Consider the following 57671-nt stretch of genomic DNA (forward strand, 5'->3'; position numbering starts at 1 on the left):
CAGCAAAGGCGTGATTTCCCACACCATGGAGGAAGACGGCGAAACCATCCCCGACCCGCACGCCTGGCACAACCTGGCCAACGCCGAAATCTATGTGAACAACATCACCAAGGCGCTGGTGGCTGCCGACCCGGCCAACAAGGCCGACTACCTGCGCAACAGCCAGGCCTACCTGAAAGAAATCTACCGCCTGCTGGCCGAAGCCAAGACCAAGTTCGGCGCGCTGCCGCCGGGTAACCGTCGCATCGTTACCTCCCATGACGCCTTCGGCTACCTGGGCCAGGCCTATGGCATCCAGTTCCTCGCGCCGCAAGGCCTGTCCACCGAACGTGAACCGTCGGCCGCCGAAGTCGCAGCGCTGATCACCCAGATTCGCAAGGACAAGGTCAAGGCCGTATTCATGGAAAACATCAAGGACTCGCGCCTGCTCAAACAGATCGCCGATGAAAGCGGCGCGCAGATTGGCGGCACGCTGTACTCCGACGCCCTGGCCGCAGAAGGGCCGGCGAGTTCCTTCACCGGGCTGTTCGAGTACAACCTCAACACCCTGTGCGCAGCATTGAGCAAGCCATGACCCTGAGCATGCTCGAACTGGAAGGGGCTGCCGTCGGCAGCCGCTTTCCACTCGCCGCCGTGCTCGACGCCCTGCCGTGGAACAGCGACGGCCTGATCGCCGCCATCGCCCAGCAACACGGCAGCGGCGAAGTGCTGATGCTGGCCTGGATGAACCGCCAGGCCCTCAACGAAACACTGGCTACCGGGCAGGTCTGCTATTGGTCGCGCTCGCGTCGACAGCTGTGGCGCAAAGGCGAAAGCTCCGGCCACTGGCAACAGTTGGTGGAAGCGCGCCTGGATTGTGACGGCGACGCGGTACTGCTGATCGTCGACCAGCAAGGCCCGGCCTGCCACACCGGCCGCCCCACCTGTTTCTACAACGCCATCGACGGCGCCTACGTTCACATCATGACGGAGCCAGTTGCATGATCCGCAAGAACCCTTCCGGCGATCTGCCGGTGATTGCCGAATCGGCCTACGTCGACAAGACCGCGATCATCTGCGGCAAAGTCATCATCGGCGAGAACGTGTTTGTCGGCCCCTACGCCGTGATCCGCGCCGACGAAGTCGACGCCGGCGGCGCCATGGACCCGATCACCATCGGCGCCAATTCCAACATCCAGGACGGCGTGGTCATCCACTCCAAGTCCGGCGCCGCCGTGACCATCGGCGAATTCACATCCATCGCCCACCGCTCCATCGTCCACGGCCCCTGCACCGTCGGCGACCGGGTGTTTATCGGTTTCAACAGCGTGCTGTTCAACTGCGCCGTCGGCGATGGCTGCGTGGTACGCCACAACTCGGTGGTCGACGGCCGTGATTTGCCCGCCGCCTTCTACGTACCCTCCACCACCCGCATCGGGCCGAATACCGACCTGTCGCAATTCCCGCCGGTGAGTGTCAGCGCCTCGGAGTTTTCCGAAGACGTGGCACGTACCAACGTCGACCTGGTGCGCGGTTACAAAGCCCTGCAAAACGAGTTCTGAGCCATGAGCCGCCTGCTGATCCGCAACGCCCGCCTGGTGAACGAAGGCGAGGAATTCGACGCCGACGTGCTGGTCGCCCATGGCCGTATCGAAAAGATCGCCAGCAGCATCGGCGGGAACGCCGCGCCCGTGTCCATCGACGCCCAAGGCCAGTGGCTGCTGCCGGGCATGATTGACGACCAGGTGCACTTTCGCGACCCCGGCGCGCCGGACAAGGGCAGCTTCTACAGCGAGTCCCGCGCAGCGGTAGCCGGCGGCATCACCAGCGTCATGGACATGCCCAACACCAACCCGGCCACGCTGAACCTGGAAGCCCTGGCCGATAAAAAGCGCCGCGCGGCCCTGCACTCGGTGGCCAACTACGGCTTTCACTTCGGGGTCAGCAACGACAACCTCGACACCGTCGCCGCCCTCGACCCGCGCGAAGTGGCCGGGGTCAAAGTGTTCATGGGCGCCTCCACCGGCAATATGCTGGTGGACGACCCACGGATCCTGGAACGGCTGTTTGCCGAAGTGCCGACCATTCTGCTGGCCCACTGCGAACACACGCCGAGCATCCAAGCCAACGAGCAGCGCATGCGTGAGCGCTTTGGTGACAGGATCCCCGCCGTCGCCCACCCGCTGATCCGCGATGCCGAAGCATGCTATCGCTCATCCTCCTTCGCGGTGGAACTGGCCAAGCGTCACGGCACGCGCCTGCATGTACTGCACCTGACCAGCGCCCGCGAGTTGGTATTGTTCGAAGACAAACCCCTGGCGCAAAAACGCATTACTGCTGAAGTCTGCGTGCACCACCTGCTGTTCGATGACCGTGACTATCACCGCCTCGGCCACCAGATCAAATGCAACCCGGCGATCAAGACCCGCGCCGACCGCGACGCCCTGCGCCTGGCCTTGCTGAGTGATCGTCTGGATGTAATAGGTACTGACCATGCGCCGCATACCTGGGCGCAAAAACAGTTGGAGTATCGTGAAGCGCCCGCGGGTCTGCCCCTGGTGCAACACGCGCTGCCAGCGTTGTTGGAATTGGTCGCCGATGGGCTGCTGCCCCTGACCACCCTGGTGGCCAAGACCAGCCACCGTGTCGCCGACCTGTTTGCCATCCCGGACCGGGGTTACCTGCGCGAAGGGTATTGGGCCGACCTGGTGCTGATCAAACCGGAGCCCGAAGGAAAACCGGTCAGGGACGAGCCGATTCTTGCCCGCTGCGGCTGGACGCCGTTCGCCGAACGCAGCTTTCGCCACAGCGTGAGCACCACCCTGGTCTCCGGCCACCTGGCCTGGCACAACGGCCAGGTGGTCGATAGCTGCCAGGGTTTACCGCTGTACTTTCTGCGTTAAGCGCGAGGCTTGACCGTGCCGCAATCGGTGCCCAGCCATTGGGCGTGGGTATCCAGGCTGCCCTTCTGTTGAACGCCGGTGGCATTGAAGGTGCCGTTGACGGTGGTGGTGAATTCTTTCTGGCTCTGGAAGGTAGCGACGCCGGTGCCCTGGGCTTTCGGGCAACTGAAACGGAATTTCCACTGGTTACCGGTCTTGTCGGTCACTTCCTGTTTGCAGCCCGATTGCGGGTCGGTCAGGGGGATCGAATCAGAGGCGACTTGTGCCGGGGTGAGGCACACCTGCACGCCTTTGCCGGCCATGGTGATGCCTTGTTTTTCCAGCATGGCGCGCTGTTCGGGGGTCATCTGTTGCTTGAGCTGGCCGAGGATCAGCGACAGGTCCGGCAGGTCCTGGTTATCGACTTTCATATTGCTGGTGGTCAATTCCCACAAGCCCGGCGCCAGCATCTGCGCCTGCGCTGCCACCGGCAACGACAAACCAACAACCATGGCCAAACCAAGCAGACGAGCATTCATCGGGTAACTCCTGGGCAATTGTGGGCGTTAGACGCCGCAAAAGTGCCAGTGTTGCACGGCAAATAAAATAGCGACATTCGCCGCCGTTCATGGTCTGTTAGCCATTGGATTGTCTGGAGTACCGTCGTCCATGGATTTCTTTGGCCCGCACCTGCTCGCCTACTTCATCGCCACGCTGCACTTGCTCGGGACTCTCGCCGCGATCCACGCGGTGCTGACCGTCAGGACCGCCCAAGGCTCGATCGCCTGGGCCCTGTCACTGATGTTCATGCCCTATCTCACCTTGATCCCCTACCTGATCTTTGGCCGCAGCACCTTCGACGCGTATATCCAGGCCCGTCGCCAGGCCAACCAGGAAATGCACACCGCGATCACCGAGCTGAACTGGCGCCCGTGGGTCGAGGAGGCTCTCGCCGCGCGCAACTCCAGTGCCTACGCCTCGTTGCGTGCCATGCCCAAGCTGGGGCGCATGCCGTGCCTGGCAAACAATGAAGTGCGCTTGTTGATCAACGGCGAGGCCACTTTCCGTGCAATCTTCGACGCCATTCGCGGTGCCAAAACCGCCGTGCTGTTTCAGTTCTTCATCATTCATGACGATGAACTCGGTCGTCAGTTACAGGCGCTGTTGAAGGAAAAGGCTGCCCAAGGCGTGGGCATCTACGTCATGTACGACCGCATCGGCAGCCACGCCCTGCCCCATCAGTACGTGCAATCGCTGCGCGACGCCGGGGTGCAGGTCAAGGCATTCGCCACCCGCAGCGGTTGGCTCAACCGTTTCCAGGTCAACTTCCGCAACCATCGCAAGATCGTGGTGGTGGACGGTGTCACCGGGTTTGTCGGTGGGCACAATGTGGGCGATGAATACCTGGGCAAAAAACCGCCGCTGGCGCCGTGGCGCGATACCCATGTGCAAGTTACCGGCCCGGTAGTGGCCTGCCTGCAGGAGTCGTTTGCCGAGGACTGGTTCTGGGCCGCGCGCGAGCTGCCGCCGCTGATCCTGCCGGACGCCTACCCCGAAGACGGCGTGCTCTGCCAATTGCTCGCCAGCGGCCCAGCCGATCCCTATGAAACCTGCTCGCTGTTTTTCGTCGAGGCCATCCATGCGGCCACCGAGCGCGTGTGGATCACCAGCCCGTATTTCATCCCCGACGAAGCGGTGTTCGCCGCCCTGCGCCTGGCGGTCCTGCGGGGCGTGGACGTGCGCCTGCTGTTGCCATCGCGGCCCGACCACCGCATCGTGTACGCCGCGTCCAGCCTGTATGCGATCGAGGCGGTGCGCGCCGGTGTCCGGGTGTTCCGCTATACGCCGGGTTTTTTGCATCAGAAGGTGGTGCTGGTGGACAACGAGATCAGCGCCATCGGCAGTGCGAACATGGACAACCGTTCATTCCGGCTGAATTTCGAAGTGATGTTGCTGACGGTCGACGAAGCCTTCGCCAAGCAGGTTGAACAGATGCTGCTGGACGACTTCGCCCAGGCCCATGAAGTGAGCCAGGAAGAAAGCCGCGAGACCCGCCGCCTGCAGCAACTGGGCATGCGGGTGGCGCGCTTGATCTCACCGATTCTGTAGGAGCGAGGCGTCCCCCTCGCTCCTACAGTAATCATTCACTTTCAGCGATAAATGTCTTCCCGCGTCCACGGCAGTTCATGGCTGCCATCCGCGTGAGGCTTCACCGCGAGGATCTGGTGCAGGTTGATCCAGCCCCGCGCAAACGCATAGGCACACCCGGCCAGGTACAGCCGCCAGATGCGCAACGCCTGCTCCGGCACCAGCTTCGCCGCCGCTTCCAGGTTGTCTTCCAGGCGCTCGCTCCAATGGTCCAGGGTGCGCGCGTAATGCAGGCGCAGGCTTTCGACATCGACCACTTCCAGCCCGACTTCGCTGATCTCGGCAGTCATCATCGCCAGGTGCGGCAGCTCGCCGTTGGGGAACACATAACGCTCGATAAACTCCCCGGCGCCACGGCCTACGGGCCGGCCGTCGGTGTGCTTGGCGGTAATGCCATGGTTCATCACCAGGCCGCCTTCGCGTACGGCACCAAACAGGGTCTTGCAGTATTGCGCCAGGTTGGCGTGGCCGACGTGCTCGAACATGCCCACGCTCACCACTTTGTCGAAACGACCATCCTGGGGCAGATCGCGGTAGTCGAGCAGTTGCAGGTCGATCTGGTCTTCCAGGCCCTCGGCTTTCACCCGCTCCTTGGCCAATGCCAGCTGTTCCTTGCTCAGGGTGATACCAAACACTTTCACCCCGAACTCACGCGCCGCAAAACGTGCCAGCCCGCCCCAGCCACAGCCTACGTCGAGCAGGTACTCGCCGGGCTGCAAGCGCAACTTGCGACACAGGTGGCGGAATTTGTCTTGCTGGGCCTGGTCGATGGATTCGCTGCCGGTTTCGAAATACCCGCAGGAGTACGCCATGTCCTGGTCCAGCCAGAGCTGGTAGAACGCGTTGGACAGGTCGTAATGGTAGGAAATAGCCGCGGCGTCGGTGACCTTGTCGTGAATCGAGCGCACCGGCAGACTCCCGCCCTCATCCTCGACCAAGGCATGACTCAGCTCATCACAGACCCGGATCACTTCACTGATGGAGCCTTCCAGCTCCAGTTTGCCCTCGACGAAGGCTTCGCCCAACGAGTCGAGCGTGGGGTGGGACAGTTTGGGTACGACCGTGGGGTCCTTCACCACGATGGTCACACTGGGCTCGGGGCCCAAGTTGAATTCATGGCCATCCCAGAGTCGAAGACGCAGCGGCAGCTGTAGATTCTGTAAGGCCGGTGGAAGTTGCGCGAGCATGAGTAGTCCCCCCTTGTTTCAGACGTCTGGAATGAGGGTAGACCATCCCGATAAAAAGTAGGAGGCTATCGATTTGATAGCGTTCTTCTATGGGGCCCGGCGCTGGAGCAAACCGTCCTGGATCCACTGTTTCAGCCATGTCACCGCTTGCAGTGGTGCACCCTCTCCATAAGTGACTGCCAGTTGCGCACACAGTTCTGCGAAGGTCCAACCGGTCGTCACCATCCCCGCCAGCGCAAACGCCTCGGCCGGTCCCAGGCTGCGATAACGGCACACATTCTGATCGCGCCATACCAGGCAGATCTGTGCGAAGTCCAAGGTGTGGCTGTCGGGGAAATCCGCGCCATCCTTGCTGGCACGCCAGATGGCCACGGTGTTGAAGTGGCAAAGCCGCTGCTGTACGGATGGTGTCAGGAAGACCTGCAAACCGGGCCAATCCTCGGGCGGCAGCACCGCCATATCATCCTGGGTCAGCGGCTCACCCTGCGGCGCATCGAACGCCAGGGTGAAGGCCCACTCCAACTGGGCCAGTTCAACCAGCGGCGCACTTTGCTCGGCCACCAGGTGCTCGTGGATAAACGCCGGAAACCGCTCGCCCAACCAGCGCAGGCTGTAGTGAGCCGAGGGATAACGACGCACATAGGCTTGCGTCAGCAGCGCAAACTCATCATCCCCCAGCCAATACCGGATGGCGCTGAAGTCGTGCCGCAACACCTCCTGCAGCCGTGCCAGATAAGCGTTGTGGTAGATCGCCAGGCCGGTGTCCACGTCCAGCGTCGGCCCACCCAATAACGTGGCGGCAAAGCCATTGGTGGTATCTGGCGTCTGCGCTGACAGGTGCTGTTCAAAGGCCAACTGCCAGTCGATCAGGCGCATAACGACCTCCGGGCCAAGGCTGCGGCGCCTAGCTTGCGGGCCTTTTCCAGCTCGGTGAGGAGCTCTTCGAACGGCGGGAAATGGTCATCGCGCTCCAACAGCGTCGAGACCGGCCCGAAATGCTCCAGGGTCTGTTGATACAACGCCCACACCGGATCGCACACCGGATGGTCGTGGGTATCGACCACGTAGTCGCCGTAATCCATATGCCCTGCCAGATGCAGCTGGCGGATGCTGTCGGGCGGCAGGTTGCGGATAAAGGTCCAGGCATCGAAGCCATGGTTGCGCGCACTGACATACACATTGTTAACGTCAAGCAGCAACTGGCAGCCCGACAGGTGGGCCAGGGCATTGAGGAATTCCCATTCGGTGAATTCATCCGCCTTGGCACGCACATAACTGGAGACGTTTTCCAGCACCAGCGGGCGCTGCAACACATCCTGCACTTGGCGAACGCGAGCAGCTACGTAGTAGAGGCTTTCTTCGGTGTAAGGCAGGGGCAGCAGGTCATGCAACTGGTGCGCGCTGCCACGACTCCAGCACAAATGATCGGAAATCCACGCGGGCTGGATGCGCTCCGCGAGCTGCTTGAGGTGTTTCAGGTAGTCCATGTCGACGGGGTGGGGGCCGCCGATGGACAGGGACACACCGTGCATCACCAACGGGTAACGCTCGGCTATCGCATCCAGGTAGTACAAGGCTTTACCGCCCTGCACCAGATAGTTCTCGGAGATCACTTCGAACCAATCCACGGCCGGCGCTTGTTCAAGGATCTGCTGGTAGTACTCACTGCGTAAACCCAGGCCGTAACCCAGACTTGGAAGGGACGCGGACATGACTCGCTCCTGGGCAAAGTGTCCGCAGCGGTGGGGGCTGCCGCTGCGGTTGCACTCGTTTGCCGGTTATTCGCCGACTTTGCCGCCCGCTGCGTCACAGGCGGCCTTGGTCATGGCCTTGAAGCCGTGGCCCTTGCACACCGCCTGGCCTTTGCAGGCGTTTTCAGCGGTTTTGCAGTCGTTCATGCCTTTGCAGGACGTCACGCCGTAGCAATGCACTTGCGCATCGGCGGCTTGTACCTGGGTCGCAACACCGGCAAACATGGTGGCGGCGGCCATCGCCAGGGCAGCACCAGCAGCAGCGGATTTAATCTTCATTCTCGTATTCCTCATGATCGGTAGTGGCGTCGGTCTGAACGGAGTGCCCAGTCTCGACACAGCACTAGAGTGAGGCCCCTTATCGGCGTTACAGCCGTGTGCAAATATTTCTGAAATTAATCCTCAAGCTTCGACAGCGGCTCCTGAAACCGCAGCAAACGCCCGGCATTGCCCAGTACCAGCAAGGTGCTGAGGTTATGCAACACCGCCGCAATCATCGCCCCCGCAGCGCCCAACCAGCCAAAGGCGGCAAACACCACGATAGCCAAGGTCCAGCCCAGGCCGATGACCACGTTGACCTGCAACGTACGCCGGCACTGGCGACTCAAGCGCACACAGGTGCCCAGGCGCCGCAGGTCGCTGCCGATCAACACCACATCCGCCGAGGCCAGCGCAATGTCCGCCCCACCCGCGCCCATGGCCACCCCAACCACGCCAGCCTTGAGCGCCAGGGAATCGTTGATCCCATCACCGACCACCATGGGCCGGAAGCCGCTGCCGATTTCCCCCAGCACGCGGTTGAGCTTGTCTTCCGGCAACGCCTGGGCTTCGACATCGCTGATGCCCACGTCCAGCGCCAGGCTGTCGGCCACGCTTTGACGGTCGCCAGTCAGCAGCAGTTGGCGACCCAGGCCCAAATCCCGCAACTCTTGCAGGGCCTGGCGCGCCTCCGGCTTGACGCTGTCGGCCAGCAGCAGCCAGGCCAGGAACTGCCCGTTCAGGGCCAGCCCGGCAATCGGGCCGTCATGGTTGGGCACCGTCGTCGTGACAATACCCAATTGCTCGAACAACTCGGGACGGCCCAACGCCGCTTCGCCCTGCTCGGTCTGTGCCACAACGCCTAAGCCCTGGCGCTCGCGAATATCCGTGAGCGCCAGCAGTTGCGCCTGAGTCGCCAACCCCGCCAACGCACGGCTGACCGGGTGGCTACTGGCCGAACCGAGGCTGGCCGCCAGGTTGAGCAGCGCCTGGCGGTCGGTCGACGAGGTCTCGATGGACTGCAAGCGCAGGGTGCCGAAGGTCAGGGTGCCGGTCTTGTCCACCACCAGCGAGGTCAGGTCCGCCAACTCTTCGAGGAACGCCGAGCTGCGAATCAGGATCCCGTGCCGGGCCGCCACGGCAATCCCGGCAATCGCCGTTGCCGGTGCCGACAGCACCAGGGCGCAGGGGCACGCCGCCACCAGCACCGCGAGCATCGCCTGGGCGTCATTGGTCACAAACCAGGTTACTGCCGCCAGCAGCAATACCAACACCATATAGCTGCCCGCGTAACGCTCCAGCAGCCGCGTGATCGGCGGCTTGGAACGTTCGGCGTTCTGCATCAGCGCGATGACTTTGCCCAGGGTCGACTCGTTGCCGGTGCGCGTCACTTGCAGGCGCAACAGGCCATCGAGGTTGATCGCCCCGCCAAACACCTGCACACCCACACTGGCTTCCAACGGTACCGACTCACCGGTGATCGGCGCCGTGTCCAGGCTCGCCTGGCCCGACAGCACCACGCCATCGGCGGGCACCCGATCACCGGCGCGCACCTCGACGATATCCCCGGTGCTCAGGGTGCCGTTATCCACTTCGATGATGCTGCCGTCGGCCTGCACCCGCCGCGCATGGCTGCGGGTCAGTTTGCCCAGGGCATGAATCGCCTCCTGGGAGCCGATCACACTGCGCTCTTCCAATACGTGGCCGAAGATCATGATGATCGGCAGCAGCGCGGCGGTGAGCAGATCGCCGGTGGCCCAGGCGCCGAGCATCGCCAGGGCGATCAGTTGGTCGGTAATGCCATGCAGGCTGGGAAAACGCAGGCTGTACCAGGCCGAGCGCATCACCGGCACCGCCACCAGCAACGAGGCCACACCGAGCAGCAACTGGCTGACGCCCGTCTGGTCCGGCGCCAGCCAGCGCCATACCAGGCCCAGCGTCAGCAAGCCCAGGGCGAGCATGGCCAGGGTCAATTGTCGGGCAGCGCTGCGCTGTTCGGCGGAGGTCAGCATGGGTGCGCTCATTGTTCGGCTCCCTGGATGATCAAGCGGGAGTCGTCTTTAGGATCGACCGTGGTCACCGAACCGGCCTGGCCGAGAATCTTCGGCATACGCTCGCGGTACAGGCGCAACAGCAAGCCCGGGTCTTTGACCTGGGCCAGGCTGGCGACCGTGGCCGTTTGCGCCTGGGCATTGGCCAGGCGTTCACTGGCCTGGGCGTGGGCAACCTGCACCAGGCGGTCGGCCTGCTGGTTGGCGGTCTGGGTGAGTTTTTCCGCTTCGGTCCGGGCGTTTGCCACGGCTTTGTCGGCTTGTTGACTGGCGGTGAGTACGGCGTTGAATGCGTTCACCGCCGGGCCCGGCAGGCTCGATTGCACATCGACCCGCGTCACCTCGATGCCCAGCCCCAGACCGGTGGCGGCCAACTCGGCCAGGCGCTTGTTGATGCATTGCACCAAGTCACCCCGCAGCCGCTCGCGACGCTCGGCGGCGCCGTTGTCGGTACCGATCAATTCGGGGCGCGCCACCAGGATCGTGTCCAGATCGCGCGCCGCCGTCAGGGCCACGGCGCTGCGGGTCACCAGGCGATCCAGGGCCGGCAGCACATGCGCGCCCTGCAACACAAAGGCGTAGGGTTCGGTGACCTTGTAGAACACCCGCACATCCAGCTGCACCACTCCGGCATCGCCGGTCAGCAGGTAGCCGGAGCCGGCCAGGGCATCGCTCAAGGGCGTGGCGAAACTGGCCACACGATCAGCCTGCACCGCCGCATCGGAACGCAACAGGTTCTCCACCCGACGCTCGATCACCCGGTCGGCCGCCGGCAATAACACCACCTGCTCTAACGGCTGCGGCCAGGCCAGCAGCAGCCCGGCATTCTGGATGCGGTCGAGGGCGCCGAAGTGCAGCACCACCGCACGGTTCTGCGGGTCGATCTGCCGCACATTGGAAAACGCCCATGCCAATGCGGCCAACACCGTCACCGCGTACAACGCCAGGAACGTCAGGCGCCCGGCCTGGATCCAGGGGCTGTCCGGGCTGTCACGCTCGGTCATGGCTGAACGTCCTTGGGCCCGTCCACCAACGCGCGAAAGGGCGCGGCGTCGGTGCGCAGGATGATTTTGGTGCCGGGGGTCACGACCGTGCCCAGGGTATCCAGGGAGCGCAGCAGGTTATACAGCTGCGGATTGCCGGCGTAGGCACGCCCATAAATCTGCGCGGCTTCGACCCGCGACTGGGCTTCGATGTCGGCGGCTTTCACCGTGGCATCGGCCTGCACGATGCGCGCATCACGCTCAGCCGCGGAGCGAATCTGCGCGGCCTCGCGCTTGCCCACGGCCGTGCGTTCGGTGGCGATGGTTTCACGCTCGGCACGCATGCGGTCGACGGTGGCGGTGAGCGTGACCGACGGCAACGTCAGCCGCTCGATCCCCACCTGCGCCACGCGCACGCCATAGGTGGTGAGCAATTGTTGATCAATCTGCTGGTGCAGCTGCGCCTCGAAATCGGCAATGCGCACCTGGCTGGCGTCAGTGTTGATCAAGCTCGACAGGTCAAAGCTGGCCGCCGTGGTTTCCAGCGCCGAGCCGACAAAGGTGCGGATCTGCCGCGCCGCCTCATCCGGCTGGTTCTGCACGGCGCGCATAAAGCGCTGCACATTGTCGGCATCGCCCTGCACCTGCCACGCCACATAGGCCTGCACGATAATCCGCAGGCCGTCGCGCGTGCCCACATCCTGCAAGCCGCTGGAGGTGGTGCGCAGGCGCAAGTCCACCGGGATCGCCGCTTCGAACGGCGCCGGCCAACGCCAGCCCAGGCCCGGTTCCAGCAACACCCGCGACGGGTTGCCGAAGCGGGTAATCACCGTGGCCTCGCCGGAGCGCACCTGCACCAGGCTCGCCGCCGCCACCGCGAACAGCACCAGCAACACCGCCCAGGCCATACGCCGCCAAGGGAAAGGACCCGCCGCCTGTTCATCACCGTGATGAGGGTGATGGTGGCCGTGGTGGTGACCATGATCGTGAGAATGAGCGCTCAACAGACAGACTCCTTATTGAACGGCTTTACGCGGCAGCGAAGGGTCGGCCGGCAAAGTAAAAGAACGCAGATCAATCGTCGGCGCGCCATCGGCGCCCAGGCGGTGATCCAGAATAAGCAGCTTGGCGTGGGCCAGGCCCAGGCTGAGTTGGCCCAGGTACTGTTCCAGCACAAAGGCCCGACCGGCCGTGGCGTAGGCCTTTTGTTCGGCGGTAAAGCGCAGGTCGGCCGCTTGGGCGCCGGCATTCACTTCGCGGGCGGTGGCCAAGGCCTGGTCGCGGGCCGTGCTGGCTTGCAGCAAGGCCTGGTTGGTGTGTTCGCTGGCGGCGCCGCGCTCGCGGGAGATCAGGGCCTGGGCGCCGATCTGCGCGGCTTGCACGCCGTGGTAGGCATTGGCGGCGCCGGCCGGTGGGTGGATGGCTTCCACGACAGTGGCGAGGATTTCCACACCGCTGTCGAGTGCCTGCAAGTCTGCCTGCACGGCGCGGCCGATTTCGTCGGCCAGGCGCGTGCGTTGTTCGCCGAGCAATTCGTCGAGGGTACGCGAGGCAAAATCGTGCACCAGGATGCGGCTGGCGGTGCTGCGGATCAGGGTCGGCACATCCGCGCTGTTATAGGTGGCGGCGAGCGCGGCCTGGTCGGTGAGGCCAATGCGGTAAACGAAGCGCACATCCATATTGACGATCTGGAAGCTCTGTTTATCGCCGCTGCTGCTGGCGATCACCTGGGATTTGTCATTCACATGGCTGGCGTCCCACAACCGATTGGCAATCAGCGGTGCCGGGCCTTCGGCAGGCGCCAGCTCCGGAGTAGAGGCTTCGCTGACGCTGGTGGCCAACTCATGCACCACGCCGTTCTCCACGTTGATCACGCGGCCCAGGGGCCAGGGCAAGCCGGTATGCAGGCCCGGGCCGAACACCTCGACGGGCTTGCCAAAGCGCTCATAAATCCCACGGCCTTGCAGGGGCACTTCATGCACGCCGGTCAGCGCCCAGCCGACCGCCAGCACCACCAGCAGCACCGGCAAAAACGCCCGGCGCATGTAGGTAAACGCCCAGATCTGGCGCAGGTCGATGCCGAAACGGTTGTGTAATTCGTGCTGCAACGCCAGCAACGGTTGTGGCGGCCAGCGCAGCAACCCGGCGATGAAACTCTGCGCCATCAGGCGTGGTTCAAGGCGCGGCTGGCGCGGGCTGAACAGCGACAGCAGGCCTCTTAATAGAAACTCCAGCGCTACCAGCGCCGGCAACAGCCCGACCAGCACCGCCAGGCGCAACGGCCAGACCGACTCGGCCCCGGCAAACAGCAGGCAAATGGCACTCACCACCAGGCAGGTAATCGCCACCCGGCTCAACTGCGCCAGTTGCGCGGCTTCCGGCCACTGGGCCGTGGTTTCCTGAGCCAGGCGCCGTTCGAACACCAGCAAGCCAAACGCCAGGGCCAACGCCAATGCCGCCCCCACGCTGGCCGCTTGGCCGACAGGCGCCGAGGACAGGCCCAGGTTCCAGAATTCGATGATGCTGACCAGCGCCAGCAGCGACCAGCCGCCCAGCCACAAGACCGGGGCGCCGATCTGCCGGCCAAAGCGTTCCACAAGGCGCGCGTAGCGACCCGTTTCTTCAACGGGCAATTCGGCCGCCGGCGCCTCCAGCGCCTGGGCCCGCCAATCGGCCACCCACCACGCCGACTGCAGCCCTGCCACCAGCACCAGCAGGGCCGATGCGCAGTTGATCAACACCACCGGCCAGATCGACAACGGTGCAAACAGCGCGACAAACAACGCCAGCACCCAACCGACTACGGCCAGTACTGTCAGACTGATACCGGCTTGCCGCAATCGGCGGGCATGGAACAGCCCTTGCTGAAAACGCGGCAGGCCTTCCACCGAAGCGCCGTCCGCCTCTAGATCCACTTGCATCCACTCACGCCCGCTTGTACACAATTCGTTACGATATAACACGCGGCGTGAAATTTTTGTTCGTTAAACAGGGTTTTTGAACATGGCAGAAATCTCCTGTGGGAGGGGGCTTGCTCCCGATGGCGATGGGTCAGCCGGCACATGCATCAACCGGTAGACCGCCATCGGGGGCAAGCCCCCTCCCACATTTGTCCTTCAGTGCTTTCCAGATCGTGACTAAACCCCCATAAACACGCGCCATCACTGGTATAGGCCATGAATAATCGGCACACTCCAGGCAGTTTTTCGCGGGCTCTCGGACAAGGAAGCGTCACCCCCATGATTTCGATCTATCAGCTCAAACCGCGGTTTCAGAACCTGCTGCGTCCCCTCGTGCAGCGCCTCTATGACAATGGCACCACGGCCAACCAGATCACCGTGCTCGCCGGGGTCATTTCCCTGCTGGTCGGCCTGTTGATCGCCAGCTTCGCCCAGCACCTGTGGCTGTTTGCGCTGATCCCGCTGTGGATGATCCTGCGCATGGCCCTCAACGCCATCGACGGCATGCTCGCCCGGGAATTCGGCCAGCAGTCGCGCCTGGGCGCCTACCTCAATGAATTGTGCGACGTGATTGCCGACAGTGCGTTGATCCTGCCCTTCGCGCTGATCCCCGGCGTGAGCCTGGTGCCGGTGCTGCTGGTGGCGCTGCTGGCGGTGTTCAGCGAATACGCCGGGGTGCTGGGGCCGATGGTCGGCGCGTCACGGCGCTATGACGGGCCGATGGGCAAGAGTGACCGCGCGTTTGTCCTCGGCGTGCTGGCCACCGGTGTAGCGCTGGGCTGGCTCGGCGCTGGCTGGGTCGACACTGTGATGTGGCTGGTCGCCGCCCTGCTCGCCTACACCCTGGTCAACCGGGTGCGCCAGGGTTTGAAAGAAGAACAACCTATCTCCCCTTCTGCATAAGGATTTTGCAATGCGCGAACAGCAAGAGCACACCTTCAGTACCCATGACGGCGTCGAGCTTTTCTACCGTCATTGGCCGGCCAGCGCGCCGGCGGACGGCGAGCCGCGCAAGGCGATCCTGCTGTTCCATCGCGGCCATGAGCACTCGGGGCGTATCGCGCACCTGGTGGATGAACTGGACTTGCCGCAGTTCGACTTCTTCGCCTGGGACGCACGGGGTCACGGCCAATCGCCTGGCGAACGCGGCGACAGCCCGAGCTTCGCCACCAGCGCCCGTGATGTGCAAACTTTCCGCGACCATATCGGCGCCACCTATGGCATCGAGGAAGAAGACTGTGCCGTGATTGCCCAAAGTGTCGGCGCGGTGATCGCAGCCACCTGGGTGCATGACTACGCGCCGAAAATCCGCGCCCTGGTGCTCGCGTCCCCGGCGTTCAAGGTCAAGCTGTACGTGCCCTTTGCCCGGCCGGGCCTGGCGCTCATGCGCAGGTTTCGCGGCAACTTCTTCGTCAACAGCTACGTCAAGGCCAAGTTCCTCAGCCATGACCCGGAGCGCGTGGCGTCCTACGACAGCGACCCGCTGATCACCAAGGCCATCTCGGTGAACGTGCTGCTGGGCCTGTACGAAGCCGCCGACCGGGTTGTCGCCGATGCCCAGGCGATCCAGGTGCCGACCCAAGTGCTGGTCTCGGGCGCCGACTTTGTGGTGCACCGCAAACCCCAGCAGCAATTTTTCGACCGCCTTGGCAGCCTGAAAAAAGAACTGCATATCCTCCCCGGTTTTTTCCACGACACCCTCGGCGAGCGTGACCGCGCGGTGGCCGTGAGCAGCGCCAGGCGCTTTATCCTGCAGAACTTCGCACACCCGCTGGACCGTGCGTCCCTGCTGGACGCCGACAAACTGGGCGCCACCTGCGCCGAATCCGAATCCCTCGCAGCGCCCTTGCCGCGCAATTCCCTGCGCGACCTGTACTGGCGCCTGACCCGCGCCAGCATGGGCCTGGGCAAGAACCTGTCGGACGGCGTCAAGCTGGGCTTCGACACCGGCTTCGACTCCGGCAGCACCCTGGACTACGTGTACCGCAACACGCCCACCGGCAAAGGCGGGCTGGGCCGCATGATCGACACCAACTACCTCAACTCCATCGGCTGGCGCGGTATTCGCCAGCGCAAGTTGAACGTCGAGGAACTGCTGCGCCTGGCCATGGCCAAGCTGAGGGATGAACAGCGCGAAGTGCGCATCGTCGACATCGCCGCCGGCCACGGGCGCTACATTCTTGAAGCCTTGCAGGGCGTGTCGCCGCTGCCGGAATCGATCCTGCTGCGCGACTACAGCGACATCAACGTGCGTGACGGTGGCGCGCTGATTCGTGAGAAGGGCCTGGGAGACATCGCGCAGTTCGTCAAAGGCGATGCGTTTGACCGCTTGGATTTGGCGGCACTGCAACCCAAGCCGACGCTGGCGGTGGTGTCCGGGTTGTATGAATTGTTTGCCGATAACGCCATGGTCGGTGGTTCGTTGGCCGGCCTGGCTGAAGCCGTGGAGCCCGGCGGTTACTTGGTCTACACCGGCCAGCCATGGCACCCGCAACTGGAACTGATCGCCCGCGCACTGACCAGCCATCGCCAGGGCCAGGCCTGGGTGATGCGCCGTCGCAGCCAGGCAGAAATGGATCAGTTGGTAGAAGCCGCGGGCTTTCGCAAGATCACCCAGCGTGTGGATGAGTGGGGCATCTTTACCGTGTCCCTGGCCCAGAAGATCTGACCATGCGCGAACCCGGTCTATTGAAACCAGCGGTGCTGTGGCTGCTGCTGTTGGCGCCGCTGTTTTTCAGCACCTACGGCTTCGCCACGTGGGTTACAAGCCAGCGCAGCGATGTCGGCACCCTGGTGTTCGGCTGGGAAACCCATATGCCGTTCTGGGCATGGACCATCGTGCCCTATTGGTCCATCGACCTGCTTTACGGTTTCTCCCTGCTGCTGCCCAACAGCCGCCATGAGCTGAAGCAACACGCGCTGCGCCTGCTCAGCGCGCAGGTCATCGCCGTAAGTTGCTTCCTGATCTGGCCGCTGCGCTTCACCTTCGAGCGGCCGGAGCTGGATGGTGTGTTCGGCTGGCTGTTTGCCGTATTGGCGGGGTTCGACAAACCCTTCAACCAGGCGCCCTCGCTGCATATCGCGCTGCTGGTGATCCTGTGGGTCATGTATCAGCGCCACACCCAAGGGTTATGGCGCTGGCTGGTGCATGGCTGGTTCGCCTTGATCGGTATTTCGGTGCTGACCACTTATCAACATCACTTTATCGACTTACCCACAGGCGCCCTCGCCGGCTGGCTATGCGTGTGGCTGTGGCCGGTGGAACACCCAAGCCCCTTGCTGAATGCACGGCTGACCCGGGATTCGAAGCGCTGGCGCGTGGGCCTGCGCTACGGCCTGGGAGCCTTGGCACTGGCGATTCTGGCGTTTTCCCTGGGCGGCGGCTGGTTATGGCTGCTCTGGCCCGCGGTGTCCCTGGGCCTGATCAAGGCGAATTACCTGGTGCTCGGCGCTGCGGGCTTTCAAAAACGCAGCGATGGCCGGCTTACACCTGCTGCGCGTTGGCTGTACGCACCCTACCTGGCCGCGGCGTGGATAAACTCGCGCCTGTGGACACGCAAACACCCACAGCCGGACCTGATTGTGGATAACGTCTGGCTGGGGCGAATTCCCAGTGCGAAAGAGCAAAATTCATTCAGCGCCATCGTCGACCTCTGTGCCGAATTGCCGATTAATCCACAAGGCCGTGCGTATCAAAGCATCCCGGTGCTGGACCTGATCGCCCCGACACCCGCCGACTGCCAGCAAGCCGCCGAGGCCATCGAGCGCCTGCGTGCAAGCGGCCCGGTGCTGGTGTGCTGCGCCCTTGGCTACTCACGCAGCGCCACCGCCATCGCCGCCTGGCTGCTGCACAGTGGGCGCGCTGCCACGGTGGACCAAGCGCTGGCTATTATTCGTACAGCGCGGGCCCATGTGGTCCTGCATCCTGCTCATCGTCAAGCATTGGAGGGTTTGCCCCATGCCCGCTGATATGGAACTCCAGGTGGTCGCCAGCCTGCTGCGCCGTGGCCGTTCGCTGGATCAGTTATCCACAGGCCTGACCGTGGCCGGGGTGTTATTCGGCCTGGCCCAGTTGCTGATGGCGAGTGTTTCAACCATCTGCCTGCTGCTCAGCCTGTGGATGATTATCCTGGGGCTGCTGCAAAAGTACTGGGCGCTGCGGGTGGCCTTTGACGCCGACCTGTTCGCCCTGCTGGCCCGCGACATCGAGCGCACGGCGGACCTCGATCAAGCCCTGCAGACCCTTGGCCTGCAATCGCCCAAGCGGGCCGGCCGGCCCTGGACCGAGCGCCGTCGCGGCGCCCTCAAATTGCTGCGCAAACAAGCCTGGCTGCTGGGCGCGCAAGCGCTGCTGACCCTCGCCGTGATCCTCGCCAGCCCCTGGCTGCCTTTCGCCGCATAAGGAATCCCCATGTTCGAACCCGTGGTCGCCACGCTGATTACCTCCATGGCCCGCACCGTCACCGGCGCCCGCAGCCTGTGGCTGGGTTGCGCGCCAGTGCCGGTGCAACGTATCTATTTCGCCAACCACAGCAGCCACGGCGACTTCGTGCTGCTGTGGGCCTCGCTGCCGCAGAACCTGCGCAAATTCACGCGCCCGGTGGCCGGCAGCGATTACTGGAACAAAAGCGCCCTACGCCGCTACATCATCAACCGCGTGTTCAATGGCGTGCTGATCGACCGCGAGCGCAAGGACCCTGTGGATAACCCCCTGCAGCCCATGCTCGCCGCGCTGGAAGGCGGCGACTCGCTGATCATCTTTCCCGAAGGCACACGCAATCTGGAGGACGGCTTGCTGCCGTTCAAAAGCGGCATCTACCATCTGGCCAAAAGTTACCCACAGGCCGAGTTGATCCCGGTGTGGATCGCCAATCTCAACCGGGTCATGCCCAAGGGCCGCGTGCTTCCGCTGCCTTTGCTGTGCACCACCAGCTTCGGCGCCCCCTTGCAATTGGAAGAAGGCGAAGACAAAGCCGCGTTCCTTGCCCGAACCCGCGACGCCCTGCTCGCCCTCGCCCCGGAGCATTCCTGAGATGGATAGCCAAACCCTGATGTTATTCGGCGGCATCGGCGCGATCCTGGTGCTCGCCTCGCTGATCGGCCTCATCCTCAAACTGCGCACCCGTGGCACGCCCAATGCGGTGATCGACAACCTCAACGCCCGCATCAACGCCTGGTGGGTGATGGTGGTGGTCATCGGTATCGCCTTCTGGCTCGGTACCGGTGCGGTGATCCTGCTGTTCTACGCGGTGTCGTTCTATGCCCTGCGCGAATTCCTCACCCTCACGCCGACCCGGCGCAGCGACTACCCGGCCCTGGTGGCCGCGTTCTACCTGGCATTGCCGTTGCAATACCTGCTGATCTACTCGGACTGGTACGGGCTGTTCTCGATCTTTATCCCGGTGTACGTGTTCCTGCTGCTGCCGATCCTGGCCTCCCTCGGCGGCGACAGCACGCACTTCCTGGAACGCGCCTCCAAAGTGCAATGGGGGCTGATGATCGCAGTGTTCTGCGTGTCGTTCGTGCCCGCCCTGCTGACTCTCGACATCCCCGGCTACGAAGGCCGCAACCTGCTGCTGATCGCCTACCTGGTGATCGTGGTGCAACTCTCGGACGTGCTGCAGTACGTGTGCGGCAAGCTGTTCGGCAAACACAAGATCGCGCCCAACCTGTCGCCGTCGAAAACCGTGGAAGGCTTTGTCGGCGGGATTTTGCTGTCATCCCTGATCGGTGCGGCGCTGTGGTGGACCACGCCGTTCAACCCGTGGCAGTCGTTCCTGATCGCCTTGCTGATCAACCTGCTCGGCTTCGCCGGCGGCATCGTGATGTCGGCGATCAAGCGCGACCGGGGGGTGAAGGATTGGGGGCATATGATCGAAGGCCACGGCGGGATGCTGGATCGGCTGGATTCGGTATGTTTTGCGGCGCCGATTTTCTTCCACCTCGTGCGCTACTGGTGGACCTGACCCTCCCCTCTCAAGCCCAATGAAGATCAAACTGTGGGAGGGGGCTTGCCCCAATGCCGATCAGTTAAGAGATAGAACGGGCAAACAGTAACCTGTGGCGAGCGGGCTTGCCCCGCGTTGGGCTGCGCAGCAGCCCCAATAAGAGCGCTGCAGTGTGCCAGGCAGGTCCGGGGCTGTGTTTTGGGGCTGCTGCGCAGCCCAACGCGGGGCAAGCCCGCTCACCACAGTTACAGTGTTCCTCCTTAACTGACTGGCATTAGGGCAAGCCCCCTCCCACATTGGTTTCTGGTGTTTTCGAGGCTTAAGCAAAGTCTGAAAGCGCTGCTCCTACCTCTCGCTTCCCTTTCTTTCGCAGGACATTTCCGAGAGAATCCCAGCCGCTTGTGCCCTGCCTTTTCGGTGGCTAGTCTGCGTTCGTCACTGCCAATTCAGTGACCGGGTTTAGTCGCTCGGGAAAGATTTACATTGGGCGCACAAGCGCCATCTCAAGCATGGCGTTTTTTTCTGCCAACGCTTTATGGTGGCTGTGCGCAGGGCACCTTCGGGTGCGCCGGGTTCCCAATGTTCCGGTCGACTAACCTGCGTACAGCTGCCACCCCATCGTTTAGTCGCGACTCGTGGCAGCTCCAATTCCCTACATTGGAGTTACCGCAATGAGCAAAGTAAAACCCGGTCCGCCCCATCCCTTTTTCATCCCCCACCCCGAAATCAGCTTCGAAGACGCACTGGTCTACGCCTCAGACCTGCTCCACTGTGCCGAACAGTTGCGCGACTCGCCCAAAGCCGCCGGACACCTCATGGAAATGGCCAAAGTGATGGTAGACCGCTCGCTAGAATGCATGGGCCCCCGCTGACTCGGTAAACATCCCCGCCGTGCGGCGTATCGGCGTCATCTTTTGTATCAAAGACCCTGTAAGATACGCCGCACTTAGCCAGGGATGCTCACCATGTTCGATTCGCTCAAAGCCATCAGCCGTCGTGTTGTCGGTGTGTTTCTGACTGTGGTGGGGGCCGTTTTCGGCCAATGGCATCCGCCGCTGTGGCTGCGCGCCATCGGCCGTGGCCTGGCGAACCTGGGTAACAAAGCCCGCGCTTATCCGCGCCAGGCCGGTGCCGGCATATTGGGCCTGGTGCTGCTGGCGGCCGCTGGCTTCTATGGCTGGCACTGGTACTCCAACCTGCCGCAACCCCACACCGTGGGCTATTCGCTGCACAAACCCAACCTGACGGACTACACCCAGCAACCGCCGGTTGTGGATAACTTGCAAGTGCGTTTTGCCGAATCGGTGGCCCCGCTGGCCGCCATTGGCAAGCCGGTCACCGAAGGCATCACCCTCAAACCCAATGTGGCCGGGAGCTGGCGTTGGTCCGATGACCGCACGCTGCTGTTCGTGCCGGAGAAAGACTGGCCTATCGAAGCGGGTTACACCCTTGATCTGGCCAGGAAAGGTTTGCTGGCCGATGGCGTACTGCTCAGCCAGTACAGCAGCCAGTTCTCCACCCAGCCGTTCCGCGCCACCCTGGCACACAACGAGTTGTATCAAGACCCGTCGAACCCGACGCTGAAACAACTGGTGGCGACCTTCCATTTTTCCCACCCGGTCGATGAAGACAGCCTGCGCAAGCGCGTTTCGGTCACTCTCGGCAAAGGCCTGGCCTACCGCGACGCCCAGTTGCCCAACCGCCCGGACATCAGCTTCGACGAGACTAGGCTGAACGCCTACGTGCGCTCCGCCGCCCTGGCCACACCGCTGGAAAGCACGCCGGTCAGCGCCAAGCTGGATGAAGGCATCAAGGCCCGCGACGGCGGCAACGCCAGCACCGCGCCGCTGGTCGCGGAAGTCACCGTGCCCGGCCGCTATCGCCTGACCTTTACCGGCGCCGAAGTGAGCTTTGTGGATAACGAACGCGGCGAGCCTGAGCCGGTGCTGATGTTCAGCAGCTCCAGTGCCGTGGCCGATGACACCATTGCCGGTAAGGTCCAGGCCTGGCTGTTGCCGGAAAAAGCCCAGGACGACACCCGTCCCTATAACAGCAACGACATCGACGATGCCCTGCTGGCCCGCAGTACCAAGGTCACGCTGACCCACGTGCCCAGCGTCGAACCGCTGAACACCCTGCACGCCTTCAAGTTCAAGGCCCCGGCCGGCCGTGCGCTGTATGTGCGCGTGCCCGCCAACCTGGAAGCCATCGGTGGCTACCTGGCGAAAAACCCGACAGCCTCGCTGATCAGCATGCCGGCTTATCCGCGCACCTTGCAGTTCCTCTCCGACGGCGCGTTGCTCAGCCTCAATGGCGAAAAACGCCTGGGTTTCATGGCCCGTGGTGTACCTGGCGCCCATGTGGAAATCGCGCGCTTGCTGCCCAACCAATTGCAGCACCTGGTGGACCAGAGCAGCGGCAGCTTTGCCCGGCCCAATTTCGGCAACGAGTATTTCGACCGCATGGTTGAACGCCAGTCCCTGGATATTGCACTGTCGTCCTCGGACCCGGCGAAAACCGTGTATGACAACGTCGATCTGAGCCACTACCTCACCGCCAACGGAGGCCGTCGCGGCATTTTCGTGCTCAAGCTCAGCCCTCAGGATGAGCCGGCGGAGCGCACGTTCGACTATTCGCGCAGCACCACCTCTGACCTGCGCTTTATCGTGGTCACCGACCTCGGCATCATCGCCAAGCGCTCCAGCGATGGCAGCCATGACGTGTATGTGCAGTCCATCGGCAACGGTTCGCCGGTGTCCGACGCCCAGGTCGACATCATTGGCCGCAACGGTCTGCCGGTAAGCAGCGGCCACACCGACGGTGAAGGCCACGTGCATTTCGCCAAGCTGGATGAACTGCGCCGTGAGAAAACGCCGCTGATGTATGTGGTCACCCGCGGCAATGACCAGTCGTTCCTGCCGATCGCCCGTCAATCCCAGCAGCTGGATTTGTCGCGCTTCGACGTAGGCGGTTTGGAAGAAGACGGCGCGATTGATCGCCTCAGTGCCTACCTGTTCACCGACCGTGGCCTCTACCGCCCTGGCGAGACCGCGCACCTGGGCATGATCGTGCGCAGCGGCAACTGGAAAGGTGCCCTGCAAGGCCTGCCCGTGGAGCTGCAGATCACCGACCCGCGCGGCCTGGAAGTGATTCGCCAGCCGCTGAAGCTGTCTGCCAGCGGTTTTGAAACCTTTGATTTCCCCAGCAGCGAAGTCGCCCCCGCCGGTGACTACACCGCGACCTTGCAGTTGATTGGCCAGAAACAGACCCGCACCGACCTCGGCAGTGTCAGCTTCAAGGTCCGCGATTTCGAACCGGACCGCATGAAGGTCAGCCTGAGCCTGCACGACACCCCGGTACAGGGCTGGATTCCACCGGACCAGGTTATGGCCAAGGTCACCGCGATGCACCTGTTCGGCGCCCCGGCGGCCGGCCGTCGCGTCACCGCGAAGATGTCCCTGAGCCCGACGCTCGCGGCATTCGAGCGTTACCCCGACTACCGTTTCCGCCTCAACGATTCCCTGGAAGAGGCCAGCACCGAAGACCTGGCCGAAACCACCGTCGACGACAACGGCCAGGCCGTACTCGACCTCAACCTGCAACGCTTCGCCAACAGCACCTATCGCTTGCAAGTGATGACCCAGGTGTTCGAGGCCGAAGGGGGCCGTAACGTGGCGGCGCAAAGTGCCTTGCTGGTGTCGTCCGCGCCCTACCTTGTGGGTGTGAAAAGTCAGGACTCGCTGTCGTACGTCGCCAAGGACGCCCCGCGCCAGGTGCACTGGCTGGCCGTCGCGCCAGACCTCACCCCGCTGGCGGTGGATGGCCTGACCAGCGAAGTGGTCGAGCACCGCTACGTGTCGGTACTGGTGAAACAGTCCAACGGCACCTACAAGTACGAGTCGCGTATCAAGAACATCAGCCAACCGGCCTCGCCGCTGGTGATGACCAAGGACGGCGCCAGGCAGGCCCTGAACACCGCCACCCCAGGGGATTTCACCCTGCAAGTGAAGGACGCCAACGGCAACCTGCTCAACCAGATCGACTACAGCGTGGCCGGACGCGGGAATACCTCGCGCTCCCTGGAACGCAACGCCGAGCTGCAACTGCGCCTGGATAAACGCAGCTACGCCACCGGCGATGAGATCGCGATCAGCATCCGCGCGCCTTACACCGGTGCGGGCCTGATCACCATCGAGCGGGACAAGGTCTACGTCCAGCAGTGGTTCAAGGCCGACAGTACCAACAGCGTGCAACATATCCGCGTGCCTGCGGGGCTTGAGGGCAATGCCTACGTCAACGTGCAGTTTGTGCGCGACATCGGCTCGTCCGAGGTCTACATGAGCCCGCTGTCCTACGGGGTGGTGCCGTTCAGCATCAACCTCGATGCGCGGCGCATGGCGTTGAAGGTCGAGGGCCCGGCGAAAATCGAACCGGGGCAGACGCTGGACATCAAGGTCAACGCCGACCGCCCCGGCCGTGCTGTGGTGTATGCAGTGGACGAAGGCATCTTGCAGGTAGCGCGCTACCAGACGCCGGACCCGCTGGGCTTCTTCTTCCAGAAACGTGCGCTGGAAGTCGGCACCAGTCAGATCCTTGACCTGATCCTGCCGGAATTCAGCCGCCTGCTCAGTGGGGCGGCGCCCGGTGGCGATACGGAAGGCGCCCTGGCCAATCACCTCAACCCGTTCAAGCGTAAACACCAGCCGCCAGTGGCCTGGTGGTCCGGGCTGGTGGACTTGCCCGCCGGTGAAACCGTGCTGCATTACCAGGTGCCGGACAGCTTCAACGGCAAGCTGCACCTGTTCGCGGTGGCTGTGGACGCCGACAGCGTGGGCGTCAGCGAGGCCAATACCGAGGTCCGTGGCCCGATCGTCATCACGCCGAACGTGCCAGCCTTCGTGGCGCCGGGTGATGTGTTCAACGTCAGCGCCGGAGTATTCAGCAACCTCGAGGCGGCAGCGGACGTGAAGTTTGAAGTGCAGACCAGCGCCGGCCTGGTGGTGCAGGGCGACAAAGCCAGCACCTTGTCCCTGCAACCGCGCAAAGAGGGCACCGCCGAGTTCAAGATCAAGGTCGGCGAAACCCTCGGTTCGGCGGATTTGCGCTTTGTCGCCGTGTTGCCGGATGGCAAGCGGATCCAGGTGGCGGAAACCACCTCGATCCGTCCCCTGAGCGAGCATCGCGTAGCCCTGAGCCTGGGCCGTTTCGACAGCGCCAGCAAAGAGCTCAAGCCCACCCGTGAACTGTTCAGCCAGTTGCGCGACGTACAACTGGGTGTGGCCGCCTCGCCGCTGGTATGGGCCAACGGCCTCAAGCATTACCTGGATGACTACGGTTATGCCTGCACCGAACAACTGGTGTCCAAGGCTATGCCGGCGTTGATCTGGGGCGGCACCGCACCCGAGGCAGAACAGGCCTTCAGCAGCGCGGTGCGCATGTTGCGTCAGCGCCAGAACCAGGCCGGTGGTTTCGGTTTGTGGGCCGCCAACCCGGATGTGGCGCCCTACGCCAGCCTGTACGCCACCGATTTCCTGATCGAAGCCAAGGAGCGCGGGCTACCGGTGCCGGAAGACCTGCTGGTGCGCGCCAACAGCTATCTGACGGACCTGGCCAACGGCCCGAGCGAAGGCCTGTCTGAATTGCGCAACCGCGCCTACGCCAGTTACCTGTTGAGTCGTCAGGGGATTCTGGTGAGCGGCGCCTTGAGCGATATCCGCGAGCGTTACGAGAGCTACTTCAAGGACAGCTGGCAGAACGACCTGGGCGCCGCCTACCTGGCGGCCAGCTACAAACTGCTCAAGCAGGATCGCCAGGCCGACACCTTGTTCCGCAAGATCCCTTGGCATTCGCTTGTGGATAAGTGGGACAGCGACGGCCTGTATTACGACCCGCTGGTCCACGATGCCGAGCACCTGCATCTGCTCGCTCGCCATTTCCCCGAGTTGCTGGACGATGTTCCTACCGCCCTGCTGGATAAACTCGGCAAGCGCCTCAACGAACAGCGCTACAACTCGCTGTCGGCGGCGCTGTTACTGCGTGCCTTGGACAACTACGGCCAGCGCGCGCAAAGCGATATGACCCTCAAGGCCACTGCCTGGCTGGGCGACAAGCAGCAACAACTGCTGGAAATGGCCGGCCAGCCACCGCGCGCGGCGGTACCGGGCGCCACGCAAAAACTGCTGATGGAAAAATCCGACGGCCCGGCGGCGTTCTACATGCTCAGCGAAGCCGGTTTCGACAAGGGTGCCAAGCTCAAGCCGATCAACAACGGGCTGGAGATCATCCACGAATACCTCGACCTCAAAGGCGACCCAGTGAGCACAGTGGCGGTGGGCGATGAGTTCCTGGTGCGCTTGCGCCTGCGTGCCACCGACCGTGACCAAGTGCAGCAAGTGGCGGTGGTCGACCTGCTGCCCGGTGGCGTCGAGCCTGTGTATAACTTGCCGCCGGAGCCGGAAGCCGCCAGCAGCGAGGAAAGTGAAGGCGAAGCGTCCGAATACGTAGAAGAAAGCGAACAAGAAGCCGATGCCTGGCAAGCGCCCATCGGCGAAACCGAGCTGAGCAACTGGCAGCCGGACTACGTGGATGTGCGTGATGATCGGGTGGTGTTGTACGGCACGGCACTGCGCGACGTAGGCACCTTCGTCTATCGCGTGCGCGCCACCAACGCCGGCACGTTCAATACGCCACCGGCCTACGCCGAAGGCATGTACGAACCCACCCTGCAAGGGCGCGGCAAAGTAGGCCAGCTTGAAATTACCAAGCCTTAAACACCTGGCGCCGCTGCTGGCAGCGGCGCTGGTGCTGGCGGGGCTGCGGCTATGGCCCCACGCTCCGCTGGAACAGGCTGTGACGTCGTCACGGGTGGTGCTGGCCGATGACGGTTCGCTGCTGCGCATGACCCTGGCGGATGACGGCCAATACCGCTTATGGCTGCCGCTGGAGCGCATCTCGCCGTCACTGGTGGAGGCCTTGCTGCTCAAGGAAGACCGCAATTTCCATTGGCACCCGGGGATCAATCCCCCGGCGTTGCTGCGCGCGGCCCTGGCCACCTACAGCGGCGGCCAACGCCAGGGCGGCTCGACCTTGAGCATGCAATTGGCGCGGCGCCTGTGGGATCTCAACACCCGCCAGGTACCCGGCAAATTGCAGCAGATGGCCTTGGCCCTGTGGCTGGAGGCGCGCTACAGCAAGCACGACATTCTTGAGGCGTACCTGAACCTGGCGCCCATGGGCGGCAATATCGAAGGCGCCGAAGCGGCCAGTCGCATCTACTTCGGCAAGGCAGCGGCGCAGTTGTCGTTGTCCGAAGCCTTGGCGCTGGCGGTGATTCCCCAGCAGCCGGGGCGGCGCGCACGCTTCGGGCCGTCACTGCAAAACGCGCGACTGCGCTTGATGAATGACTGGCGCGAAACATATCCACAAGACCCGCGTAACGCCAGTTTGCTCGAGCTGCCCCTGGAAGCCCGCAATCGCCAGCAGATCCCCTTCCTGGCGCCGCATCTGAGCGAGCAGCTGTTGGCATCCCAGCCCGGCAACGAACTCAACAGCACCCTCAACCTGCCCTTGCAGCAACTGCTCGAACGCCTGATCAGCGGCTTTATCGCCGAGCGGCGCAGCACCGGTGTGGAAAATGCCACGGCCATCCTGATCGACAGCCGCGACCAGAGCGTCAAGGCGCTGGTGGGCTCGGCGGATTACTTATCCACAGGCATCCACGGCCAGGTCAACGGCGTGTTATCACGCCGCTCGCCGGGGTCGACCCTCAAGCCGTTTCTCTACGGGCTGGCGCTGGATCAAGGGGTGATCCACCCCATGAGTATCCTCAAGGATTTGCCCAGTAACTTCGGCTACTTCCAGCCGGAAAATTTCGACGGCAGTTTTGTCGGGCCGCTGACCGCACGGGATGCATTGATCCGTAGCCGGAATATCCCGGCGGTGTGGCTGGCCAGCCAGGTGAAGTCGCCGTCGTTGTATGGGTTGCTGCAACGCGCCGGGGTCAAGGGCCTGCGCGGTGAAAGCCATTACGGCTTGGCCCTGGCCCTCGGTGGCGGTGAGATGACCCCCGAGGAACTGGCGAGGCTGTACGTGATGCTGGCGGGCGACGGCCATCTGCGGCCGTTGCGCTATCTGCAGGAGCAGCCCCAGGCTACCGGCCCGCAGCTCCTCACCCCGCAGGCGGCCTTTATGGTGCGTGACATGCTGCGCCGTAACCCACGCCCGGATGGCCTGCCCGCGCGGCACTGGCGCACCGCCTGGAAAACCGGCACGTCCTGGGGGTTCCATGATGCGTGGAGCGCAGGCCTGGTCGGCCCCTACGTGCTGGTGGTGTGGGTGGGCAACTTCGATGGTCGCCCCAACCCGGCGTTTATCGGTGCCAAGACCGCCGCGCCGCTGTTCTTCCGTATCGCCGACGCCCTGCCCCTGGCCTTGCCCAACGTCGTGATCAAGGCCGACAAACCACCCGCCGGCCTGGTGCGCATCGACGTCTGCGCCGCCTCGGGCGAATTGCCCAACCGCTGGTGCCCGCAAACCCGCAAGACCTGGTACATCCCCGGCGTGTCACCGATTCGCGTGTCCAACCTGCACCGCCCGGTACTGATCGACACCCGTACCGGCAAGGCCGCATGCCCGCCGTTCGAGGCGCAATACACCCGCGAGGAAGTCTTCGAATTCTGGCCCAGCGACATACAACGCCTGTACCGCGCCGCCGGCCTGCCCCGCCGCACGCCACCCAACGTGATGAAAAACTGCCAGCCCAACCGCATCAGCGACCAGAGCGAAGCCCCGCAGATTCGCTCGCCGCTGACTCAAGTGAGCTATCAGTTGCGCCTGTCCCAACCCCAGGAAAGCATCCCGCTGAACGCGAATGCGGCCAGCGATGCGGCGACGCTGTACTGGTTTGCTGATCAAACCTTGATCGGCCAGGGCCCGCCGCAAGCCACATTGAACTGGCGGCCGGTTAAGTCGGGGGAGTATCGGCTGCGGGTCAGTGATGATCAGGGGCGCAGTGCGAGTCGGGGGTTGAGGGTGGAGTTTGTGCCGTGATAAGCCGCCTCTGACCCCTGGCTCAGTAAAAGCGCCGATGAAGATCAGGGAATATCATCTGCGCGAACCATACGGGTAGGCCGGGAAAAATCGAGCGTGACTTGGCAGACGGCGCTTCAACTACGCCCAAATCAATTAACTTTTTAAGCTGATCACTTGCTACGCGATCATGCAGCCCAGAAAAGATTTTGAAGTCCGCTCGGGCAATCTCACCTTGAGTTAGCAGGATATGGATGGCCTTGGCCATTTCCGGCTTCACTCCAGCCCCAATGAATCGCTCCTCAAGCCCAATCACTCTCTCAAGCCGCTGACGCAGACTTACCAGGCCCATCGCTTGTTCTACATACTCCATCTGATCAATGCAGACTTGCAGCATGAACTCTACAAATTCGAACAACCCACTTTGAGTCAGCTGACCACGACCGTCGAGATCAGCGCGACGCGGCTGGTCCGCTGCACGCAAGCGTCCATAGTACTCATCCTGTTTTCGTGCCAGCCCCCGAGAAAGTGACCAAAGTGGGGACGCTAGCCCAAGGCGCATCAACTGCAAGTGCGTAATCATGCGCACGACTCGGCCATTGCCATCTTCAAATGGGTGAATAAACGCAAGACGATGGTGATAAGCAAGAGCGCTGAGAATTCGCGACGTCAGATCAGGTTGCCCCCCATATACCTGTTGAAGGCGGGTGAGCATGGGGGCGACGGATTCCCAGGCAGGCCCTGCATGATCACCCACCAAGACATTGCGTTGTGCACTATCACGCAATTGACCCGGCACCATTAAGCGCCCATCACTCAGCCGCAAGTCGTCGTCGCTGGCACCTGTAAAAAGGCGGCGATGAATGACAGAAATGAATTCAGGGGCAAAGAACACGCTCCAAGGCGCGTCAATTGATTTCGGCCGACGTACTGTTCGCTCCAGTAACGCCTGAACGCCGATGTGACTTTCGGCCAGCTCACGCAGTTCTTTGGAGTCGCGCCTGGGTACTCGTGTAGATAACGTAGCAGGCTCGGTGAATTGGCCTTCAATCAGGTTGCTGTAGTAACTATTGGTGATCCGCATCAGGCCGCCGATGCGAATAGCGGTGTTTTCGGGGAGCAAACCCGTGAGTTTTCCGGCACGAAACGATAGCGTCTCTGCCGTACGTAAAATCGACGCAGGAAAACCTGGCGATGGCCAGACAGGTTCCAACCAGTGATTACCGGACATGAACTTCTGCGTCATTTTTCTCACCATTTTCCGATTTTTTTTCGAATCTGTTTTCCTTTAAGGTCCAATAATAACGGGATAAATCCAAGATTTTATACAACTATCTGCTAAACATTTTTCTGATTTTTTTCTGATTCTTTTTGGCCTATGCAACCAGCTCCACGTAGTTCGACTCCCCGCCTCCCGTCGCCCCCGACAACCAACCCCACACGAAACTCAGCGTGGTACGCCCGGCAGCATCGACACCGATGATGCCCCGCGACCAGCCGGCCAGCAGCTCACCTTCCAGTGTCAGGCACTGATACAGCAGCTCGATAACGTCTGGGCCTGTGACGCGGCCGACCTGCGTACCCAGGCGGATGCGACCGCCTTGGTAGGTACTGGAAATGGCATCTCCCTCAACAAGGTAATGAAACACCGTTCCCGCGCCGGATAGCCCGTGGGTGTTATTGGCGACGGTGAATCGGCGGTTGTGCAAACGCTCGTGGATTTGTGAGGGGGTGTTCATCGAAGGCGCGTCCTTTCGCGGGTACCTGGAGACCCGGGCGGGCCTCCAGGGTGGAGCGGGTTACTCCACCGTCACCGACTTCGCCAGGTTGCGCGGCTGGTCGACGTCGGTGCCTTTGAGCACGGCGACGTAGTACGACAGCAGTTGCAGCGGGATGGTGTAGAGGATCGGCGACAGGGTGTCGTGGATGTGCGGCATGTTGATGACGTGGGTGCCTTCGCCGTTGGTCATGCCGGCTTTTTCGTCGGCGAACACGATCAGTTGGCCGCCACGGGCGCGGACTTCCTGCAGGTTGGACTTGAGCTTCTCCAGCAGTTCGTTGTTCGGCGCGACGGTGACCACCGGCATGTCGTCGTCCACCAGGGCCAACGGGCCGTGCTTGAGCTCACCGGCCGGGTAGGCTTCGGCGTGGATGTACGAAATTTCCTTGAGCTTCAGGGAGCCTTCCATCGCCACCGGGTACTGCGCGCCACGGCCGAGGAACAGGGTGTGGTTCTTGTCGGCGAACAGCTCGGCGACTTTTTCCACGGTGCTGTCCATGGCCAAGGCTTCGCCCAGGCGGGTCGGCAGGCGGCGCAGTTCTTCCACCAGAGTGGCTTCGACGCCGGCAGCCAAGGTGCCGCGAACATGGCCCAGGGACAGGGTCAGCAGCAACAGGCCGACCAACTGGGTGGTGAAGGCTTTGGTGGAGGCCACGCCGATTTCGCGACCGGCCTGGGTCAGCAGGGTCAGGTCGGACTCACGCACCAGGGAGCTGATGCTGACGTTGCAGATCGCCAGGCTGGCGAGGAAGCCCAGCTCTTTGGCATTGCGCAGCGCGGCCAGGGTGTCGGCGGTTTCGCCGGACTGGGAAATGGTCACGAACAGCGTGTCGGGCTGCACCACCACCTTGCGGTAGCGGAACTCACTGGCGACTTCGACCTGGCACGGGATGCCGGCCAGTTCTTCCAGCCAGTAACGAGCAACCATACCGGCGTGGTAGCTGGTGCCACAGGCCACGATCTGCACATTGCGCACTTTGGCGAACAGCTCGGCGGCTTGCGGGCCGAAGGCGTTGACCAGCACTTGCTTGTCACCAAGGCGGCCTTCCAGGGTGCGCTGCACCACGGCCGGTTGTTCGTGGATTTCCTTGAGCATGAAGTGGCGGAACTCGCCTTTGTCGGCAGCCTCGGCACCGTCGCGGTATTGCACGGCTTCGCGTTCGACGGAATTACCGTTCACGTCCCAGATCGCCACGCTTTCACGGCGAATGTCAGCAATATCGCCCTCCTCCAGGTACATGAAGCGGTCGGTCACCTGGCGCAGGGCCAGTTGGTCGGAGGCGAGGAAGTTCTCGCCCAGGCCCAGGCCGATCACCAGCGGGCTGCCACTGCGGGCGGCGACCACGCGGTCAGGTTGGCTGGCGCTGACCACGGCCAGACCATAGGCGCCGTGCAGCTCCTTGACCGTGGCCTTGAGGGCGGCGGTCAGGTCACTGTGGTCCTTGAGCTTGTGGTTGAGCAGGTGGGCGATGACTTCGGTGTCGGTATCCGAGGTGAACACGTAGCCCATGCTCTTGAGCTGTTCGCGCAGCACTTCGTGGTTTTCGATGATGCCGTTGTGCACCACGGCCAAGTCACCGGAGAAGTGCGGGTGGGCGTTGCGCTCGCGCGGTGCGCCGTGGGTGGCCCAGCGGGTGTGGGCAATCCCCAGGCGACCCACCAGCGGCTCGCCGGCCAACGCCTGCTCCAACTCGCTGACCTTGCCTGGGCGGCGCATGCGCTCAAGCTTGCCGGCGTTGGTGAAGACGGCCACACCCGCGCTGTCGTAGCCCCGGTATTCCAGGCGCTTGAGACCTTCGAGCAGGATGGCAGTAACGTTACGTTCGGCGACTGCGCCAACAATTCCACACATGGTGCTTCTCCTAGATGATTGCCGCGCATATCAGCGTAATGCCGCGGGCTTGGATCTGGTCGCGGGCCTCAAGCGGCAGGCGATCATCGGTAATAAGGGTATGGACGCTGCTCCAGGGCAGTTCCAGGTTGGGAATCTTGCGGCCGATCTTGTCGGATTCGACCATCACCACCACTTCACGGGCGACCTCGGCCATCACACGGCTCAAGCCCAGTAATTCGTTGAAGGTGGTGGTGCCACGTTGCAGATCGATGCCGTCGGCGCCGATGAACAGTTGATCAAAGTCGTAGGAACGCAACACCTGCTCGGCGACCTGGCCCTGGAACGAGTCCGAATGCGGGTCCCAGGTGCCGCCGGTCATCAACAGCACCGGTTCGTGCTCCAGTTCGCTCAAGGCGCTGGCCACGTGCAGGGAGTTGGTCATGACCACCAGGCCGGGCTGGTGGCCCAGTTCCGGGATCATGGCGGCGGTAGTGCTGCCGCTGTCGATGATGATGCGGGCGTGTTCACGCAAACGCATCACCGCAGCACGGGCGATCGCACGTTTGTAGGCCGAGACCGGTTGGGCGGGGTCGCCCACCAGTTCCTGAGGCATGGTGATCGCGCCACCGTAGCGACGCAGCAACAGGCCGTTACTTTCGAGCGCGGCCAAGTCCTTGCGGATAGTGACTTCCGAGGTTTCGAAACGCTTGGCCAGTTCGTCCACGCTGACTTCGCCCTGTTCGTTGAGCAAGGTCAGGATGTTGTGGCGTCGTTGGGGTGTATTTCGTTTCGACATGGTAATTATAAGTTTCGTTTCGAAAGATAACGAAGGCAATCAAAACCTATTGAGAAGATATCGTCAAGCGTCGGAAACAGATTTTTCAAGCAACACACACAAATGTGGGAGGAGGCTTGCCCCCGATTGCAGTAGATCAGTCGACTGAAACATTGACTGAAAATCCGCCATCGGGGGCAAGCCCCCTCCCACATCTGGATAACGCTGCTGATAAGGCTGTGGATAACTCAGGTCTTCTTGATTTTGACCGGGCGTTTCCAGCCGTCGATGTTACGTTGGCGTGCACGGGCCACGGCCAGTTGGGACTTATCCACATCCTGGTTGATGGTTGAGCCCGCAGCAGTGTTCGAACCATCACCTATCGTCACAGGTGCAATCAGCGAGTTATTCGAGCCGATGAAGACGTCCTCACCAATAGTGGTCTGGTACTTATTGGCACCGTCGTAGTTGCAGGTGATCGCGCCTGCGCCGATGTTGCTGCGCGCACCGATCACCGCATCCCCCAGGTAAGCCAGGTGGCCGGCCTTTGCATCATCGCCCATGCGTGCGTTTTTCAGTTCGACGAAATTGCCGACGTGCGCCCTGGCGCCCATCACAGTGCCCGGACGCAACCGCGCAAAAGGCCCGGCATCGCTGCCCTCGCCCATTACGGCGCCGTCGATATGGCTGTTGGCCTTGACCACCACGCCCTTGCGCAGGGTGCTGTCCTTGATCACGCAGTTCGGGCCGATGACCACGTTGTCTTCGATGATCACGCGGCCTTCGAGGATCACGTTGATGTCGATCAGCACATCGCGGCCGACGGTGACCTCACCGCGTACGTCAAAACGCGCAGGGTCGCGCAGGGTCACGCCCTGGGCCATCAGGCGGCGGCCTTCACGCAGTTGGTAGTGACGCTCGAGCTCTGCAAGCTGCTTGCGATCATTGGCGCCCTGTACTTCCATCGGGTCGTGGGGCTGCTCGGTGGCGACCAGCAGGCCATCACTCACGGCCATCTCGATCACGTCGGTGAGGTAGTACTCGCCCTGGGCGTTGTTGTTGGACAGGCGGCTCATCCAGTCGGCGAGCTTATTGGCAGGCACCGCAAGGATGCCGGTGTTGCCTTCGGTGATAGCCCGCTGGGCTTCACTGGCGTCCTTGTGCTCGACGATCGCCGCGACCTTGCCGTCGGCACCGCGCACGATGCGCCCGTAACCGGTGGGGTCATCCAGCTCAACGGTGAGCAGGCCCATCTGGCCGGGCACCACATGCTTGAGCAGGCGTTGCAGGGTTTCCACTTCGATCAGCGGCACGTCACCGTAGAGGATCAGCACGGTGTCGGCGGTAATGAACGGCACAGCTTGCGCGGTGGCGTGGCCGGTGCCCAGTTGTTTGTCCTGTAATACGAAATTCAGGTCATCCGCCGCCAGGCGCTCGCGCACCACATCAGCACCGTGGCCGATCACCACGTGGATACGTTGCGGGTCCAGTTGACGAGCGCTGTGGATAACATGCCCAAGCATGGAATTGCCCGCGACCGGGTGCAGCACCTTGGGCAGGGCCGAACGCATGCGGGTGCCCTGGCCTGCGGCGAGAATGACGATTTCAAGAGACATGAATGGCTACCAATCCTGGGCGGTCCGGCTTCAGACCAAAGATGTGTTTTGCTACAAAAGAAAAAGGGTAGCCGAGGCTACCCTTTTTAATCAATCGCGCATAAGCATCACGGCGTCGCCGCTTACTTCTTGCGGATCTGCTGGAGCGTGCGCAGCTGAGCTGCAGCCTCGGCCAGACGTACAGCAGCAGCGCTGTAGTCGAAGTCCGCACCCTTTTCGTTCAGGGCCTTCTCGGCAGCCTTGACGGCTTCCTGAGCGGAGGCTTCATCCAGGTCGCCAGCACGTTGCACGGTGTCGGCAAGTACCTTGACCATGTTCGGCTGAACCTCAAGGAAACCACCGGAGATGTAAAACACCTCCTTTTCCCCGCCTTGCTTGGTCAGAGTGATCGGACCTGGCTTCAAGCTGGTGATCAATGGCGCGTGGCCCATGGCAATACCCAGGTCACCGAGTTCGCCGTGTGCAATCACCATTTCTACCAGACCGGAGAAGATTTCCCCTTCCGCGCTGACGATATCGCAATGGACTGTCATAGCCATCTGATTGCCTCAACCTGATGAGCGCCCGTTTCCGGGCGCCTGGATTACAGTTTCTTGGCTTTCTCGATCGCTTCTTCGATGCCGCCGACCATGTAGAACGCTTGTTCTGGCAGGTGGTCGTAGTCACCGTTGAGGATGCCTTTGAAGCCAGCAATGGTGTCTTTCAGGGAAACGTATTTACCCGAAGCACCGGTGAAGACTTCAGCCACGAAGAACGGCTGCGACAAGAAGCGCTGGATCTTACGAGCACGGTTTACCAACTGCTTGTCGGCTTCCGACAGCTCGTCCATACCCAGGATCGCAATGATGTCCTTCAGTTCTTTGTAACGCTGCAGCACGTACTGAACGCCGCGAGCGGTGTCGTAGTGCTCCTGGCCGATCACGTTCGGGTCCAGCTGGCGCGAAGTCGAGTCGAGTGGATCGACCGCTGGGTAGATACCCAGGGAAGCGATGTCACGGGACAGAACGACGGTGGCGTCCAAGTGGGCGAAGGTGGTCGCAGGCGATGGGTCGGTCAAGTCATCCGCAGGTACGTATACCGCTTGGATCGAAGTGATCGAACCTTCCTTGGTCGAAGTGATACGTTCCTGCAGAACGCCCATCTCTTCAGCCAGGGTCGGCTGGTAACCTACTGCGGAAGGCATACGGCCCAGCAGTGCGGATACTTCAGTACCGGCCAGGGTGTAACGGTAGATGTTGTCGACGAACAGCAGAACGTCGTTACCTTCGTCACGGAACTTCTCGGCCATGGTCAGGCCAGTCAGTGCTACGCGCAGACGGTTTCCCGGCGGCTCGTTCATCTGACCGTAGACCAGTGCCACTTTGTCCAGAACGTTGGAGTCCTTCATCTCGTGGTAGAAGTCGTTACCCTCACGAGTACGCTCACCCACACCGGCGAACACGGAATAACCGCTGTGCTCGATGGCGATGTTACGGATCAGTTCCATCATGTTTACGGTCTTGCCTACACCGGCACCACCGAACAGACCGACTTTACCGCCCTTGGCGAACGGGCAAACCAGGTCGATAACCTTGATGCCGGTTTCCAGCAGGTCGTTGCCGCCAGCCTGTTCCGCGAACGAAGGTGCTGGACGGTGAATGCCCCAGCGCTCTTCGGTGTCGATCGGGCCAGCTTCGTCAATCGGGTTGCCCAGTACGTCCATGATCCGGCCCAGGGTCGCTTTACCGACCGGTACGGAGATGGCAGCGCCAGAGTCGATAACGTCCAGACCGCGCTTCAAGCCTTCGGTGGAACCCATCGCAATGGTACGAACTACGCCGTCGCCCAGCTGCTGCTGAACTTCCAGAGTAGTTTCCGCGCCTTGTACTTTCAGCGCGTTGTAGATGCTCGGTACGCTGTCGCGTGGAAATTCCACGTCGATAACGGCGCCGATGATTTGAACGATACGTCCGCTACTCATAGCTGGATCCTCTGAATATTTGAACCGTTAAACCGCGGCAGCGCCGCCGACGATTTCCGAGATCTCTTGGGTGATCGCAGCCTGACGCGCCTTGTTGTAGATCAGCTGCAAATCGCTGATCAGATCACCGGCGTTATCGGTAGCGTTTTTCATCGCGATCATCCGCGCCGCTTGTTCAGCTGCGTTGTTCTCGACCACCGCCTGGTACACCTGCGACTCCACGTAGCGCACCATCAAGCCGTCAAGCAGCTCTTTGGCGTCTGGTTCGTAGAGGTAGTCCCAGTGGTGCTTGAGTTCCTGATCCGGAGTCGCCACCAGTGGAATCAATTGCTCCACGGTTGGCTGCTGGGTCATGGTGTTGATGAACTTGTTGGATACCACGGAGAGGCGGTCGATCCGGCCTTCCAGGTACGCATCCAGCATCACCTTCACACTGCCGATCAAATCATTGATCGACGGCTCTTCACCCAGGTGGCTGATAGCTGCAACGACGTTACCGCCGAAGTTGCGGAAAAAGGCCGCACCCTTGCTACCAACAACACACAGATCGATCTCGACGCCGTTTTCGCGGTTTACCGCCATGTCCTTGACCAGGGCCTTGAACAGGTTGGTATTCAAACCACCGCACAAACCACGGTCACTGCTCACTACCACATAACCCACACGCTTGACGGCGCGCTCGATCATGAACGGGTGGCGGTATTCCGGGTTGGCGTTGGCCAGATGCCCAATTACCTGGCGGATACGCTCCGCATAAGGACGGCTAGCAGCCATGCGCATTTGTGCCTTGCGCATTTTGCTGACCGCCACTTTTTCCATGGCGCTGGTAATTTTTTGCGTGCTTTTGATGCTCGCAATCTTACTGCGAATCTCTTTTGCGCCTGCCATGTAACACCTATCAGGTTAGCAAGCGGGAGCCTTGCGGCTCCCGCTGCGGCTTACCAGGTTTGGGTGGCCTTGAACTTCTCGATACCGGCTTTCATGCCAGCGTCGATATCGTCATTGAAGTCACCCTTCACGTTGATCTTCGCCATCAATTCGGCGTGATCGCGGTTGAAGTAAGCAATCAGCGCTTGTTCAAAGCTGCCGACCTTGGCGATTTCAACGTCGGTCAGGAACCCACGCTCAGCGGCATACAGCGACAACGCCATGTCAGCGATCGACATTGGGGCGTATTGCTTCTGCTTCATCAGCTCGGTAACGCGCTGACCATGCTCAAGTTGCTTACGGGTCGCTTCGTCCAGGTCAGAAGCGAACTGGGCGAATGCGGCCAGTTCACGGTACTGAGCCAGAGCGGTACGGATACCACCGGAGAGCTTCTTGATGATCTTGGTCTGAGCGGCACCACCCACACGGGATACCGAAACACCGGCGTTCACTGCAGGGCGGATGCCCGAGTTGAACATGGCCGATTCCAGGAAGATCTGACCGTCGGTGATGGAAATCACGTTGGTCGGAACGAACGCGGAAACGTCGCCAGCCTGGGTTTCGATGATCGGCAGTGCGGTCAGGGAACCGGTTTTGCCGGTCACTGCGCCGTTGGTGAACTTCTCTACGTACTCTTCCGAAACGCGGGATGCGCGCTCCAGCAGACGGGAGTGGAGATAGAACACGTCGCCTGGGTAGGCTTCACGGCCTGGTGGACGGCGCAGCAGCAGGGAAATCTGGCGGTAAGCCACTGCTTGCTTGGACAGATCGTCATAAACGATCAGCGCGTCTTCACCGCGGTCGCGGAAGAATTCACCCATGGTGCAACCGGAGTACGGTGCCAGGAATTGCAGCGCAGGAGATTCCGAAGCACTGGCAGCCACGATGATCGTGTTGGCCAGGGCGCCGTTTTCTTCCAGCTTGCGAACCACGTTGGCGATGGTCGATTGCTTCTGACCGATCGCTACGTAGACGCAGAAAATGCCGCTGTTCTTCTGGTTGATGATCGCGTCGATCGCCAGAGCGGTTTTACCGATCTGACGGTCACCGATGATCAGCTCACGCTGGCCACGGCCGACTGGGATCATGGCATCGACAGCCTTGTAGCCAGTCTGTACAGGCTGGTCTACCGACTTACGCCAGATCACGCCTGGAGCAACTTTCTCGACCGCGTCGGTCTCGGTGTTGCCCAGTGGACCTTTACCGTCAACAGGGTTACCCAGTGCGTCGACTACGCGACCCAGCAATTCCTTACCAACCGGAACCTCCAGGATGCGGCCAGTGCACTTGGCGCTCATGCCTTCAGCCAGACTGGTGTACGCGCCCAATACCACGGCACCTACGGAGTCTTGCTCCAGGTTGAGGGCCATACCGTAGACGCCGCCCGGAAACTCGATCATCTCGCCGTACATAACGTCGGCCAGACCGTGAATCCGCACGATGCCGTCAGATACGCTGACGACAGTGCCTTCGTTACGGGCTTGGGAGGTCACATCGAGCTTGTCGATGCGGCCCTTGATAATTTCACTTATTTCGGAAGGATTGAGTTGCTGCATTGCTCTGCTGCCCCTTCAAACTCAAGATTTCAATGCTTCGGCAAGATTCGCGAGTTTGCCGCGAATCGAGCCATCGATAACCAGGTCGCCGGCGCGAATGACAACACCCCCAATAAGGGATGGGTCTTCCGCAACTTGCAGGCGCACTTCCCGGTCGAGTCGTGCACTGAGAACCTTGGCGAGTTTGTCTTGCTGTTCTTGGTTCAATGCAAAAGCACTGGTCACTTCAACGTCTACCGATTTCTCTTGCTCGGCCTTGTACAGGTCGAACAGAGCGGCAATCTCCGGCAAAAGCAGGAGACGGTCGTTTTCGGCGATGACATTGATGAAGTTCTGCACTTTCACATCAAACTTGTCGCCGCACACTTCAATAAAAGTGGCGGCCTTGTCTGCGCTCGTCAGTCGCGGGGCCTTGAGCACGCGCTGCATGGTGCCGTCTTGCGACACTGCTGCAGCCAGGCCGAGCATGGCTGACCAAGAGGCCAGCTGCTGGTGGGCCTGGGCGTGCTCGAAGGCTGCCTTAGCGTAAGGTCGGGCCAACGTGGTCAATTCTGCCATGATCGCCCTCGCTTAAATTTCAGCAGCCAGTTTGTTAACCAGCTCCGCGTGCGCGTTTTGATCAATTGTGGCACCCAGGATCTTCTCAGCACCGCCGACGGCCAGAGCACCCAGTTGGGCACGCAGCGCATCTTTGACACCGTTCAGTTCCTGCTCGATCTCGGCTTGAGCCTGAACCTTCACACGGTCAGCGTCGATACGGGCTTTTTCAACAGCCTCTTCAACAATCTGGTTACCGCGTTTCTTGGCTTGCTCAATGATTTCGGCTGCTTGAGCTTTCGCTTCGCGCAGTTGCTGACCCGCTTTATCTTGGGCCAACTCCAGGTCGCGAGCTGCTCGTGCGGCAGCGTCCAGTCCATCCGCGATCTTCTTTTGACGTTCGTGCAAAGCCGCGATGACCGGAGGCCATACGAACTTCATGCAGAAAACGACAAAAATCAAGAACGCTAAGGACTGACCAATAATGGTTGCATTAATGTTCACGCCAATACCTCGCTCATTCGTTGCACAACACACCAATCACTCGAAAAACGAGTGATTAACCGGCGAGTTGACCAACGAAGGGGTTCGCGAAGGTGAAGAACAGAGCGATACCAACGCCGATCATGGTCACGGCGTCGAGCAGGCCGGCAACGATGAACATTTTAACTTGCAGCATTGGAACCATTTCTGGCTGACGCGCTGCGCCTTCCAGGAACTTGCCGCCCAGCAGGCCGAAACCAATGGCAGTACCCAGGGCGCCCAGGCCGATCAACAGTGCAACAGCGATAGCGGTTAGACCAACTACAGTTTCCATCTTTCCTCCCGACTTTTACGTCGTATGGTTTAGGTTTTTTAGATTTTAAAGCGGTAAAACAAATCGTTTCATAGCCCTGGTGGGCCACCTTCCCGTTTCACCGGGAAGGACATCAGGCTAGTCGAGACTGGCCTTAATGGTTCTCTTCGTGCGCCATCGACAGGTAGACGATGGTCAGCATCATGAAGATGAAGGCCTGCAGGGTGATGATCAGGATGTGGAACACAGCCCACGCCCACTGCAGAACAATGCCCAGGCCGCTAAGCCAGAGCAAGCCGCTGCCGAACATCACAGCGATCAGAATGAACACCAGCTCGCCGGCATACATGTTGCCGAACAGTCGCAGGGCCAGGGAGATCGGCTTGGCGATCAGGGTGACGAATTCCAGCAGGAAGTTCACCGGGATCAGCAGGGCTTGAACGAAGATGTTCTTGCTGCCGAACGGGTGCAGGGTCAGTTCGCCGATGAAGCCGCCGATGCCCTTGATCTTGATGCTGTAGAAAATGATCAACGCAAATACCGACAGGGCCATGCCCAGGGTAGCGTTCGGGTCAGTGGTCGATACGGCACGGAATGGAATGTGCGGGTCGCCGGAAATCGCCATGGCCAACTGAGGGATCCAGTCAACCGGGATCAGGTCGACGGCGTTCATCAGGAACACCCAGACGAAGATGGTCAGTGCCAACGGTGCAATCACCGGGCTACGGCCATGGAAGCTGTCTTTCACGCTGCCATCGACGAATTCGACCAGTACTTCAACGAAGTTCTGCAAAGCACCTGGTTGACCGGAAGTCGCCTTCTTTGCCGCCATGCGGAAAATCAGGACGAAGATCAGACCCAAAGCGACCGACCAGCCCAGAGTATCCAGGTGGAAAGCCCAGAAGCCCATTTCTTTGGCTTCTGCTGCGGAGTGGGCAAAGCCCCAGCCGCCGTTGGGAAGCTGACCGAAGGTCAGGTTCTGCAAGTGGTGCTGGATATAGCCCGAAGCGGTTGTTTCTGCCATGGTTGCCTCAAACGCCCTAAGGTTTCGAAAGTCTTGTTTTCATCAGCAGGGGAGCGAACCAGCTGACCAGTTGGGTCAACACGAAGACGCCGAATACAGCCAGCGGCGCCAATGGCTTCACACCTGCAAAGGTCAGTGCAAACAGCACTGCCGTCAAAATCAGTTTCCCCGCCTCGCCGGCATAAAAAGACCGGACGATAGCCTGGGCTGCTCGGGCGCCGGAAAACCGAAAGGCCCTGTGAGCAAAATACATATTGGGCAGCAAGGCTATCAGGCCTCCGCAAAGTCCCGAATACCCGGCTACGACTCCATGCCAATACCAGAGCGCCAATGCGGCGATCAGCAAAATGACAAATTGAGCCAATAAAACCGGGAAAACGGCCAAGCGATGGAACGGCAACGTGTTTGGCGTGCGGGTTTCCATCACTCTTGCTCCTCAATGGTCGGCTGCCGGAAATCAATAACTTGGCATAATTTGTGCCGACAAAATGCGCGCAGAGTATAGGGGCGGTTCTGCCCCTATTCAACTGTCGGGTAGTGATTTCCGATCACACGCTACATAAGCAAATGTTTCAGCGGATGTGGGCAAGGACGCCCTGAAGCTCATCAAGGGAGTTATATCCGATGACTAATTGCCCTTTGCCTTTCTTGCCGTGGCGAATTTGCACCGCAGAGCCCAGGCGCTCGGCCAGGCGCTGCTCGAGACGCGCGATATCCGGATCGGTTTTGGTCGTTTCGACCGGTGCAGGTTTACCGCTCAACCACTGGCGAACCAGCGCCTCGGTCTGACGAACGGTGAGCCCTCGTGCGACAACGTGTCGCGCCCCTTCAACCTGTTGATTTTCCGGCAGACCGAGCAAAGCACGGGCGTGGCCCATCTCGAGGTCGCCATGGGACAACATGGTCTTGATGACTTCCGGCAGCGCGATCAGGCGCAGCAAGTTGGACACGGTGACACGGGATTTACCCACGGCCTCGGCGACCTGTTGCTGGGTCAGCTGGAATTCCTGCTGCAAACGCTGCAAGGCGATCGCTTCCTCGATGGGATTGAGGTCTTCACGCTGGATATTCTCGATCAACGCCATGGCGATGGCGGTTTCATCCGTTACATCGCGCACCATCGCCGGGATGGTGTCCTTGCCCGCCTGCTGGCTGGCGCGCCAGCGGCGTTCACCGGCAATGATTTCAAAGCGGCCGCCGCCGATCGGGCGCACCACAATCGGCTGCATCACGCCCTGGGCCTTGATCGAATTGGCCAGTTCCTCCAGCGCCTGGGGGTCCATGTCCCGGCGTGGCTGGTATTTGCCGCGCTGGATCAGGTCCAGGGGCAGGTGCTGCAGCTCGCGTTCGTCAGCCTGCACCGCTTGTTCTTCAAGCGATGTGACGGTCGGACCACTCAGCAGTGCATCCAGTCCACGTCCGAGACCTCGTTTCTTGACGGCCATGGGGATTCCTTAAGTTGGCTGGGCTGCAGCGGTGCGTGAGTTGCGGCGTTGACGACGAACCATCTCGCCGGCCAATGCCAGGTAGGCAATGGCACCACGGGATGATTTGTCGTACGCCAGCGCGGGCATGCCATAGCTTGGCGCTTCGGCCAGGCGGATGTTGCGTGGAATCACGGTGTCGTACAGCTGGTCGCCAAAGTGTTCCTTGAGCTGCGCCGACACATCGTTCATCAGGCTCAGGCGCGGATCGAACATGGTTCGCAGCAGGCCTTCGATCTGCAGGTTCGGGTTGAGCAGCTCGGCGATACGCTTGATGTTATCCACAAGGTCGCTCAACCCTTCCAGCGCGTAGTACTCGCACTGCATGGGGATAATCACCCCATCGGCAGCCACCAATGCGTTAAGCGTGAGCATCGACAGCGACGGTGGGCAGTCGATCAAAATGTAGTCGTAGTTCTCGCGGATCGGTGCCAACGCGCTGCGCAGACGGCTTTCCTTCATCTGCATTTCCAGCAGCACCACTTCCGCCGCAGTCAAATCGCGGTTGGCCGGCAGCAGTTGATAACCGCCATGCTCGGAGTAGTGCATGGCCTGGGCCAGGTCGCACTCGCCAATCAGCAAGTCATAGACCGAGTTTTCCAGGCCGTGTTTATCCACACCGCTACCCATGGTGGCGTTGCCCTGTGGATCGAGATCGATCAACAGCACCCGGCGCTTGGTGGCGACCAGGGATGCTGCGAGGTTGATGCAGGTGGTGGTTTTGCCCACGCCACCTTTCTGGTTCGCTATCGCGAATACCTTAGCCATTCTTGCTTGTGTTCCCAATCATGCCGTGCGGCGCAGTATCAGCAGATGGCGTTGGCCTTGGCAACCGGGTACGGCCAAGGCGTGTTCGCTATCGAGGTGGAAGTCTGCCGGCAATGCTAACAGCTCATCGCTTGGATGGACGCCCTTCATTGCCAGCCAGCGGGTGTCGCGGTCGCCCAGGTGACGAGTCCAGTTGCTGAAGTTCTCCATGCTGCTGAACGCCCGGGAAACAATTCCGTTGAAGGGCAACTCAGGCGTGAAGGCTTCGACGCGACTGTGGATAACGTGCAGGTTATCCAGCTTGAGTTCGAGTTTGACCTGGGTCAGGAAGCGGGTTTTCTTGCCGTTGCTGTCCAGGCAGGTCACTTGCGACTCGGGAAACAGGATAGCCAGCGGGATGCCAGGCATACCGCCACCACTGCCGACATCGAGCCAACGACCGTTTTCGATAAACGGCATCACGCTCAGACTGTCGAGCAAGTGACGGGAAACCATTTCGTCGGGATCACGCACAGCCGTCAGGTTGTAAGCCTTGTTCCATTTGATCAACAGGGCCAGGTAACCCAGCAGCAAATCGTGCTGGGCTTCGGTCAAGTCCACGCCCAATTGGCGCGCACCTGTGGATAACTCTTCGGCGTGTTGCGAGGTGACCAACGAACTCAAGCGCTTTGCTCCAACTGACGGCCCGCGCCGCGTTTTTTCAAATGAATCATCAACAGCGAAATAGCTGCAGGGGTGACGCCCGGGATACGTGAAGCCTGCCCGAGGGTCTCGGGACGAGTTATCCCCAGCTTGCTTTGGATTTCTTTCGACAATCCGGAAATACCGGTGTAGTCGATATCCACAGGCAGCCTGGTGTCTTCACTGGCGCGCAGACGAGCGATCTCGTCCTGCTGGCGGTCAATGTAACCGGCGTACTTGGTCTTGATTTCGACCTGCTCGGCAACCTGTGGATCATCGGCGCCGCCGCCGGTCACTTCGACCAGACCGGCGTAGTCGATTTCCGGACGGGACAGCAGGTTCAGCAGGTTGTATTCATGAGTCAGCGGCGTGCCGAATTTTTCCGCAATCGCGTCGCCCTGCTCGGTCCCGGGGCGAACCCAGGTACTTTTCAGGCGCTGCTCTTCAAGCTCGATGCTTTCGCGTTTTTTGCAGAAGGCCGCCCAGCGCGCATCGTCGACCAGCCCCAGTTCACGACCTTTTTCGGTCAGGCGCAGGTCGGCGTTGTCTTCCCGCAGGATCAGGCGGTATTCCGCCCGGGAAGTGAACATCCGATACGGTTCCTGGGTTCCCAGGGTAATCAGGTCGTCGACCAACACGCCGATATACGCTTCATCGCGACGCGGGCACCAGCTGTCTTTGCCCTGTGCACGCAACGCGGCGTTGGTACCGGCCAGCAAACCCTGGGCGCCGGCTTCTTCGTAGCCGGTGGTGCCGTTGATTTGCCCGGCGAAGAACAGACCGCCGATAACCTTGGTTTCCAGGCTGTACTTCAGGTCACGCGGGTCGAAGTAGTCGTATTCGATGGCGTAGCCCGGACGCACGATGTGTGCGTTTTCCATGCCGCGAATCGATTGCACGATCTGGATTTGCACATCGAACGGCAGGGAAGTGGAAATCCCGTTCGGGTACAGCTCATGGGTAGTCAGGCCTTCCGGCTCGATGAAGACCTGATGGCTTTCCTTGTCGGCAAAGCGGTGGATCTTGTCTTCGATCGACGGGCAGTAACGCGGGCCAATACCTTCGATCACCCCGGAGTACATCGGCGAACGGTCGAGGTTCGCGGCAATGATTTCGTGAGTGCGCGCATTGGTATGGGTAATCCAGCAGCTCACCTGTTTGGGGTGTTGCTCCTTGGAACCCATGAACGACATTACCGGAATCGGAGTATCGCCCGCTTGTTCGGTCATCACCGAGAAATCCACGGAACGCCCGTCGATACGCGGTGGAGTCCCGGTTTTCAGGCGACCGACGCGCAGCGGCAATTCGCGCAGGCGTTTTGCCAGGGCAATCGACGGCGGATCACCGGCGCGGCCACCCGAATAGTTCTGCATGCCGATGTGGATAAGTCCGCCGAGGAACGTACCGGTGGTCAACACCACGGATTCTGCGAAGAAACGCAGGCCCATTTGGGTGACAACACCGCGAACCACGTCCTGTTCGACGATCAAGTCATCGGCGGCTTGTTGAAATATCCACAGGTTGGGCTGGTTTTCCAGGGTTTCGCGGACCGCGGCTTTGTACAGGATGCGGTCTGCCTGGGCCCGAGTGGCACGCACGGCCGGGCCTTTGCGGCTGTTGAGCACGCGAAATTGAATACCACCCTTGTCGGTAGCCTCGGCCATCACGCCACCAAGGGCGTCGATTTCCTTGACCAGATGGCTTTTGCCGATCCCACCAATGGCAGGGTTGCAACTCATGGCGCCGAGGGTTTCCACGTTATGCGTCAGCAACAGGGTTTTTACGCCCATGCGTGCTGACGCCAGTGCTGCCTCGGTACCGGCATGACCGCCGCCGATGACGATCACTTCAAAACGGGAAGGGAAATCCACCACGCACCTCGTGCCTGCTTATGTAGGTAATCAGGAATTGTTTGTTGAAAGGGTTTTGGAGCTTTGGCGGCAAGTATAGGGACTTCGCCCTTCCTAAAGAACCCTTTGCACAAAATTTAACCAGCTGTGGATGAATCACAGACAATAGAAATTAAAAGAGAGAAATTTATTAAATCTTTGTTTTTATGTTTATTTCTACTGGGCACCTTTTCTGTGGATAGATCTCTACAGGCCTTTATTTACAATGTGTACAGCGATTCAAAAGTCTGTGGTCATGTGCCAATGAGGCCCTTGGATAAGTGCTTTAAGCCTGTGGATTAAACAGGTGGTTATCCACAGAGGGGTTTTTACTCAGGTTTCGAGCCCTGTTATCAACTGGGCACAGGGGCGGTTATTCACAGGGCTTAATCCACAGAAATCCGTGCAATCGTGTGAATTTCGCCCACGACGAAGCCAACCGAATCTTTCTATTCGGGGGTGAGCACGTCAAAAAGAGATCTATTGTGAGAAAACAGCCAGGCAGTTAATAATAGCGATTATCATTAACCTAGCTTGTCATGCCCTATGTCCCCTTCTTCACACACGGCTGCGGTTCAGAACATCTACGAGCAGCACCACTCCTGGTTGCACGGGTGGCTCAAAGGTAAGTTGCATAACGCCTGCGATGCAGCCGATGTGGCGCACGATACGTTCGTGCGCATTCTGGTTGGGCGGCATGCGGCGCAGATCGTTGAACCGCGTGACTACCTGGCAACCATCGCCAGGGGCCTGGTGATTGATCGTTATCGCCGGCATGCCATCGAGCAGGCCTACAAGCAGACCTTGGCCGAACGGCCTGAAGCCACGGCCATCAGTGAGGAAGACAAAGCCATCATCATCGAGACGCTGGTGGCTGTGGATAAAGCCCTGTCCGGACTCGGCGAGCGAACGCGACGGATCTTCCTGTTGTCGCAGATCGAGGGGCTGACTTATCAACAGATCGCCGATCAACTGCAGGTGTCGCTGACCACGGTGAAGAAGCACATGATCCGTGCATTGACTGAATGCTCGCTGATCATGGCCAGCCTGTAATGGCCGCCCCCGATCGCAAGACCTTCGAGGCCGCTGCTCACTGGTATGTACAGTTTCAATCCCAAACGCCTACGGCTGCTGAACGCCTTGCCTGGCAACAATGGCTCAACGGCGATCCGTCCCATCAGGCGGCGTGGAACCAGATGGAGCAATTGCAGCGCAGTCTCGGCGCCCTGCCCCAGGATTTCACCCGCCGGGCATTGTCGACCACGCAACAACGTCGCCAGGTATTGAAGTGGATGCTGGTAATGGGCGGTACCGGGTGCCTGGGCTGGAATGTCCAGCAACACACCTCCCTGGGCAATGTTTGGGCCGACTACCGGACCTCTGTGGGGGAACGCCGGCGTATCGCATTGGCTGACGGCACACGGATTGATCTGAATACCAGCACGGCGATTGACGTGATCTTCGACGGGCGCCAACGTTTGATCCGGCTGCGTGAAGGTGAAGTACTTATCCACACCGGCAAGTTGGGCGGGCACACGCCCTTTTATGTCGAAACCCGCCAGGGCCGAGTCCAGGCATTGGGTACTCGGTTTACAGTGCGCCAGTTGCCAGATTCCACGCGTGTCGGTGTTCTGGAGGATCGCGTAAGTGTGGCCCCTGGTGACCGGCCCAACCATGCTCGACTGCTCGGTGCCGGTGAAAGCGCTGACTTTGATCGTCAAAACGTAGGGCTTGGCCACACGTATAGCGGGTCCCAGGCTGCCTGGGTCGATGGCCAGCTGATCGTATTGGATGCTCGCCTCGGGGATGTGATCGAAGACCTTGCCCGCTACCGTCCGGGCGTCCTGAAATGCGACTTGGCTAGTGCACGCCTACGTGTTTCCGGGACTTTCCGCCTCGATTCCACCGATGCGGTGCTGGCGAATCTGCAGGCAACCTTGCCCATTCAGGTGAAATACTTCACTCGCTATTGGGTTTCGGTGAAGCGAATCGCTTGATCGCAAAAAATATCCTCACAAGGGGTTATCTTTTTTTTACCTGGCACGGCCCTAAAGGTAATCACGACGCCACCTTCAGGGCTTACCCACCTATGCGCCTTCGCACCAAGCTCCGCCAGCGACTTTCCTACCACGGTATGACGTGCAGCCTACTGCTCGGCACAGCAGCCACAGCCGGTGTTTTGCTATCCAGTGACGCCATGGCCGCCAGCACGGTGCAGCATTACGCCATTGCGGCCGGTCCCCTGGACAATGCCTTGAGCCAATTTGCCGCCAGGGCGAATGTGATTCTGTCTTTCTCGCCCCAACAAACCGCGCGCTTGAACAGCACCGGGCTGGAAGGTGACTATTCGATTGAGCAAGGCTTTGCACTGTTGCTGCAGAACTCGGGGTTACAAGCGGTAGTCCAGGCGCCTGGCAGCTATGTCTTGCAGGCCATTCCTACAGGGCAACTCACGCTCGCGCCCACCACGGTCAGTACTTATCAACAGGCTGGGTTCAATCAGGAGATCGCCGGGGATGTGGGCTACAAAGCGCAAAACAGCCGTATCGGCACCAAGACCAGCACGCCTCTGTCGGAAACACCGCGTTCGGTATCGGTCGTCACCGGCCAGCGCATCAAGGACCAGAAGTCGCAGACCCTGACTGAAGTATTGGGCTACGTGCCAGGTATCTTCGCGCCGCCCTTTGCTGCTGGCGACGGTCTCGCAGGTGACTTGTTCTTCATCCGCGGTTTCAATGCCACGGATTACGGCTACGGCCTGCTGCGAGATGGCCTGCGTGTACAAGGCAATCGGTACGACACCACCAGTGAGCCCTATGGCCTGGAGCGGGTCGAAATATTCCGTGGGCCCTCTTCCCTGCTGTACGGTGAAAACGCGCCTGGCGGTTTAGTGAACCTGGTGAGCAAACATCCGACTGCCACGCCGCAGGGTGAAGTGCAGCTCGGTTATGGCTCGAATAATCGGCGTCAGTTGGGTGTGGATATCTCTGGTCCACTCAACGACAGCGACAATATCCTTGGCCGGGTGGTGATGCTCGGCCGCAAGTCTGATACGCAGACTGACCATGTTCCTGATGATCGCCTGTATATAGCGCCTTCACTGACCCTGAATTTCGACGACTTCAACACGCTCACTCTGTTGGCCAATTACCAAAAGGACCACACCAATCTCGAACTCGGCCTACCCGCCGCGGGGACCTTGCTTACAAATCCGAACGGAAAGCTGTCCAAGCACACCATGCTCGGCGACCCGGACTGGAATACGTTCGAACGTGAAGCCTGGAGCAGCGGCTACGAATTCAGCCACAGCTTCAATGATGAGTGGCAGTTCCGCCAGAACTCGCGGTACATGCAATCGCGCATCAACCGTCACGAAACCTGGCCGGGCACATTGAACAATGGCGGTTTCGGCACCCAACTGAACATGACGGCCTACGACCGCTACAACAAGTCGATGGTCTACTCCCTGGATAACCAGTTGGAAGGCAAATTCCAGGTCGGTGACCTGGAAAATACCGTGCTGTTCGGCGCCAGCTATGACCGCACCTCGTTCAACCAGGATTGGGACGCAGGCTTCGCCGGCACCATCAATGTGTATAACCCCGTGTACCTGCGTGAGCCGCTTACCCCGGTGGCTGTGCAAAACACCTTGCTCGAGCAGCAGATGAAGGGTGTTTATGCACAAATCCAGAGCAAGTATGACCACTGGTTGTTCCTGCTGGGCGGCCGCCAGGACTGGGTCGACAGTGATTTCCGCGACAAGGTCAACAAGGCCAGCGACACCGGCTCCGAAGACCGCAAGTTTACCTACCAGGGCGGGGTGATGTACCAGTTCGACAACGGCCTGACGCCGTACGTCAGCTACTCCACCGCATTTGTGCCTGTACAGCAGATCTCCAACGCCGGTTCACCGTTGAAGCCGATCACCAGTAGTCAGTATGAAGTGGGGGTGAAGTACGAACCGGTCGGCTGGGATACGGCGATGACCCTGTCGGTGTATGACTTGCGCAAGGAAGATGACACCTACCTCGACGCCACCACCAACAGCTACCGCCAGGTGGGCGAAAGCCGGGCCAAAGGGGCCGAGGTCGAGGTGAACAGCAACATCACGCCCAACCTGAATGTGACCGCAGCCTACACCTACACTGACGCTCGTATTACCAAGGACTCGGCTACCTCGCTGGTCGAGGGGCATCAGATGACGGGGGTTCCGCGCAACCAGGCCTCGGTGTGGGGCAAGTACCGCTTCCTCGATGGCCAACTCAGGGGCTTGTCCCTGGGCGGCGGTGTGCGCTATTTCGACAGTACGTTTTCTTACACCCAGCCAAGCCTGTACGGAAAGCTGGATGCTGGGAGCGTCACTCTGGTGGACGCAGCCGTCGGCTATCAGATCGACAAGCACTGGTCAGTGGACGTGAACGCCAAGAACCTGTTCGACAAGGAGTATGTTTCTGGATGCAACGACGCGGGCCGCTGCTACTGGGGTGACAGTCGTACACTGCTTGGGACTGTTTCGTACAACTGGTGATGGATGAAGGCCTGAAGAATCAAAATGATCTTCAGGCCGCTATCGCTGGCAAGCCTGCTCCTACTTGCCGATACAGAAGCTGGAGAAGATCCGTCCCAACAAATCATCGGAGCTGAATGCGCCGGTGATTTCTCCCAACAGCTGCTGCGCCTGGCGAAGATCCTCAGCCAGCAGCTCCCCCGCCCCCGCCAAGGTCAACTGCGCCCGGCCGTGCTCCAATGCCGAGCTTGCATGGCGCAGCGCCTCCAGGTGCCTGCGGCGCGCACTGAAGCTGCTTTCCGACGTCTGCTCGTAACCCATGCAGGCCTTGAGATGCTCGCGCAGCAATTCCAGGCCCTCACCCGCAGACTTGGCGCTCAGGCTGATAGTGACGTGGCCATCAGCGCTGGTTTCCATCGCAATGGCTTCACCCGTCAGATCGGCTTTGTTACGAATCAAGGTGACTTTGGCCGGGTCCGGCCGTTGCTCGAGGAATTCCGGCCACAATGCAAAAGGATCCACAGCCTCCGGCGCGGTGGCGTCCACCACCAGCAGTACCCGGTCCGCTTCGCCGATGGCTTTGAGCGCGCGTTCCACGCCGATCTTTTCCACCTGGTCATCGGTATCGCGTAAACCGGCGGTGTCGACGACGTGCAACGGCATGCCATCGATGTGGATATGTTCGCGCAGGATATCCCGGGTGGTGCCGGCGATCTCGGTGACAATGGCTGCTTCACGCCCCGCCAGCGCATTGAGCAGGCTGGATTTGCCGGCATTGGGACGCCCGGCGATCACGACGGTCATGCCGTCTCGCAGCAACGCGCCTTGCCCGGCTTCCCGCAGGACTGTGGATAACTCATCACGGACCTTATCCAGCATCGCCAATACATGGCCATCGGCAAGGAAGTCGATTTCCTCTTCAGGAAAATCAATCGCCGCCTCGACGTAGATGCGCAGGCTGATCAACTGTTCGGTCAAGTTATGCACACGCAGGGAAAAAGCGCCCTGCAGAGAGCGCAGCGCATTGCGTGCAGCTTGCGCAGAACTGGCCTCGATCAAATCGGCAATCGCCTCGGCCTGTGCCAGGTCGAGCTTGTCGTTGAGGAATGCCCGCTCACTGAACTCACCCGGGCGAGCCAGGCGGCAACCCAACTGCAGGCAGCGCTGCAGCAACATATCCAGAACGATCGGGCCACCGTGCCCCTGCAATTCCAGCACGTCTTCACCCGTGAAGGAGTTGGGTCCCGGGAAATACAGGGCCAGGCCTTCGTCCAATACTTCCTCATCAGAGCCGAGGAACGGGCCGTAATGGGCATAGCGCGGCGTCAACTCTCGTCCGCTGATGGCCTTCGCGGCAATCCCGGCGAGCGGTCCGGAAATACGAACGATACCGACACCGCCGCGACCCTGAGCGGTAGCGACAGCAGCGATGGTTTCACGAGGAGCGCTCATCAGCAGGTTCCAGAATAAAAGTGACGGAAAGCAAAACGCCCCACTAGGGGGCGTCTTGAGTGGTTATCCACAGAGTAAATTACGCCTCGGCTTTTTTGGTAGCCGCTTCGATTTTACGTGTGATGTACCACTGTTGAGAGATCGACAACACGTTGTTGACCACCCAGTACAGAACCAGGCCAGCCGGGAACCACAGGAAGAAGAAGGTGAAGATGATTGGCATCATTTTCATCACCTTGGCCTGCATCGGATCCGGCGGCGTCGGGTTCAGGCGCTGCTGGATAAACATGGTCGCGCCCATGATGATCGGCAGGATAAAGAACGGGTCTTTGATCGACAGGTCAGTTATCCACAGCATGAACGGTGCCTGGCGCATTTCCACGCTTTCCAGGAGTACCCAGTACAGCGACAGGAATACCGGCATCTGTACCAGAATCGGCAAGCATCCACCCAGCGGGTTGATCTTCTCTTTCTTGTACAGCTCCATCATGGCCTGCGACATTTTCTGCCGGTCATCGCCATGTTGTTCTTTCAGTGCGGCCAGTTTAGGGGCCACGGCACGCATGCGCGCCATCGACTTGTAGCTGGCGGCCGACAGTGGGAAGAAGATCCCCTTGATCAGCATGGTCAGGAAGATGATCGACCAGCCCCAGTTACCGACGATGCTGTGGATATGTTGCAGCAGCCAGAAGATCGGCTGGGCAATGAACCACAGGATGCCGTAATCCACAGTCAGTTCCAGACCTGGGGACAACTCTTTCAGCACGGCCTGGCTTTTCGGGCCGGCGTACAGCGTAGCGCTGGTTTCAGCCTTGGCACCTGGAGCGACGGTCATCGCCGGGCCTGTGTAGCCGATGATGTAGTTGCCTTTGCTGTCCTTGCGCGCCAGTACTGCATTGTTCTGGCCGGGCTGAGGAATCCACGCGGTCACGAAGTAGTGTTGCAGCCAGGCTACCCAGCCACCGTTCACGTTATAGGTGATCGGCGCCTTGGTTTTGTCTTCGGCCACTTTATCCATGTCTTTCATGGATACTTTTTTGTACGGCTCCGAACTTGTCCACAGGGCAGCGCCCAGGTAAGTCGCGGTACCCGTCGCAGTGCTGGACGATGGATCGGAACTGGCGTCACGCTTGAGCTGCGCAAACATTGCGCCGGTCCAAGGCTGGGCGCTCTGGTTGTCGATCAGATAGGTGACAACGATGTCGTACAGGCCGCGCTTGAGTGTGAAGCGCTTGATGTAGTTGACGCCGTCCTTGCTGAACTTCAAGTCCACGACCAGTTGGTCTTGGCCATCTGCCAGTTGATAGCTCTTCTTCTCCGCAGAGAAAATCGGACGACCGGTTGCACTCGCATCAGGGCCGTTGGTGCCGATCAGGCCACTTTGTGCCTGGTAAACACGTTCGCCACCGTTATCGAACAACTGGAATGGGATTTCCGGGTGATCCTGACGACGCGGATACAGCGGAAGTGTCAGCTTGGCAACATCGCCACCTTGCGGGTCGATAGCCAGGTCCAACACATCCGTCTTGATCTGGATGAGGTCGGTGCTTGCGGCAACTGCAACTTCGGCAGGTGCTTTTGTTTCGCCCGCTGCCCGTGGAATGTCATCACTGGCGGCAGTATTGGTGCCACTTACTGTATCGGGAAGCCCCGCTGGAACAGCATTGGCAGCAACATTCTGAGTCGGCAGGGCAGCCTGGCCATAGTCCTGGTTCCACTTAAGGACCATGACGTAGGACACGATTGCCAGGGCGACGATCAGGATCGTGCGTTTAATATCCATGATTACTCGGCCATCGAAGAAGAACGGGAGGTAGGGATAGGTGGAACCGGGTCATAACCACCGGGATTCCACGGATGACAGCGACCTAAACGACGAAAGGTCAGCCAGCCACCGCGCAGAAGACCATGATTTTCTATGGCCTCTAACGCGTAGCAGGAACAACTGGGGTAGAAACGACAGTGGCTGGCCATCAGAGGACTAATGGCATAGCGATAAAACTGGATCGGAACGAGTGCCAGTTTACGCATCGGTGCTGTCTACCCCTACAGTTTCGGTGCTGACTGCTGGTGCTGGTTTGTTGGTACGCGCCAGACGTTTCCAGAGCTTGCCGAAATGCTGAATCAATTCGGGGTTTTCTACATCCCCCAAGCCTTTGCGCGCGACGATAACAATATCCCAACCAACCAGAGTGTCCTGGTGGAGGCGAAACGATTCGCGCATCAGACGCTTGAGGCGATTGCGCTCAACGGAGAGCTTTACGCTCTTCTTGCCGATCACCAACCCGAGACGGGGGTGATCAAGATCGTTGTTACGCGCAAGGAGCAGGAGATTTTTCCCCGGAACCTTGCCGGTGGGGGAGTCAAAGACTGCCTTGAAGTGCCGGGGGGTTAGCAGACGCTTTTCCCGACTGAAGTCCTGACTCACCACCAGTACCGGATTATCAAACTGCCAGACGCGCACGACCTTTGGCGCGGCGACGCGACAGGACAGCACGGCCGTTCTTGGTAGCCATGCGAGCACGGAAGCCGTGGGTACGGGCGCGTTTGATGGTGCTTGGTTGGAAAGTACGTTTCATGGCGTTGTTACCTGGTTCGTCCACAACGGGCCGGAATGGCCCCCGTTTTAAGAGACCGGCGATTCTAGAGAAAGCAAGCCTCTAGGTCAATTTCCAACCAGCTTTTCCTTCAATTAGATCTTTACGGGCCTCCAGACCTTTTCTTTCCGTTCTGCTTCCATGAGCAATGCCATAGATATAAAAATAAAGAAGGAAGTTATTTAAAGCTTTTCTGTAAAGCTTATAAAAGCTAGGCAGGCCATCCTCTGTGGATAACTGCCTTAAGGCCATATTCCACGTGCTGTACAGAGAATGACAACATGGGGGAGAAGCGGTGCTCTGCCTGTGCTGCGCTGTCGGATAAGCTGTGTGTGGAATGGCATGTTATCCACAGGCCAGTTACCCACAGACTTTCGACCCTACTTGTACAACGAGCTCAGGCGCGCTTATCCACAGAGCTTATGCACAGACCATCTGTCGCATTTTTTGCTGTTAAGGCGTTGATTTTGGCTGGCCTGTGAGCAACCTACATGTGGATAAGTGGGCTGCTGGCCGCTACAATGGCGGCTGTTTTTGCCTCACCGGCTTTCAACTTAGGGGATATCCGTGTCAGTGGAACTTTGGCAGCAGTGCGTGGAGCTTTTGCGCGATGAGCTGCCTGCCCAGCAATTCAACACCTGGATCCGCCCGCTACAGGTCGAAGCCGAAGGCGACGAGTTGCGTGTCTATGCGCCCAATCGTTTTGTTCTCGACTGGGTCAACGAGAAGTACCTGAGCCGCGTTCTCGAATTGCTCGATGAACACGGCAATGGCCTTGCGCCCGTGCTTTCCTTATTAATAGGCAGCAAACGCAGCTCGGCACCTCGTGCTGCACCGAATGCTCCGCTCGCAGCGAGTGCCTCGCAGGCTCAAGCCCCTGTGGCGCCTGTTAATAACTCGCCAGCGCCGGTTGCCCAGACGCCTTCGAAAGCCTCGTCGCAGAACAACGCGCCTATCAATGAAGAGCCGTCCCGCGACAGCTTCGATCCGATGGCGGGTGCCAGTTCACAGCAGGCTCCGGTCCGCGCCGAGCAGCGCACGGTGCAGGTCGAAGGTGCGCTCAAGCACACCAGCTACCTGAACCGCACGTTCACCTTCGAGAACTTCGTCGAAGGTAAATCCAACCAGCTGGCCCGCGCGGCCGCCTGGCAGGTCGCCGATAACCCCAAGCATGGTTACAACCCGCTCTTCCTGTATGGCGGCGTTGGCTTGGGTAAGACCCACTTGATGCACGCTGTGGGTAACCACCTATTAAAGAAGAACCCGAATGCCAAGGTTGTGTACCTGCACTCGGAGCGCTTCGTGGCAGACATGGTCAAGGCCCTGCAGCTCAATGCGATCAACGAGTTCAAGCGGTTCTACCGCTCCGTTGATGCATTGCTGATCGATGACATTCAATTCTTCGCGCGCAAGGAGCGATCCCAGGAAGAGTTTTTCCACACCTTCAACGCCCTGCTCGAAGGCGGCCAACAGGTCATCCTGACCAGTGACCGTTACCCGAAGGAAATCGAAGGCCTGGAAGAACGCTTGAAGTCGCGCTTTGGTTGGGGCCTTACCGTGGCGGTAGAGCCGCCGGAGCTGGAAACCCGCGTAGCGATCCTGATGAAAAAGGCCGACCAGGCGAAAGTCGATCTGCCCCACGACGCTGCGTTTTTCATCGCCCAACGCATCCGTTCCAACGTGCGTGAGCTGGAAGGTGCGCTCAAGCGTGTCATTGCGCACTCTCACTTCATGGGCCGCGACATCACCATCGAGCTGATTCGCGAATCCCTGAAAGACTTGCTGGCATTGCAGGACAAACTGGTGAGTGTGGATAACATCCAGCGCACCGTGGCCGAGTACTACAAGATCAAGATTTCCGACCTGCTGTCCAAGCGCCGTTCGCGCTCGGTGGCGCGTCCTCGTCAGGTGGCCATGGCACTCTCCAAGGAGTTGACCAACCATAGCCTGCCGGAAATCGGTGATGTGTTTGGCGGCCGCGACCACACCACGGTCTTGCACGCGTGCCGCAAGATCAACGAACTTAAGGAATCCGACGCGGATATTCGCGAGGACTACAAGAACCTGCTGCGTACACTGACTACTTGATGACACCAGCGCAGCTTATTAAGGCAAGGGACTAGACCATGCATTTCACCATTCAACGCGAAGCCCTGTTGAAACCCCTGCAACTGGTCGCAGGCGTCGTCGAGCGCCGACAGACCTTGCCGGTGCTCTCCAACGTATTGCTGGTGGTCGAAGGCCAGCAATTGTCCCTGACCGGTACCGACCTGGAAGTCGAGCTGGTCGGTCGCGTGCAACTGGAAGAGCCCGC

The 57671-nt window shown here is 60.6% G+C and carries 51 protein-coding genes (2 of these 51 running past the window's edge); 19 read left to right on the top strand and 32 right to left on the bottom strand.

Going from position 1 to position 57671, the window contains the following annotated elements:
- The 4 genes in view from FX984_RS19040 to FX984_RS19055 are tightly spaced (at most 3 nt apart) and all read left to right on the top strand, a layout consistent with a single transcriptional unit that may run on beyond the window.
- On the top strand, positions 1-574 hold the 3' portion of the coding sequence (locus FX984_RS19040) for a metal ABC transporter substrate-binding protein (RefSeq protein ID WP_027608204.1). The gene continues 305 nt to the left of window position 1, outside the view; 574 of the gene's 879 nt are visible here — the last part of the coding sequence; its start codon lies beyond the left edge, outside the window; the stop codon is at positions 572-574.
- The gene (gene hisI, locus FX984_RS19045) at positions 571-984 is read left to right on the top strand and encodes a phosphoribosyl-AMP cyclohydrolase (RefSeq protein WP_146476911.1); all 414 of its coding nucleotides are present in this window, start codon (positions 571-573) and stop codon (positions 982-984) included. Before FX984_RS19040 ends, hisI begins: the two co-directional genes overlap by 4 nt.
- Entirely contained in the window at positions 981-1541 is a 561-nt protein-coding gene (locus FX984_RS19050) for a gamma carbonic anhydrase family protein (protein ID WP_027608202.1), read from the top strand. Before hisI ends, FX984_RS19050 begins: the two co-directional genes overlap by 4 nt.
- 3 nt (positions 1542-1544) lie before the next feature.
- Complete coding sequence (locus FX984_RS19055; RefSeq protein ID WP_092355962.1) at positions 1545-2882, top strand: dihydroorotase; 1338 nt, start codon at positions 1545-1547, stop codon at positions 2880-2882.
- Here FX984_RS19055 and FX984_RS19060 read toward each other — a convergent pair.
- Positions 2879-3400 (bottom strand): DUF3617 domain-containing protein, encoded by a 522-nt coding sequence (locus FX984_RS19060; RefSeq protein ID WP_092355965.1) that lies wholly within the window; start codon positions 3398-3400, stop codon positions 2879-2881. The two genes, FX984_RS19055 and FX984_RS19060, sit on opposite strands and share 4 nt — an antisense overlap.
- A 130-nt stretch (positions 3401-3530) precedes the next feature.
- Between FX984_RS19060 and cls the strand changes: the two genes are divergently transcribed.
- Positions 3531-4970 (top strand): cardiolipin synthase, encoded by a 1440-nt coding sequence (cls, locus tag FX984_RS19065; protein WP_098480682.1) that lies wholly within the window; start codon positions 3531-3533, stop codon positions 4968-4970.
- Positions 4971-5011: 41 nt separating this feature from the next.
- Here cls and cfaB read toward each other — a convergent pair whose 3' ends face one another.
- The 8 genes from cfaB to hflK (FX984_RS19105) form a co-directional block, all read right to left on the bottom strand.
- A complete protein-coding gene (cfaB, locus tag FX984_RS19070) occupies positions 5012-6196 on the bottom strand; it encodes a C17 cyclopropane fatty acid synthase CfaB (protein WP_027608198.1) in 1185 nt (394 codons plus the stop codon).
- 87 nt (positions 6197-6283) lie between these two features.
- The gene (locus FX984_RS19075; RefSeq protein ID WP_146476909.1) at positions 6284-7072 is read right to left on the bottom strand and encodes an HvfC/BufC N-terminal domain-containing protein; all 789 of its coding nucleotides are present in this window, start codon (positions 7070-7072) and stop codon (positions 6284-6286) included.
- The gene (bufB, locus tag FX984_RS19080; RefSeq protein WP_027608196.1) at positions 7063-7908 is read right to left on the bottom strand and encodes an MNIO family bufferin maturase; all 846 of its coding nucleotides are present in this window, start codon (positions 7906-7908) and stop codon (positions 7063-7065) included. Before bufB ends, FX984_RS19075 begins: the two co-directional genes overlap by 10 nt.
- Before the next feature lie 66 nt (positions 7909-7974).
- Positions 7975-8226 carry a BufA2 family periplasmic bufferin-type metallophore gene (gene bufA2, locus FX984_RS19085; protein WP_027608195.1) on the bottom strand — a complete coding sequence of 84 codons (252 nt, stop codon included), beginning with the start codon at positions 8224-8226 and terminating at the stop codon, positions 7975-7977.
- Between the two features lie 116 nt (positions 8227-8342).
- Complete coding sequence (locus FX984_RS19090) at positions 8343-10229, bottom strand: cation-translocating P-type ATPase (RefSeq protein ID WP_092355971.1); 1887 nt, start codon at positions 10227-10229, stop codon at positions 8343-8345.
- Positions 10226-11260 (bottom strand): protease modulator HflK, encoded by a 1035-nt coding sequence (gene hflK, locus FX984_RS19095; protein WP_146476907.1) that lies wholly within the window; start codon positions 11258-11260, stop codon positions 10226-10228. The genes FX984_RS19090 and hflK (FX984_RS19095) overlap by 4 nt, the downstream gene beginning before the upstream one ends.
- The gene (hflC, locus tag FX984_RS19100; protein WP_146476906.1) at positions 11257-12243 is read right to left on the bottom strand and encodes a protease modulator HflC; all 987 of its coding nucleotides are present in this window, start codon (positions 12241-12243) and stop codon (positions 11257-11259) included. Before hflC ends, hflK (FX984_RS19095) begins: the two co-directional genes overlap by 4 nt.
- A 12-nt stretch (positions 12244-12255) precedes the next feature.
- Positions 12256-14160 (bottom strand): protease modulator HflK, encoded by a 1905-nt coding sequence (gene hflK / locus FX984_RS19105; protein ID WP_146476905.1) that lies wholly within the window; start codon positions 14158-14160, stop codon positions 12256-12258.
- Between the two features lie 318 nt (positions 14161-14478).
- On the opposite strand from hflK (FX984_RS19105), the gene FX984_RS19110 reads away from it, so the two are divergent.
- From FX984_RS19110 to pbpC, 9 genes are all read left to right on the top strand, one after another.
- Entirely contained in the window at positions 14479-15102 is a 624-nt protein-coding gene (locus FX984_RS19110; RefSeq protein WP_027608190.1) for a CDP-alcohol phosphatidyltransferase family protein, read from the top strand.
- A 10-nt stretch (positions 15103-15112) separates the two neighbouring features.
- Positions 15113-16867, top strand: a complete 1755-nt coding sequence (locus tag FX984_RS19115) for a bifunctional alpha/beta hydrolase/class I SAM-dependent methyltransferase (protein ID WP_027608189.1) — start codon at positions 15113-15115, stop codon at positions 16865-16867.
- A gap of 2 nt (positions 16868-16869) precedes the next feature.
- On the top strand, positions 16870-18168 hold the full coding sequence (locus FX984_RS19120) for a phosphatase PAP2/dual specificity phosphatase family protein (RefSeq protein WP_027608188.1): 1299 nt from the start codon (positions 16870-16872) through the stop codon (positions 18166-18168).
- Positions 18158-18601: a hypothetical protein gene (locus FX984_RS19125; RefSeq protein ID WP_027608187.1), complete on the top strand. Its 444-nt coding sequence runs from the start codon at positions 18158-18160 to the stop codon at positions 18599-18601. Before FX984_RS19120 ends, FX984_RS19125 begins: the two co-directional genes overlap by 11 nt.
- Positions 18602-18610: 9 nt before the next feature.
- Positions 18611-19231: a lysophospholipid acyltransferase family protein gene (locus FX984_RS19130; protein ID WP_027608186.1), complete on the top strand. Its 621-nt coding sequence runs from the start codon at positions 18611-18613 to the stop codon at positions 19229-19231.
- Between the two features lies 1 nt (position 19232).
- Positions 19233-20165, top strand: a complete 933-nt coding sequence (locus FX984_RS19135; RefSeq protein WP_017528659.1) for a phosphatidate cytidylyltransferase — start codon at positions 19233-19235, stop codon at positions 20163-20165.
- Positions 20166-20818: 653 nt separating this feature from the next.
- A complete protein-coding gene (locus FX984_RS19140) occupies positions 20819-21019 on the top strand; it encodes a DUF3077 domain-containing protein (RefSeq protein WP_065937920.1) in 201 nt (66 codons plus the stop codon).
- Positions 21020-21112: 93 nt separating this feature from the next.
- Positions 21113-26917, top strand: a complete 5805-nt coding sequence (locus FX984_RS19145) for an alpha-2-macroglobulin (RefSeq protein ID WP_146476903.1) — start codon at positions 21113-21115, stop codon at positions 26915-26917.
- A complete protein-coding gene (pbpC, locus tag FX984_RS19150) occupies positions 26898-29195 on the top strand; it encodes a penicillin-binding protein 1C (protein WP_027608182.1) in 2298 nt (765 codons plus the stop codon). Before FX984_RS19145 ends, pbpC begins: the two co-directional genes overlap by 20 nt.
- Positions 29196-29217: 22 nt before the next feature.
- On the opposite strand, the gene FX984_RS19155 is transcribed toward pbpC, so the two are convergent.
- The 18 genes from FX984_RS19155 to mnmG form a co-directional block, all read right to left on the bottom strand.
- A complete protein-coding gene (locus FX984_RS19155; protein WP_223841634.1) occupies positions 29218-30420 on the bottom strand; it encodes a Fic family protein in 1203 nt (400 codons plus the stop codon).
- A 130-nt stretch (positions 30421-30550) separates the two neighbouring features.
- Positions 30551-30913: an avidin-fold protein gene (locus FX984_RS19160; RefSeq protein ID WP_098480676.1), complete on the bottom strand. Its 363-nt coding sequence runs from the start codon at positions 30911-30913 to the stop codon at positions 30551-30553.
- 60 nt (positions 30914-30973) lie between these two features.
- Positions 30974-32806 carry a glutamine--fructose-6-phosphate transaminase (isomerizing) gene (gene glmS / locus FX984_RS19165; RefSeq protein ID WP_146476901.1) on the bottom strand — a complete coding sequence of 611 codons (1833 nt, stop codon included), beginning with the start codon at positions 32804-32806 and terminating at the stop codon, positions 30974-30976.
- Between the two features lie 10 nt (positions 32807-32816).
- Positions 32817-33584 carry a DeoR/GlpR family DNA-binding transcription regulator gene (locus FX984_RS19170; RefSeq protein WP_027608178.1) on the bottom strand — a complete coding sequence of 256 codons (768 nt, stop codon included), beginning with the start codon at positions 33582-33584 and terminating at the stop codon, positions 32817-32819.
- A 227-nt stretch (positions 33585-33811) separates the two neighbouring features.
- Complete coding sequence (glmU, locus tag FX984_RS19175; protein ID WP_027608177.1) at positions 33812-35179, bottom strand: bifunctional UDP-N-acetylglucosamine diphosphorylase/glucosamine-1-phosphate N-acetyltransferase GlmU; 1368 nt, start codon at positions 35177-35179, stop codon at positions 33812-33814.
- 122 nt (positions 35180-35301) lie between these two features.
- Positions 35302-35718: a F0F1 ATP synthase subunit epsilon gene (locus tag FX984_RS19180; protein WP_003177061.1), complete on the bottom strand. Its 417-nt coding sequence runs from the start codon at positions 35716-35718 to the stop codon at positions 35302-35304.
- A 44-nt stretch (positions 35719-35762) separates the two neighbouring features.
- Positions 35763-37139, bottom strand: coding sequence for a F0F1 ATP synthase subunit beta (gene atpD / locus FX984_RS19185; RefSeq protein ID WP_003177062.1), 1377 nt, complete (start codon positions 37137-37139; stop codon positions 35763-35765).
- A 27-nt stretch (positions 37140-37166) separates the two neighbouring features.
- Positions 37167-38027 (bottom strand): F0F1 ATP synthase subunit gamma, encoded by an 861-nt coding sequence (gene atpG / locus FX984_RS19190; RefSeq protein WP_003195829.1) that lies wholly within the window; start codon positions 38025-38027, stop codon positions 37167-37169.
- Positions 38028-38077: 50 nt separating this feature from the next.
- Complete coding sequence (atpA, locus tag FX984_RS19195; protein WP_003177064.1) at positions 38078-39622, bottom strand: F0F1 ATP synthase subunit alpha; 1545 nt, start codon at positions 39620-39622, stop codon at positions 38078-38080.
- Positions 39623-39643: 21 nt separating this feature from the next.
- The gene (locus tag FX984_RS19200) at positions 39644-40180 is read right to left on the bottom strand and encodes a F0F1 ATP synthase subunit delta (protein WP_027608176.1); all 537 of its coding nucleotides are present in this window, start codon (positions 40178-40180) and stop codon (positions 39644-39646) included.
- 12 nt (positions 40181-40192) lie between these two features.
- Positions 40193-40663 carry a F0F1 ATP synthase subunit B gene (locus tag FX984_RS19205; RefSeq protein WP_008439543.1) on the bottom strand — a complete coding sequence of 157 codons (471 nt, stop codon included), beginning with the start codon at positions 40661-40663 and terminating at the stop codon, positions 40193-40195.
- 55 nt (positions 40664-40718) lie between these two features.
- Positions 40719-40976, bottom strand: coding sequence for a F0F1 ATP synthase subunit C (atpE, locus tag FX984_RS19210; RefSeq protein WP_002555987.1), 258 nt, complete (start codon positions 40974-40976; stop codon positions 40719-40721).
- Between the two features lie 133 nt (positions 40977-41109).
- Complete coding sequence (gene atpB / locus FX984_RS19215; RefSeq protein WP_017736231.1) at positions 41110-41979, bottom strand: F0F1 ATP synthase subunit A; 870 nt, start codon at positions 41977-41979, stop codon at positions 41110-41112.
- A 16-nt stretch (positions 41980-41995) separates the two neighbouring features.
- Positions 41996-42403 carry a F0F1 ATP synthase subunit I gene (locus tag FX984_RS19220; RefSeq protein ID WP_010565865.1) on the bottom strand — a complete coding sequence of 136 codons (408 nt, stop codon included), beginning with the start codon at positions 42401-42403 and terminating at the stop codon, positions 41996-41998.
- 148 nt (positions 42404-42551) lie between these two features.
- Positions 42552-43424, bottom strand: a complete 873-nt coding sequence (locus FX984_RS19225; RefSeq protein WP_146476898.1) for a ParB/RepB/Spo0J family partition protein — start codon at positions 43422-43424, stop codon at positions 42552-42554.
- A 9-nt stretch (positions 43425-43433) separates the two neighbouring features.
- The gene (locus tag FX984_RS19230; RefSeq protein ID WP_016978715.1) at positions 43434-44231 is read right to left on the bottom strand and encodes a ParA family protein; all 798 of its coding nucleotides are present in this window, start codon (positions 44229-44231) and stop codon (positions 43434-43436) included.
- Positions 44232-44249: 18 nt separating this feature from the next.
- Positions 44250-44894, bottom strand: a complete 645-nt coding sequence (rsmG, locus tag FX984_RS19235; RefSeq protein WP_027608173.1) for a 16S rRNA (guanine(527)-N(7))-methyltransferase RsmG — start codon at positions 44892-44894, stop codon at positions 44250-44252.
- Positions 44891-46783, bottom strand: a complete 1893-nt coding sequence (mnmG, locus tag FX984_RS19240; protein WP_027608172.1) for a tRNA uridine-5-carboxymethylaminomethyl(34) synthesis enzyme MnmG — start codon at positions 46781-46783, stop codon at positions 44891-44893. The genes rsmG and mnmG overlap by 4 nt, the downstream gene beginning before the upstream one ends.
- Positions 46784-47347: 564 nt before the next feature.
- Here mnmG and FX984_RS19245 point away from each other — a divergent pair.
- The 3 genes from FX984_RS19245 (at position 47348) to FX984_RS19255 (ending at position 51329) form a co-directional block, all read left to right on the top strand.
- Complete coding sequence (locus tag FX984_RS19245; RefSeq protein WP_027608171.1) at positions 47348-47854, top strand: sigma-70 family RNA polymerase sigma factor; 507 nt, start codon at positions 47348-47350, stop codon at positions 47852-47854.
- A complete protein-coding gene (locus tag FX984_RS19250; protein WP_027608170.1) occupies positions 47854-48798 on the top strand; it encodes a FecR domain-containing protein in 945 nt (314 codons plus the stop codon). The genes FX984_RS19245 and FX984_RS19250 overlap by 1 nt, the downstream gene beginning before the upstream one ends.
- Before the next feature lie 92 nt (positions 48799-48890).
- Entirely contained in the window at positions 48891-51329 is a 2439-nt protein-coding gene (locus tag FX984_RS19255; RefSeq protein ID WP_146476896.1) for a TonB-dependent siderophore receptor, read from the top strand.
- Between the two features lie 60 nt (positions 51330-51389).
- On the opposite strand, the gene mnmE is transcribed toward FX984_RS19255, so the two are convergent.
- The 5 genes from mnmE to rpmH all read right to left on the bottom strand — a co-directional run bounded on the left by mnmE (position 51390) and on the right by rpmH (position 55339).
- Positions 51390-52760, bottom strand: a complete 1371-nt coding sequence (gene mnmE / locus FX984_RS19260) for a tRNA uridine-5-carboxymethylaminomethyl(34) synthesis GTPase MnmE (RefSeq protein ID WP_043293853.1) — start codon at positions 52758-52760, stop codon at positions 51390-51392.
- Positions 52761-52839: 79 nt separating this feature from the next.
- Positions 52840-54543: a membrane protein insertase YidC gene (gene yidC, locus FX984_RS19265; RefSeq protein ID WP_027608166.1), complete on the bottom strand. Its 1704-nt coding sequence runs from the start codon at positions 54541-54543 to the stop codon at positions 52840-52842.
- A gap of 2 nt (positions 54544-54545) precedes the next feature.
- Positions 54546-54791 (bottom strand): membrane protein insertion efficiency factor YidD, encoded by a 246-nt coding sequence (gene yidD, locus FX984_RS19270; RefSeq protein ID WP_010207715.1) that lies wholly within the window; start codon positions 54789-54791, stop codon positions 54546-54548.
- Positions 54784-55188 (bottom strand): ribonuclease P protein component, encoded by a 405-nt coding sequence (gene rnpA / locus FX984_RS19275; protein WP_053128141.1) that lies wholly within the window; start codon positions 55186-55188, stop codon positions 54784-54786. Before rnpA ends, yidD begins: the two co-directional genes overlap by 8 nt.
- Before the next feature lie 16 nt (positions 55189-55204).
- Positions 55205-55339 carry a 50S ribosomal protein L34 gene (rpmH, locus tag FX984_RS19280; protein ID WP_003213577.1) on the bottom strand — a complete coding sequence of 45 codons (135 nt, stop codon included), beginning with the start codon at positions 55337-55339 and terminating at the stop codon, positions 55205-55207.
- Positions 55340-55924: 585 nt separating this feature from the next.
- Here rpmH and dnaA point away from each other — a divergent pair.
- A complete protein-coding gene (gene dnaA, locus FX984_RS19285) occupies positions 55925-57445 on the top strand; it encodes a chromosomal replication initiator protein DnaA (RefSeq protein WP_027608165.1) in 1521 nt (506 codons plus the stop codon).
- Positions 57446-57483: 38 nt separating this feature from the next.
- Positions 57484-57671, top strand: partial view of a DNA polymerase III subunit beta gene (dnaN, locus tag FX984_RS19290; RefSeq protein ID WP_005783345.1) — the 5' portion only. The gene runs 916 nt beyond the window's last position; only the first 188 of its 1104 coding nucleotides appear in the window; its start codon is at positions 57484-57486; its stop codon lies beyond the right edge, outside the window.

The organism is Pseudomonas marginalis (genome assembly GCF_008692035.1).
Classification (GTDB): domain Bacteria; phylum Pseudomonadota; class Gammaproteobacteria; order Pseudomonadales; family Pseudomonadaceae; genus Aquipseudomonas; species Aquipseudomonas marginalis.

Excerpts from the sequence above, each read along its gene's own strand:
- hisI (WP_146476911.1), top strand. The coding sequence starts at position 571 with ATGACCCTGAGCATGCTCGAACTGGAAGGGGCTGCCGTCGGCAGCCGC.
- FX984_RS19050 (WP_027608202.1), top strand. The coding sequence starts at position 981 with ATGATCCGCAAGAACCCTTCCGGCGATCTGCCGGTGATTGCCGAATCG.
- FX984_RS19055 (WP_092355962.1), top strand. The coding sequence starts at position 1,545 with ATGAGCCGCCTGCTGATCCGCAACGCCCGCCTGGTGAACGAAGGCGAG.
- FX984_RS19060 (WP_092355965.1), bottom strand. The coding sequence starts at position 3,400 with ATGAATGCTCGTCTGCTTGGTTTGGCCATGGTTGTTGGTTTGTCGTTG.
- cls (WP_098480682.1), top strand. The coding sequence starts at position 3,531 with ATGGATTTCTTTGGCCCGCACCTGCTCGCCTACTTCATCGCCACGCTG.
- cfaB (WP_027608198.1), bottom strand. The coding sequence starts at position 6,196 with ATGCTCGCGCAACTTCCACCGGCCTTACAGAATCTACAGCTGCCGCTG.
- FX984_RS19075 (WP_146476909.1), bottom strand. The coding sequence starts at position 7,072 with ATGCGCCTGATCGACTGGCAGTTGGCCTTTGAACAGCACCTGTCAGCG.
- bufB (WP_027608196.1), bottom strand. The coding sequence starts at position 7,908 with ATGTCCGCGTCCCTTCCAAGTCTGGGTTACGGCCTGGGTTTACGCAGT.
- bufA2 (WP_027608195.1), bottom strand. The coding sequence starts at position 8,226 with ATGAAGATTAAATCCGCTGCTGCTGGTGCTGCCCTGGCGATGGCCGCC.
- FX984_RS19090 (WP_092355971.1), bottom strand. The coding sequence starts at position 10,229 with ATGAGCGCACCCATGCTGACCTCCGCCGAACAGCGCAGCGCTGCCCGA.
- hflK (WP_146476907.1), bottom strand. The coding sequence starts at position 11,260 with ATGACCGAGCGTGACAGCCCGGACAGCCCCTGGATCCAGGCCGGGCGC.
- hflK (WP_146476905.1), bottom strand. The coding sequence starts at position 14,160 with ATGCAAGTGGATCTAGAGGCGGACGGCGCTTCGGTGGAAGGCCTGCCG.
- FX984_RS19110 (WP_027608190.1), top strand. The coding sequence starts at position 14,479 with ATGATTTCGATCTATCAGCTCAAACCGCGGTTTCAGAACCTGCTGCGT.
- FX984_RS19115 (WP_027608189.1), top strand. The coding sequence starts at position 15,113 with ATGCGCGAACAGCAAGAGCACACCTTCAGTACCCATGACGGCGTCGAG.
- FX984_RS19120 (WP_027608188.1), top strand. The coding sequence starts at position 16,870 with ATGCGCGAACCCGGTCTATTGAAACCAGCGGTGCTGTGGCTGCTGCTG.
- FX984_RS19125 (WP_027608187.1), top strand. The coding sequence starts at position 18,158 with ATGCCCGCTGATATGGAACTCCAGGTGGTCGCCAGCCTGCTGCGCCGT.
- FX984_RS19130 (WP_027608186.1), top strand. The coding sequence starts at position 18,611 with ATGTTCGAACCCGTGGTCGCCACGCTGATTACCTCCATGGCCCGCACC.
- FX984_RS19135 (WP_017528659.1), top strand. The coding sequence starts at position 19,233 with ATGGATAGCCAAACCCTGATGTTATTCGGCGGCATCGGCGCGATCCTG.
- FX984_RS19140 (WP_065937920.1), top strand. The coding sequence starts at position 20,819 with ATGAGCAAAGTAAAACCCGGTCCGCCCCATCCCTTTTTCATCCCCCAC.
- FX984_RS19145 (WP_146476903.1), top strand. The coding sequence starts at position 21,113 with ATGTTCGATTCGCTCAAAGCCATCAGCCGTCGTGTTGTCGGTGTGTTT.
- FX984_RS19155 (WP_223841634.1), bottom strand. The coding sequence starts at position 30,420 with ATGACGCAGAAGTTCATGTCCGGTAATCACTGGTTGGAACCTGTCTGG.
- FX984_RS19160 (WP_098480676.1), bottom strand. The coding sequence starts at position 30,913 with ATGAACACCCCCTCACAAATCCACGAGCGTTTGCACAACCGCCGATTC.
- glmS (WP_146476901.1), bottom strand. The coding sequence starts at position 32,806 with ATGTGTGGAATTGTTGGCGCAGTCGCCGAACGTAACGTTACTGCCATC.
- FX984_RS19170 (WP_027608178.1), bottom strand. The coding sequence starts at position 33,584 with ATGTCGAAACGAAATACACCCCAACGACGCCACAACATCCTGACCTTG.
- glmU (WP_027608177.1), bottom strand. The coding sequence starts at position 35,179 with ATGTCTCTTGAAATCGTCATTCTCGCCGCAGGCCAGGGCACCCGCATG.
- FX984_RS19180 (WP_003177061.1), bottom strand. The coding sequence starts at position 35,718 with ATGGCTATGACAGTCCATTGCGATATCGTCAGCGCGGAAGGGGAAATC.
- atpD (WP_003177062.1), bottom strand. The coding sequence starts at position 37,139 with ATGAGTAGCGGACGTATCGTTCAAATCATCGGCGCCGTTATCGACGTG.
- atpG (WP_003195829.1), bottom strand. The coding sequence starts at position 38,027 with ATGGCAGGCGCAAAAGAGATTCGCAGTAAGATTGCGAGCATCAAAAGC.
- atpA (WP_003177064.1), bottom strand. The coding sequence starts at position 39,622 with ATGCAGCAACTCAATCCTTCCGAAATAAGTGAAATTATCAAGGGCCGC.
- FX984_RS19200 (WP_027608176.1), bottom strand. The coding sequence starts at position 40,180 with ATGGCAGAATTGACCACGTTGGCCCGACCTTACGCTAAGGCAGCCTTC.
- atpE (WP_002555987.1), bottom strand. The coding sequence starts at position 40,976 with ATGGAAACTGTAGTTGGTCTAACCGCTATCGCTGTTGCACTGTTGATC.
- atpB (WP_017736231.1), bottom strand. The coding sequence starts at position 41,979 with ATGGCAGAAACAACCGCTTCGGGCTATATCCAGCACCACTTGCAGAAC.
- FX984_RS19220 (WP_010565865.1), bottom strand. The coding sequence starts at position 42,403 with ATGGAAACCCGCACGCCAAACACGTTGCCGTTCCATCGCTTGGCCGTT.
- FX984_RS19225 (WP_146476898.1), bottom strand. The coding sequence starts at position 43,424 with ATGGCCGTCAAGAAACGAGGTCTCGGACGTGGACTGGATGCACTGCTG.
- FX984_RS19230 (WP_016978715.1), bottom strand. The coding sequence starts at position 44,231 with ATGGCTAAGGTATTCGCGATAGCGAACCAGAAAGGTGGCGTGGGCAAA.
- FX984_RS19245 (WP_027608171.1), top strand. The coding sequence starts at position 47,348 with ATGTCCCCTTCTTCACACACGGCTGCGGTTCAGAACATCTACGAGCAG.
- FX984_RS19250 (WP_027608170.1), top strand. The coding sequence starts at position 47,854 with ATGGCCGCCCCCGATCGCAAGACCTTCGAGGCCGCTGCTCACTGGTAT.
- FX984_RS19255 (WP_146476896.1), top strand. The coding sequence starts at position 48,891 with ATGCGCCTTCGCACCAAGCTCCGCCAGCGACTTTCCTACCACGGTATG.
- mnmE (WP_043293853.1), bottom strand. The coding sequence starts at position 52,760 with ATGAGCGCTCCTCGTGAAACCATCGCTGCTGTCGCTACCGCTCAGGGT.
- yidC (WP_027608166.1), bottom strand. The coding sequence starts at position 54,543 with ATGGATATTAAACGCACGATCCTGATCGTCGCCCTGGCAATCGTGTCC.
- yidD (WP_010207715.1), bottom strand. The coding sequence starts at position 54,791 with ATGCGTAAACTGGCACTCGTTCCGATCCAGTTTTATCGCTATGCCATT.
- rpmH (WP_003213577.1), bottom strand. The coding sequence starts at position 55,339 with ATGAAACGTACTTTCCAACCAAGCACCATCAAACGCGCCCGTACCCAC.